Source organism: Nesterenkonia halobia (genome assembly GCF_039536005.1).
Lineage (GTDB): Bacteria > Actinomycetota > Actinomycetes > Actinomycetales > Micrococcaceae > Nesterenkonia > Nesterenkonia halobia.
Window position 1 is genome coordinate 57,444 of record NZ_BAAAYG010000007.1, and the last position, 57,671, is coordinate 115,114.

47 protein-coding genes and 4 tRNA genes (2 of these 51 cut by a window edge) are annotated in these 57,671 nt (G+C 72.2%); 43 read left to right on the forward strand and 8 right to left on the reverse strand.

What is annotated here, in order from left to right:
• The 7 genes from trpC to pyk form a co-directional block, all read left to right on the forward strand.
• On the forward strand, nt 1-186 hold the end of the coding sequence (gene trpC / locus ABD652_RS09335) for an indole-3-glycerol phosphate synthase TrpC (RefSeq protein ID WP_344720578.1). Its footprint begins 672 nt before the window's first position; only the last 186 of its 858 coding nucleotides appear in the window; its start codon lies off the left edge, out of view; it ends in the stop codon at nt 184-186.
• A gap of 87 nt (nt 187-273) precedes the next feature.
• Nucleotides 274-1,572 carry a tryptophan synthase subunit beta gene (gene trpB / locus ABD652_RS09340; protein ID WP_344720580.1) on the forward strand — a complete coding sequence of 433 codons (1,299 nt, stop codon included), beginning with the start codon at nt 274-276 and terminating at the stop codon, nt 1,570-1,572.
• Nucleotides 1,569-2,345, forward strand: a complete 777-nt coding sequence (gene trpA / locus ABD652_RS09345; protein ID WP_344720582.1) for a tryptophan synthase subunit alpha — start codon at nt 1,569-1,571, stop codon at nt 2,343-2,345. The genes trpB and trpA overlap by 4 nt, the downstream gene beginning before the upstream one ends.
• 177 nt (nt 2,346-2,522) lie before the next feature.
• Entirely contained in the window at nt 2,523-3,722 is a 1,200-nt protein-coding gene (lgt, locus tag ABD652_RS09350) for a prolipoprotein diacylglyceryl transferase (protein ID WP_344720584.1), read from the forward strand.
• Nucleotides 3,723-4,190: 468 nt separating this feature from the next.
• Nucleotides 4,191-8,804, forward strand: coding sequence for a glutamate synthase large subunit (gene gltB / locus ABD652_RS09355; RefSeq protein ID WP_344721071.1), 4,614 nt, complete (start codon nt 4,191-4,193; stop codon nt 8,802-8,804).
• Entirely contained in the window at nt 8,797-10,263 is a 1,467-nt protein-coding gene (locus ABD652_RS09360) for a glutamate synthase subunit beta (protein ID WP_344720586.1), read from the forward strand. The genes gltB and ABD652_RS09360 overlap by 8 nt, the downstream gene beginning before the upstream one ends.
• A gap of 152 nt (nt 10,264-10,415) precedes the next feature.
• Nucleotides 10,416-11,930, forward strand: coding sequence for a pyruvate kinase (pyk, locus tag ABD652_RS09365; protein WP_344720588.1), 1,515 nt, complete (start codon nt 10,416-10,418; stop codon nt 11,928-11,930).
• Nucleotides 11,931-12,051: 121 nt separating this feature from the next.
• Here pyk and ABD652_RS09370 read toward each other — a convergent pair whose 3' ends face one another.
• The gene (locus tag ABD652_RS09370; protein ID WP_344720590.1) at nt 12,052-12,690 is read right to left on the reverse strand and encodes a hypothetical protein; all 639 of its coding nucleotides are present in this window, start codon (nt 12,688-12,690) and stop codon (nt 12,052-12,054) included.
• Nucleotides 12,691-12,919: 229 nt separating this feature from the next.
• Between ABD652_RS09370 and ABD652_RS09375 the strand changes: the two genes are divergently transcribed.
• The gene (locus ABD652_RS09375; protein ID WP_344720592.1) at nt 12,920-13,219 is read left to right on the forward strand and encodes a hypothetical protein; all 300 of its coding nucleotides are present in this window, start codon (nt 12,920-12,922) and stop codon (nt 13,217-13,219) included.
• A gap of 211 nt (nt 13,220-13,430) precedes the next feature.
• Here the strand turns inward: ABD652_RS09375 and ABD652_RS09380 are convergent.
• Nucleotides 13,431-13,511, reverse strand: a tRNA-Leu gene (locus tag ABD652_RS09380).
• A 200-nt stretch (nt 13,512-13,711) separates the two neighbouring features.
• Here ABD652_RS09380 and ABD652_RS09385 point away from each other — a divergent pair.
• Nucleotides 13,712-14,347 (forward strand): ANTAR domain-containing response regulator, encoded by a 636-nt coding sequence (locus ABD652_RS09385; protein ID WP_344720595.1) that lies wholly within the window; start codon nt 13,712-13,714, stop codon nt 14,345-14,347.
• 31 nt (nt 14,348-14,378) lie between these two features.
• Here the strand turns inward: ABD652_RS09385 and ABD652_RS09390 are convergent, their stop codons facing one another.
• Entirely contained in the window at nt 14,379-14,774 is a 396-nt protein-coding gene (locus ABD652_RS09390; RefSeq protein ID WP_344720597.1) for a CHY zinc finger protein, read from the reverse strand.
• A 415-nt stretch (nt 14,775-15,189) separates the two neighbouring features.
• Between ABD652_RS09390 and ilvD the strand changes: the two genes are divergently transcribed.
• From ilvD to thiL, 15 genes are all read left to right on the forward strand, one after another.
• The gene (gene ilvD, locus ABD652_RS09395) at nt 15,190-16,962 is read left to right on the forward strand and encodes a dihydroxy-acid dehydratase (RefSeq protein ID WP_344720599.1); all 1,773 of its coding nucleotides are present in this window, start codon (nt 15,190-15,192) and stop codon (nt 16,960-16,962) included.
• 404 nt (nt 16,963-17,366) lie between these two features.
• Nucleotides 17,367-19,253, forward strand: a complete 1,887-nt coding sequence (locus ABD652_RS09400) for an acetolactate synthase large subunit (protein WP_344720601.1) — start codon at nt 17,367-17,369, stop codon at nt 19,251-19,253.
• A gap of 2 nt (nt 19,254-19,255) precedes the next feature.
• Nucleotides 19,256-19,780, forward strand: coding sequence for an acetolactate synthase small subunit (gene ilvN / locus ABD652_RS09405; protein ID WP_344720603.1), 525 nt, complete (start codon nt 19,256-19,258; stop codon nt 19,778-19,780).
• Between the two features lie 103 nt (nt 19,781-19,883).
• Nucleotides 19,884-20,909: a ketol-acid reductoisomerase gene (ilvC, locus tag ABD652_RS09410; protein ID WP_344720605.1), complete on the forward strand. Its 1,026-nt coding sequence runs from the start codon at nt 19,884-19,886 to the stop codon at nt 20,907-20,909.
• A 130-nt stretch (nt 20,910-21,039) separates the two neighbouring features.
• Nucleotides 21,040-22,641: a phosphoglycerate dehydrogenase gene (gene serA / locus ABD652_RS09415; RefSeq protein WP_344720607.1), complete on the forward strand. Its 1,602-nt coding sequence runs from the start codon at nt 21,040-21,042 to the stop codon at nt 22,639-22,641.
• Between the two features lie 224 nt (nt 22,642-22,865).
• A complete protein-coding gene (metG, locus tag ABD652_RS09420) occupies nt 22,866-24,470 on the forward strand; it encodes a methionine--tRNA ligase (RefSeq protein ID WP_344720609.1) in 1,605 nt (534 codons plus the stop codon).
• Nucleotides 24,471-24,606: 136 nt separating this feature from the next.
• Nucleotides 24,607-25,707, forward strand: a complete 1,101-nt coding sequence (locus tag ABD652_RS09425; protein WP_344720612.1) for a 3-isopropylmalate dehydrogenase — start codon at nt 24,607-24,609, stop codon at nt 25,705-25,707.
• 72 nt (nt 25,708-25,779) lie between these two features.
• Nucleotides 25,780-26,862, forward strand: coding sequence for a branched-chain amino acid aminotransferase (locus ABD652_RS09430; protein ID WP_344720614.1), 1,083 nt, complete (start codon nt 25,780-25,782; stop codon nt 26,860-26,862).
• A gap of 41 nt (nt 26,863-26,903) precedes the next feature.
• Nucleotides 26,904-27,677 carry a fumarylacetoacetate hydrolase family protein gene (locus ABD652_RS09435; RefSeq protein WP_344720616.1) on the forward strand — a complete coding sequence of 258 codons (774 nt, stop codon included), beginning with the start codon at nt 26,904-26,906 and terminating at the stop codon, nt 27,675-27,677.
• A gap of 89 nt (nt 27,678-27,766) precedes the next feature.
• Nucleotides 27,767-29,308 carry a glutamate--tRNA ligase gene (gene gltX, locus ABD652_RS09440; RefSeq protein WP_344720618.1) on the forward strand — a complete coding sequence of 514 codons (1,542 nt, stop codon included), beginning with the start codon at nt 27,767-27,769 and terminating at the stop codon, nt 29,306-29,308.
• Nucleotides 29,308-30,111 carry an HAD family hydrolase gene (locus ABD652_RS09445; RefSeq protein WP_344720620.1) on the forward strand — a complete coding sequence of 268 codons (804 nt, stop codon included), beginning with the start codon at nt 29,308-29,310 and terminating at the stop codon, nt 30,109-30,111. The genes gltX and ABD652_RS09445 overlap by 1 nt, the downstream gene beginning before the upstream one ends.
• A gap of 70 nt (nt 30,112-30,181) precedes the next feature.
• Nucleotides 30,182-30,253: transfer RNA gene (locus ABD652_RS09450), tRNA-Gln, on the forward strand.
• A gap of 56 nt (nt 30,254-30,309) precedes the next feature.
• Nucleotides 30,310-30,382 (forward strand) — tRNA-Glu (locus ABD652_RS09455).
• 173 nt (nt 30,383-30,555) lie between these two features.
• Nucleotides 30,556-30,628: transfer RNA gene (locus tag ABD652_RS09460), tRNA-Glu, on the forward strand.
• A 324-nt stretch (nt 30,629-30,952) separates the two neighbouring features.
• On the forward strand, nt 30,953-32,119 hold the full coding sequence (gene thiL / locus ABD652_RS09465; protein ID WP_344720622.1) for a thiamine-phosphate kinase: 1,167 nt from the start codon (nt 30,953-30,955) through the stop codon (nt 32,117-32,119).
• 76 nt (nt 32,120-32,195) lie between these two features.
• On the opposite strand, the gene ABD652_RS09470 is transcribed toward thiL, so the two are convergent.
• Both ABD652_RS09470 and ABD652_RS09475 read right to left on the reverse strand, forming a co-directional pair.
• Nucleotides 32,196-33,539, reverse strand: a complete 1,344-nt coding sequence (locus tag ABD652_RS09470) for a UDP-glucose dehydrogenase family protein (protein ID WP_344720624.1) — start codon at nt 33,537-33,539, stop codon at nt 32,196-32,198.
• Nucleotides 33,540-33,587: 48 nt separating this feature from the next.
• Nucleotides 33,588-34,346: an IclR family transcriptional regulator gene (locus ABD652_RS09475; RefSeq protein ID WP_153143978.1), complete on the reverse strand. Its 759-nt coding sequence runs from the start codon at nt 34,344-34,346 to the stop codon at nt 33,588-33,590.
• A 279-nt stretch (nt 34,347-34,625) separates the two neighbouring features.
• On the opposite strand from ABD652_RS09475, the gene leuC reads away from it, so the two are divergent.
• The 6 genes from leuC (at nt 34,626) to ABD652_RS09505 (ending at nt 41,388) form a co-directional block, all read left to right on the forward strand.
• Nucleotides 34,626-36,062: a 3-isopropylmalate dehydratase large subunit gene (leuC, locus tag ABD652_RS09480; protein ID WP_344720626.1), complete on the forward strand. Its 1,437-nt coding sequence runs from the start codon at nt 34,626-34,628 to the stop codon at nt 36,060-36,062.
• A gap of 55 nt (nt 36,063-36,117) precedes the next feature.
• Nucleotides 36,118-36,717 carry a 3-isopropylmalate dehydratase small subunit gene (gene leuD / locus ABD652_RS09485; protein ID WP_344720628.1) on the forward strand — a complete coding sequence of 200 codons (600 nt, stop codon included), beginning with the start codon at nt 36,118-36,120 and terminating at the stop codon, nt 36,715-36,717.
• Between the two features lie 120 nt (nt 36,718-36,837).
• Nucleotides 36,838-38,160 (forward strand): UDP-N-acetylglucosamine 1-carboxyvinyltransferase, encoded by a 1,323-nt coding sequence (murA, locus tag ABD652_RS09490; protein ID WP_153143893.1) that lies wholly within the window; start codon nt 36,838-36,840, stop codon nt 38,158-38,160.
• A 17-nt stretch (nt 38,161-38,177) separates the two neighbouring features.
• Nucleotides 38,178-39,113 (forward strand): lysophospholipid acyltransferase family protein, encoded by a 936-nt coding sequence (locus tag ABD652_RS09495; RefSeq protein WP_344720632.1) that lies wholly within the window; start codon nt 38,178-38,180, stop codon nt 39,111-39,113.
• Nucleotides 39,110-40,174, forward strand: a complete 1,065-nt coding sequence (locus ABD652_RS09500) for an NAD(P)H-dependent glycerol-3-phosphate dehydrogenase (protein ID WP_344720634.1) — start codon at nt 39,110-39,112, stop codon at nt 40,172-40,174. The genes ABD652_RS09495 and ABD652_RS09500 overlap by 4 nt, the downstream gene beginning before the upstream one ends.
• Nucleotides 40,175-40,269: 95 nt before the next feature.
• Complete coding sequence (locus ABD652_RS09505) at nt 40,270-41,388, forward strand: D-alanine--D-alanine ligase family protein (RefSeq protein WP_344721074.1); 1,119 nt, start codon at nt 40,270-40,272, stop codon at nt 41,386-41,388.
• A gap of 62 nt (nt 41,389-41,450) precedes the next feature.
• Here the strand turns inward: ABD652_RS09505 and ABD652_RS09510 are convergent, their stop codons facing one another.
• A complete protein-coding gene (locus tag ABD652_RS09510; RefSeq protein WP_344720636.1) occupies nt 41,451-42,044 on the reverse strand; it encodes a DUF3515 family protein in 594 nt (197 codons plus the stop codon).
• Nucleotides 42,045-42,259: 215 nt separating this feature from the next.
• On the opposite strand from ABD652_RS09510, the gene ABD652_RS09515 reads away from it, so the two are divergent.
• The 5 genes from ABD652_RS09515 (at nt 42,260) to ABD652_RS09535 (ending at nt 47,956) form a co-directional block, all read left to right on the forward strand.
• Nucleotides 42,260-43,330, forward strand: a complete 1,071-nt coding sequence (locus tag ABD652_RS09515) for an LCP family protein (protein ID WP_344720638.1) — start codon at nt 42,260-42,262, stop codon at nt 43,328-43,330.
• 76 nt (nt 43,331-43,406) lie between these two features.
• On the forward strand, nt 43,407-44,423 hold the full coding sequence (locus tag ABD652_RS09520; protein WP_344720640.1) for a DAK2 domain-containing protein: 1,017 nt from the start codon (nt 43,407-43,409) through the stop codon (nt 44,421-44,423).
• Nucleotides 44,407-46,710 carry an ATP-dependent DNA helicase RecG gene (locus ABD652_RS09525; protein ID WP_344720642.1) on the forward strand — a complete coding sequence of 768 codons (2,304 nt, stop codon included), beginning with the start codon at nt 44,407-44,409 and terminating at the stop codon, nt 46,708-46,710. Before ABD652_RS09520 ends, ABD652_RS09525 begins: the two co-directional genes overlap by 17 nt.
• Nucleotides 46,711-46,803: 93 nt before the next feature.
• Complete coding sequence (gene rsmD, locus ABD652_RS09530) at nt 46,804-47,361, forward strand: 16S rRNA (guanine(966)-N(2))-methyltransferase RsmD (RefSeq protein ID WP_344720644.1); 558 nt, start codon at nt 46,804-46,806, stop codon at nt 47,359-47,361.
• Between the two features lie 85 nt (nt 47,362-47,446).
• A complete protein-coding gene (locus ABD652_RS09535) occupies nt 47,447-47,956 on the forward strand; it encodes a hypothetical protein (protein WP_344720646.1) in 510 nt (169 codons plus the stop codon).
• Here the strand turns inward: ABD652_RS09535 and ABD652_RS09540 are convergent.
• Nucleotides 47,953-48,780 (reverse strand): spermidine synthase, encoded by an 828-nt coding sequence (locus ABD652_RS09540; RefSeq protein ID WP_344720648.1) that lies wholly within the window; start codon nt 48,778-48,780, stop codon nt 47,953-47,955. The genes ABD652_RS09535 and ABD652_RS09540 overlap by 4 nt on opposite strands.
• Complete coding sequence (locus ABD652_RS09545) at nt 48,780-50,153, reverse strand: aminotransferase class I/II-fold pyridoxal phosphate-dependent enzyme (RefSeq protein WP_344720650.1); 1,374 nt, start codon at nt 50,151-50,153, stop codon at nt 48,780-48,782. Before ABD652_RS09545 ends, ABD652_RS09540 begins: the two co-directional genes overlap by 1 nt.
• A gap of 123 nt (nt 50,154-50,276) precedes the next feature.
• On the opposite strand from ABD652_RS09545, the gene coaD reads away from it, so the two are divergent.
• The 8 genes from coaD to ABD652_RS09585 all read left to right on the forward strand — a co-directional run.
• Complete coding sequence (gene coaD, locus ABD652_RS09550; protein WP_344720652.1) at nt 50,277-50,768, forward strand: pantetheine-phosphate adenylyltransferase; 492 nt, start codon at nt 50,277-50,279, stop codon at nt 50,766-50,768.
• A 108-nt stretch (nt 50,769-50,876) separates the two neighbouring features.
• Entirely contained in the window at nt 50,877-51,779 is a 903-nt protein-coding gene (galU, locus tag ABD652_RS09555) for a UTP--glucose-1-phosphate uridylyltransferase GalU (RefSeq protein WP_344720654.1), read from the forward strand.
• A 128-nt stretch (nt 51,780-51,907) separates the two neighbouring features.
• The gene (locus tag ABD652_RS09560) at nt 51,908-52,483 is read left to right on the forward strand and encodes a YceD family protein (protein WP_344720656.1); all 576 of its coding nucleotides are present in this window, start codon (nt 51,908-51,910) and stop codon (nt 52,481-52,483) included.
• Nucleotides 52,484-52,553: 70 nt separating this feature from the next.
• Nucleotides 52,554-52,757 (forward strand): 50S ribosomal protein L32, encoded by a 204-nt coding sequence (gene rpmF, locus ABD652_RS09565; RefSeq protein ID WP_344720658.1) that lies wholly within the window; start codon nt 52,554-52,556, stop codon nt 52,755-52,757.
• 96 nt (nt 52,758-52,853) lie between these two features.
• Complete coding sequence (gene rnc / locus ABD652_RS09570) at nt 52,854-53,537, forward strand: ribonuclease III (RefSeq protein WP_246161067.1); 684 nt, start codon at nt 52,854-52,856, stop codon at nt 53,535-53,537.
• Between the two features lie 11 nt (nt 53,538-53,548).
• The gene (gene mutM / locus ABD652_RS09575; RefSeq protein ID WP_344720660.1) at nt 53,549-54,508 is read left to right on the forward strand and encodes a bifunctional DNA-formamidopyrimidine glycosylase/DNA-(apurinic or apyrimidinic site) lyase; all 960 of its coding nucleotides are present in this window, start codon (nt 53,549-53,551) and stop codon (nt 54,506-54,508) included.
• 234 nt (nt 54,509-54,742) lie between these two features.
• Nucleotides 54,743-55,975, forward strand: a complete 1,233-nt coding sequence (locus tag ABD652_RS09580; RefSeq protein ID WP_344720662.1) for an LCP family protein — start codon at nt 54,743-54,745, stop codon at nt 55,973-55,975.
• Nucleotides 55,972-57,671, forward strand: partial view of a glycosyltransferase gene (locus ABD652_RS09585; RefSeq protein WP_344720664.1) — the 5' portion only. It continues 517 nt past the right edge of the window; 1,700 of the gene's 2,217 nt are visible here — the first part of the coding sequence; the start codon lies at nt 55,972-55,974; its stop codon lies beyond the right edge, outside the window. Before ABD652_RS09580 ends, ABD652_RS09585 begins: the two co-directional genes overlap by 4 nt.

The window sequence follows — 57,671 nt, forward strand, 5'->3', positions numbered from 1 at the left end:
GCCACGCTGGCCGGGCAGCTGCCCGCCGACGTCGTGCGGGTCGCCGAGTCCGGCGTCGACGGTCCCGGCGTGGTCGCCGACTACGCCCGTGACGGCGCCGATGCGGTCCTCGTCGGCGAGGCACTGGTCCGCGACGGCGACCCGGGCGCCGCGCTGGGCCGCTTCCGCGCCGCCTCGCGGGCCTGACCTCCGTCACGTTCCGGCGGCGGGCCGCGCGAGCCCCGCGGCGACCGGACCGGACGCCGACCACCTCTCGTCGAGAAGGAGACACCCATGACCGACTCCGCAGCCGCCGGCTCCTCCCACCGGGGCGCCGAGGGCCCCTACTACGGCCCGTACGGGGGCCGATGGATGCCCGAGTCGCTGATCGCCGCCCTCGACGAGGTCGAGCAGACCTTCGGCGAAGCCCGTGAGGACGAGGAGTTCGTCGCCGAGTACCAGCGCCTCTGCCGCGACTACACCGGGCGTCCCTCGCTGCTGGCCGAGGTCCCGCGCTTCGCCGCCGAGCAGGGCGCGGCGCGCATCCTGCTCAAGCGGGAGGACCTGAACCACACCGGCAGCCATAAGATCAACAACGTCCTCGGGCAGGCGCTGCTGGCCCGCCGGATGGGCAAGACCCGGCTGATCGCCGAGACCGGCGCCGGCCAGCACGGCGTGGCCACGGCGACCGCGGCGGCGCTGATGGGCATGGAGTGCATGATCTACATGGGCGCCGAGGACACCCGCCGGCAGGCGCTGAACGTCGCCCGGATGCGGCTGCTCGGCGCCGAGGTGGTCGCCGTCGAGCACGGGGCGAAGACGCTGAAGGACGCGATCAACGAAGCCCTGCGCGACTGGGTCGCGACGGTGGACAACACCCACTACCTGCTCGGCACGGTGACCGGTCCGCACCCGTTCCCCTCCATGGTCCGCTGGTTCCACCAGGTCATCGGCGAGGAGGCCCGCGAGCAGATGCTCGCGCAGGAGGGCCGGCTGCCCGACGCTGCGGTCGCCTGCGTGGGCGGCGGCTCCAACGCGATGGGCCTCTTCCACGCCTTCCTCGACGACGCCGAGGTCGCCCTGCACGGCTACGAGGCCGGCGGCGACGGCGTGGAGACCGGCCGGCACGCCGCGGCGATCACGCTGGGCCGCTCGGGCGTGCTGCACGGCGCGCGCTCCTACCTTATGCAGGACGAGGACGGCCAGACCCTGGACTCGCACTCCATCTCCGCCGGGCTCGACTACCCCTCGGTGGGCCCGGAGCACGCGCATCTGGCCGACAGCGGCCGGGCGATCTACGAGCCGGTCACCGACGCCGAGTGCATGACCGCCTTCGAGACGCTGTGCCGCACCGAGGGCATCATCCCGGCGATCGAGTCGGCCCATGCGCTGGCCGGAGCGGCCCGGCTCTCGGCCGCCTGGACGGCGGAGGATCCCGCGGCCGCCGCCGAGAAGATCATCGTCGTCAGCCTCTCCGGCCGCGGAGACAAGGACGTCGGCACTGCGGCCGAATGGTTCGACCTGCTCGACGCGGAGCAGCAGGAGCAGCAGGACGAGGACGAGCAGGGCGACGAGACAGGAGTCCAGGCATGAGCATCACCGCAGACGCCGTCGAGGCCGCCCGCGCCGAGGGCCGGTCGGCCTTCATCGGCTACCTCCCGGCCGGCTACCCGGACAAGGAGACCTCCATCGCCGCGGCGATCGCGCTGGCGGAGAACGGCGCCGACGTCCTCGAGATCGGCATCCCGTACTCCGACCCGGTGATGGACGGCCCGGTCATCCAGCAGGCCACCACGGAGGTGCTCGCCCGCGGGTTCCGCATGGACGAGGTCTTCGAGATCGTCGCCGCCGTCACGGCCGCCACCGACGCGGCCGTGCTGGTGATGACCTACTGGAACCTCATCGACCGGATGGGCCCGGAGGTCTTCGCCCGCCGGCTGGCCGAGGCCGGCGGGGCCGGAGCGATCACCCCGGACCTCACGCCCGACGAGGCCGGGGCCTGGATCGCCGCCGCCGAGGCCCATGACCTCGACCGCGTCTTCCTGGCGGCGCCGACGTCGACGCCGGAGCGGATGCGGCGGATCGCCGAGGCCTCGCGCGGCTTCGTCTACGGCGTGTCGCTGATGGGCGTCACCGGGGCGCGCACGGAGGTCTCCGACGCCGCGGAACGCGTGGTCTCCGCCGCCCATGAGGCCGGCGCCGGGCGCGTCTGCGTCGGACTCGGCGTCTCCACCCGGTCCCATGTGGAGGAGATCGGCGGCTATGCCGACGGCGTCATCGTCGGCACCGCCCTGGTCGCCGCCCTGCGGGACGGCGGCGTCGAGGCGGTCGCGGCGAAGGCCGCCGAGCTCTCCGGCCGCGTCTGATCCGCCACGACGCGGCATCCGCCGGGCCGCGTGCCGGACGACATGCGCCGCATGTCCAGACTCAGGACGTAGACTCGCCCCCGACGTCGCGCCGTCGGCCCCGGTGCACTCCCCGCGGGGAGCGGACGGGTCGACGGCGCGCCTGACCGTGCACAGATCCGAGAGGACCTTCTGCCCATGACTCCCACTGTTGCGGCGGCCGCCCCTGCCGGGGACCTGCGTGCCGGTTTCCCGGCTCCGCCCTCCAGCGGTCTCGACCTGTTCGGCCCGTTGACCCTGAACTACTACGCCCTGTGCATCGTGGTGGGCATCATCGCCGCCATCCTGCTCAGCTCCCGGCTGTGGAAGTCGCGCGGGGGATCGGTCGACAACGTCATGGACGCCACGCTGTGGGCGGTGCTGCTGGGCATCGTCGGCGGCCGGCTCTATCACGTGTTCTCCTCGCCGGACGCCTACTTCGGCCCGAACTTCAACGGAGAGGGCGATCTGACGCTGATCCCGCAGGTCTGGCTCGGCGGGCTGGGCATCTGGGGCGCCATCGTCCTGGGCGCCGTCGGCATCTGGATCGCCTGCCGGCGCTACGGCATCAAATTCGCCGGGTTCGCCGACGCGATCGTCCCCGGCGTGCTGCTCGGACAGGCGATCGGCCGCTGGGGCAACTGGTTCAACCAGGAGCTCTACGGCGCGCCGACCAACCTGCCGTGGGGCCTCGAGGTCGACGCCGAGCACCGCGTCCCGCAGGTCCAGCACCTCTCCGAGTCCACGCTCTTCCACCCGACCTTCCTCTACGAGAGTCTCTGGAGCCTCGCCGGCGTCGTGCTGCTGGTGCTGCTGCACAAGAAGTTCCGCTTCAAGCAGGGGCTGGTCACCTGGACCTATGTGGCCTACTACACGCTGGGCCGTTTCTGGATCGAGAGCCTGCGCATCGACGAGCTGGACAAGTCGACCCAGTGGATCAGCCTCTTCGGGCAGGAGTGGCGACTGAACATGTGGGCCGCGCTGTTCACCTTCGTGCTGGCGGCGGTCATGCTCGTGGTGCTCTTCCTGCGTCGCCCGAGCACCGCCGAGGCCGTCGCCGAGGAGCTCGAGGTCTACCGCGCCGGCCACGGGACCCGTACCGTGGGAAGCGCCCAGGACATCGACCCCGATGTCGACGAGGACGCCCCCGAGGATTCCGACCGGGATTCCGCCGAGGACGCCGACCACGACGCCGAGGAGAGCACCGTCGCGGACCAGAGTCCGGATGATGAGACTTCGGTCGGTCCAGATGCTGGGACACCTGACGAGGACGCCGCGGCCCAGGAGGACGGAGCGTCCGACGAGACCGCCGGGAGCGCAGGAGAGGATCCCTCCGAAACCGCTGATGAGCGCCGATGAGCGGTCCACATCATGAGATGTGATTTGCTTCTGCGTCGTGGGACCCAGAAGATGAATCTGATCACCTGAGACCCAGGCGACACCGTCGTGCCCGGACACTCGCACCACTGATGCCGGCGCGACCGGCGCCCCACATCCGGCGCCCGGGACTGCGTGTCGTCCCGGGTGCGGCGTCGGAGTGCGACGTCGTTTCCGGACCGCGGAGCCGGAGCACCGGTTCCTCAGGACGCACCGACAGCCTGTCCGGGGACCGACCGGCCGCCTGCACGGCGGACCCGGCGGAGCTCTCCGGGCCCGAGACTGCATGAGACGCGAGACGAGGGCGCCCGGGCGATCCGCGGGCCGAGCCGACCGCCAGCACGGCGGCGCCGCCCTCCAGCTGTGACAGGGGCCGATGATGTCCCCTCCCATGAATCGTCCGCATGCGGAGGAAGGAACACCGTCATGTCCACTCGAGGACTCTCGGAGATGCACGTCCCTGCGACTGCCGAGGAGCAGTCGAGCACGGAGCAGGTGGTGAGCCCGTTCAGCCGGTTCTCGACCCGCCCCGAGCAGACGGGGCTCTACTCTCCCGACAACGAGCACGAGAACTGCGGCATGGCCGCAGTGGCCACCCTGCGCGGGGAGCCCGGCCACGACATCGTCGACCACGCGCTGCGCGCGCTGCGCAACCTCGAGCACCGCGGCGCCGTCGGCAGCGACGTCGGCACCGGTGACGGCGCGGGCCTGCTCACCCAGGTCCCCGACGAGTTCCTGCGCGCCGTGGTGGAGTTCGACCTGCCGGCCGCCGGGGACTACGCCGTCGGCATCGCCTTCCTCCCGCAGTCCGCCGAGGAGCGCGAGCAGATGGTCGTCGGCATCGAGGAGCTCGCCGGAGAGCAGGGACTCGGCGTGCTCGGCTGGCGCGATCTGCCGATCGACGACTCGATGATCGGCGAGCTGGCCCGCGACGCCATGCCGGTCTTCGCCCAGCTCTTCCTGGCGCTCGACGAGTCCGCGGGCGTCGAGGGATCGCTGGACCAGCGGGCCTGGCGGCTGCGCAAGCGCAGCCAGAACCGCCTGGGGGCCTACTTCCCGTCGCTGTCCTCGAAGACGATCACCTACAAGGGCATGCTGACCACGGCGCAGCTCGAGCCCTTCTACCCGGATCTGTCCGATCCGCGGTTCAAGACCACGCTGGGCATCGTCCACTCGCGGTTCTCGACGAACACCTTCCCCTCCTGGCCGCTGGCCCAGCCGCTGCGCAACATCGCCCACAACGGCGAGATCAACACCGTCAAGGGAAACCGCAACTGGATGCGGGCCCGGCAGTCGGTGATGTCCTCCGAGCTGCTGGGGGAGGACCCGGAGCAGCTGTTCCCGATCTGCACGCCGGGCGCCTCCGACTCCGCCTCCTTCGACGAGGCCGCCGAGCTGCTGATGCTCTCCGGCCGGCCGCTGTCGCAGGCGATGCGCATGATGGTCCCGGAGGCCTGGGAGAACCACGACACCATGGACCCGGCGCTGCGGGCCTTCTACCGCTACCACTCCATGCTCATGGAGGCCTGGGACGGTCCGGCGGCGGTGGCCTTCACCGACGGCGTCCAGGTCGGCGCGGTGCTGGACCGCAACGGACTGCGCCCGGCGCGCTACTGGGTCACCGACGACGGCCTGGTCGTGATGTCCTCGGAGGTCGGCGTCGTCGACCTCGACCCCTCGTCGATCGTGCGCAAGGGCCGCGTGGCTCCGGGGATGATGTTCCTGCTCGACACCGCCGAGGGGCGGATCATCGAGGATGAGGAGGTCAAGTCGGAGTTCGCCTCCGCCGCGCCGTGGCAGGAATGGGTCGACCAGAACCTGATCGAGCTGCAGGACCTGCCCGAGCGGCTGCACGTCCGCCACCCCTCCGACTCGGTGCGCCGCCGCCAGCAGACCTTCGGCTACACGCATGAGGAGCTGAAGATCCTGGTCGGCCCGATGGCGTCGAACGGCGCCGAGCCGCTGGGCGCGATGGGCACCGACACGCCGATCGCGGTGCTGGCCGACCGTCCGCGGCTGCTCTTCGACTACTTCGTGCAGAGCTTCGCCCAGGTCACCAATCCGCCGCTGGACGCCATCCGCGAGGAGCTGGTCACGTCGCTGGGCCACCACATCGGCCCCAACGGCAACCTGCTGGGCACCGGGCAGGTGAGGACCAAGCAGCTCGCCCTGGACTTCCCGGTCATCGACAACGATCAGCTGGCCAAGATCGCCAACATCCGCGACGACGACGGCAGGAAGATCGCGATGAAGGTGCGCGGGCTCTACCGGGTCGGCAGCACCGAGGAGGACTTCCGCCAGCGCATCCGCGACCTCTGCGAGAACGTCTCGGCGGCGGTCAATCGCGGGGTGAGCTACATCGTCATCTCCGACCGGGACTCCAACGCGCAGTGGGCCCCGATCCCGTCGATGCTGCTGCTCTCGGCGATCCACCACCACCTGCTGAAGTCGGCGAACCGCACCCGCGCCTCGCTGATCGTCGAGGCCGGCGACGTCCGCGAGGTCCACCATGTCGCCTGCCTGGTCGGCTACGGCGCCGCCGCGGTGAACCCCTACCTGGCCATGGAGTCGGCCGAGGACATGGTCCGTCGCGGCGAGATCACCGGCGTCGACGAGGGCCGGGCGGTGCACAACCTGCTCACCGCGCTGGGCAAGGGCGTGCTGAAGATCATGTCCAAGATGGGCATCTCGACAGTGGCCTCGTACTGCGGCGCGCAGACCTTCGAAGCCGTCGGGCTGGCCCAGCATGTCGTCGACCAGTACTTCTCCGGCACCCACTCGCCGATGGGCGGCGCGGGGCTGGAGGTCCTCTCCGCGGAGACGATGGCCCGGCACGCCCACGCCTACCCGTCCGACGGCAACGACCTCGGGCGCGGCGACGAGCTGGAGGTCGGCGGCGAGTACCAGTGGCGCCGGGAGGGGCCGCCGCATCTGTTCAATCCGCAGACGGTGTTCAAGCTGCAGCACTCCACCGCGCGGCGCCGCTACGACATCTTCAAGCAGTACACCCGGCAGATCGACGACCAGTCCGCGTCGCTGATGACCCTGCGCGGGCTCATCAAGCTCAAGGGCACGCGGCCGTCGATCCCGATCTCCGAGGTCGAGCCGGTCAGCGAGATCGTCAAGCGGTTCAACACCGGCGCGATGAGCTACGGCTCGATCTCGCAGGAGGCCCACGAGACGCTGGCGATCGCGATGAACCGGCTGAAGGGCCGGTCGAACACCGGCGAGGGCGGCGAGCACCCCGCGCGTCTGGCCGACCCGGAGCGGCGCTCGGCGATCAAGCAGGTCGCCTCGGGCCGCTTCGGCGTGACCAGCCAGTACCTCACGCACGCCGACGACCTGCAGATCAAGATGGCCCAGGGCGCCAAGCCCGGCGAGGGCGGCCAGCTGATGGGCAAGAAGGTCTACCCGTGGGTGGCCGAGACGCGGCACTCCACGCCCGGCGTCTCGCTCGTCTCCCCGCCGCCGCACCACGACATCTACTCCATCGAGGACCTCGCCCAGCTGATCTACGACCTCAAGCGCGCCAACACCGGCGCGCGGGTCCACGTGAAGCTGGTCGCGCTCAACGGTGTGGGCACAGTGGCCGCCGGCGTGACCAAGGCCAAGGCCGACGTCGTGCTCATCTCCGGGCACGACGGCGGCACCGGCGCCTCGCCGCTGAACTCGCTGAAGCACGCCGGGGCCCCCTGGGAGCTCGGACTGGCCGAGGCGCAGCAGACGCTGATGCTCAACGGGCTGCGCGAGCGGGTCACCGTGCAGGTCGACGGACAGATGAAGACCGGCCGCGACGTGGTCATCGCCGCGCTGCTGGGTGCGGAGGAGTACGGCTTCGCGACGGCTCCGCTGGTCGTCTCCGGCTGCGTGATGATGCGCGTCTGCCACCTGGACACCTGCCCGGTCGGCGTGGCGACGCAGAATCCCGAGCTGCGTGCGCGCTACACCGGCCAGGCCGACCACGTGGTGAACTTCTTCGAGTTCGTCGCCCAGGAGGTCCGCGAGCACCTGGCCGAGCTCGGCTTCCGCAGCCTCGACGAGGCCGTCGGGCACATCGAGTCGCTGGACTTCGACCAGGCCAAGCGCCATTGGAAGACCGACGGGCTGAACCTGGACTCGGTGCTCGGCGGCTACGACGCGCAGGATCCCGCCACCGAGGCGATGCTGCGTCGCACCGGCGGGCAGGACCACGAGCTGGAGAAGCACTTCGACGTCGCGCTCATCGAGCAGGCCCAGCCGGCGATCCGGCAGGGCCAGCACGTTCGGCTGGAGCGGAAGGTGATCAACACCGACCGTTCGGTGGGCACGATGCTCGGCCACGAGATCACCAAGGCGCGGGGCCTGACGACGCTGGATCCCGACACCGTCGAGGTCGACCTGCACGGCGAGGCCGGGCAGTCGCTGGGCGCCTTCCTGCCGCACGGCGTGACGCTGCGGCTCTCCGGCGACGCCAACGACTACGTCGGCAAGGGCCTCTCCGGCGGACGCCTGGTGGTCCACCCGGACGCGGAGGCCCCGCTGCGGGCCGAGGACAACGTCATCGCCGGCAACGTGATCGGCTACGGCGCGACCTCCGGCGAGATCCTGCTGCGCGGACAGGTCGGCGAACGCTTCCTGGTGCGCAACTCCGGGGCGACCGCCGTCGTCGAGGGCATCGGCGACCACGGCTGCGAGTACATGACCGGCGGCCAGGCGCTGGTCCTCGGGCCGACGGGACGCAACTTCGGAGCGGGCATGTCCGGCGGCACCGCCTACGTGCTGGACTTCGACCCGAAGCTGATGAACGCGCAGGCCCGGGCCCACGACGACCTGATGCTCGAGGAGCCGGACGAGGAGGACCGGCAGATCATCCTGGACCTGCTGCGCCGCCACCTCGAGGAGACCGGCTCCGAGCTGGCCCGTCAGCTGCTCGACGAGGTCGAGACGACCTTCTCGCGGATCACCAAGGTGATGCCGCGCAACTACGACGCCGTGCTGCGGACTCGCTCCGAGGCCCTCGACGAGGGCCTCGACCCCGACGGGGACGAGACGTGGCAGAAGATTCTGGAGGTGACCCGTGGCTGATCCCCGCGGATTCCTGAAGCACCGCGAGCGCCGGGACCGGCCCTCGCGCCCCGTGCCCGTGCGCATCATGGACTTCCACGAGGTCTACGAGCGCCAGGAGAAGGACACGGTCCAGACCCAGGCCGGCCGCTGCATGGACTGCGGCATCCCGTTCTGCCACACCGGCTGCCCGCTGGGGAACCTGATCCCGGAATGGAACGACCTCGTCCATCGGGACCAGATGGAGGAGGCCTCCGCCCGGCTGCACATGACCAACAACTTTCCGGAGTTCACCGGCCGCGTCTGCCCGGCGCCCTGCGAGACCTCCTGCGTGCTGGGGATCAACCAGCCGGCGGTCACCATCAAGCAGTCCGAGGTCTCCATCGCCGACGAGGCGATCGAGCAGGGCTGGGTGGAGCCGGTGATCCCGCAACGGCTGACCGGCAAGACCGTCGCCGTCGTCGGCTCCGGCCCGGCCGGGATGGCCGCGGCCCAGCAGCTCACCCGCGCCGGGCACACGGTCGCCGTCTACGAGCGCGACGACCGGCTCGGCGGACTGCTGCGCTACGGCATCCCGGACTTCAAGATGGAGAAGCAGCACGTCGACTTCCGCATCGAGCAGATGGAGGCCGAAGGCACCCGCTTCTACCCCTCGACGGGGATCGGCGAGGACATCTCCTGGGACGCGCTGCGCGAGAGCTACGACGCCGTCGTGGTCGCGACCGGGGCCATGGTCCCGCGCGATCTGCCGATCCCGGGCCGCGGCCTGGACGGGGTGCACTTCGCCATGGAGTACCTGGTCCAGTCGAACCGGGCCACCCACGGCGACGACCTCGAGGACCAGATCCACGCCGAGGGCAAGCATGTGATCGTGCTCGGCGGCGGCGACACCGGCGCCGACTGCATCGGCACCGCCCACCGGCACGGTGCGGCCTCGGTGACCACTCTGGCCATCGGCACCCAGCCGCCGCAGGAGCGCCCGGAGAACCAGCCGTGGCCGGTGGATCCGAAGGTCTTCGAGGTCACCTCGGCCGACGAGGAGGGCGGCGAGCGGCGCTACCTGGCCTCGACGGTGGAGTTCCTCGGCGACGAGGACGGCCGCGTGCGGGCGCTGAAGATCGCCGAGACCCAGTACAACGAGGACGGCTCGCGCACGCCGAAGGAGGGGACCGAGCACGAGATCCCCGCCGACCTGGTGCTGCTGGCGCTGGGCTTCACCGGTCCGGAGCAGGAGACGCTGTCCGAGCAGCTGGGCACCGGCTTCGACCGGCGCGGCGCGCTGGGCCGGGGCGAAGACTACATGACCGACGTCGACGGCGTCTTCTCGGTCGGCGACGCCGGCCGCGGGGCCTCGCTGGTGGTCTGGGCGATCGCCGAGGGGCGCGCCGTCGCCAAGGAGGTGGACTCCTACCTCGAGGGCGAGTCCCGCCTGCCGGCCCCGGTCAAGCCCTCCGACCACGGGATCTCGCTCTCGGCCTGAGCGCCGGGCCTGTCCCCGGCCGGGGCCGAGTGAGATAGGCTCGGAGCGTGACGCGTCGGACGTCAGCGACGTCAGCGACGCATGCTTCCACTGGCCCAGTGTCGTGCCAGGCATCGAGCAGAACAATGACCGCCAACGACTAAGGGTGAGGCATGAGACACGCCAAGATCGTCGCGACCTTCGGGCCGGCCACCGAGGGATACGAGACCACGCGCCGGCTCGTCGAGGCCGGCGTGGACGTGGCCCGGGTGAACATGAGCCACGGGGACTACAGCGTCCACGAGCAGACCTACAACACCGTCCGCGAGGTCTCGAAGGACCTGCGCCGCGCCGTCGCGCTCTTCGCCGACCTGCAGGGTCCGAAGATCCGCCTGGGCCGCTTCGTCGAGGGCGGCCACGAGCTCGCCCTCGGCGACCGCTTCACGATCACCACCGAGGACGTCGAGGGCACCAAGGAGCGCTGCTCGACCACGTTCAAGGGCCTGCCCGGCGACGTCGAGCCCGGCGACACGCTGCTCATCGACGACGGCAAGGTCTCGCTGCGCGCCGTCGAGGTGACCGAGACCGAGGTGGTCACCGAGGTGACCGTGGCCGGCCCGGTGTCGGACAACAAGGGCATCAACCTGCCCGGCGTCGCCGTCTCCGTCCCCGCGCTGAGCGACAAGGACGAGGACGACCTGCGCTGGGCGCTGCGCACCGGCTTCGACATGATCGCGCTGTCCTTCGTCCGCGACGCCTCCGACGTCGAGGCGGTCCACCGCATCATGGACGAGGAGGGCCGTCGCGTGCCCGTCATCGCCAAGGTGGAGAAGCCCCAGGCGGTCGACGCGCTGCAGGACGTCGTCGACGCCTTCGACGCGATCATGGTCGCCCGCGGCGATCTGGGCGTGGAGCTCCCGCTGGAGGAGGTCCCGCTGGTGCAGAAGCGGGCCATCGAGCTGGCCCGCCGCTGGGCGAAGCCGGTCATCGTGGCCACTCAGGTGCTGGAGTCGATGGTCGACAGCCCGCGGCCGACCCGCGCGGAGGCCTCCGACTGCGCCAACGCGGTGCTCGACGGCGCCGACGCGGTCATGCTCTCCGGCGAGACCTCGGTCGGACAGTACCCGGTGCGCACAGTGGAGACGATGTCCAGCATCATCGCCGCCACCGAGCGCAAGGGGCTGAGCCGCATCCCTCCGCTGGGCACGCTGCCGCGGACCCGGGGCGGGGCGATCACCCGCGCGGCCGCCGAGATGGCCGAGCAGCTGGACATCGACTACCTGGCCACCTTCACCCGGTCGGGCGACTCGGCGCGGCGGCTCTCCCGGCTCCGCCCGGTCCAGCCGATCTTCGCCTTCACCCACGTCGAGCACACGCACAACATCCTGTGCCTGTCCTGGGGCGTGCAGCCCCGCTGGGTGGAGTTCGCCTCGCACACCGACAAGATGACCGCCCAGGTGGACAAGCTCCTGCTGGAGGAGGGCATCGCGAAGCCCGATGACCTGGTGGTCATCGCCGCCGGCTCGCCTCCCGGTCAGGCCGGCACCACCAACATGGTCAAGGTCCACCGCATCGGCGACATCCCCGACAGTGCGGATCTGGCGACTCTGCAGCGCGGCGACATCGCGCCGCCGAACAAGGAGCCGGTCGGTCCGTGGCCGGCGAAGAGCGCCTCCAGCCCGCTCTGAGCGGCTGATCCTGCCCGGGACGCCGGGACGACGCCCCGCCCTCGCGACCTCACCGGGTCGCGGGGGCGTCGTCGTGTCCGGGGCGGCCGGCCACGGCGCGCGCCGTCGCGGCCCCCGCGTGTCAGCCCATCGTGGGCAGTCCGCCGAGGATCGCCAGCAGGGCTGCGCCCACCGAGGCGCCGAGCAGGGAGCCGAGAACGATGTCGAGGCCCGTATGGCGTCGCAGCTCCAGGCGCGACCAGGATGCGGCCGCCCAGACCAGCATGCCGACGACCCACCAGACCGGATGGTCGAGGCCGGCCGGCACGATGACGGCGGCCAGAGCCGCGGTCAGCGCATGGATGCTGATCTTGAGCCTGGTGTTGATGATCAACGCCGTCAGCTGAGTCCCGACGCCGAGGACGCCGGACCAGCGCACGGCCTCGCTGGTGGGCACCAGCAGCAGGGATGCGGCGCCGAGCAGCATCGACGCCAGCGCGATCCCGTAGAACAGGTGCCGTTGGCGTCGGTGCCGGATGAACGGATCGGTGGCCAGCCCGCGGCGGACCATCGCGCGCGATGCCAGCCACGGGATTCCGGCGAAGAAGACGGCCGAGAGCAGGGCGGCCCACCACCAGCGGGGGTCGGTCAGCAGCGCCACCCAGACAAGCACGAGCGTCACCAGGATGAAGGGGCTGAGTGCCTCCGAGAGGAGGTGGGCGGCTCGTCGCCGCGCGGCACGGCGGGGTCCGGGGGTGAGTCGGGCTGCGGCGGAGGGCACGGTGCTCGAGTCTAGAGCGGACCTCGTCGTCGGGTCACTTCATCGTCGGGTCGTCTCGCCGCGGGGAGACGACGCTCCGTGATCGATCGGCGGGCCTTCTCCGCCGCCCGGCCGGCCGGGAGACCCTGGTGCCCGGCCGACGACGTCGATATGGTCGATGCCCCCGGACTTACCTGTCCGGATCGCCGCGCATGGGGTGTGTGCGGCGCGAGGTGACGAGGGGGTCGCCATGGCGGATTACCAGACGGAGCGGCGGGAGCTCGCGGCGCGGCTCGACTGCACGCCGCCGGAGGACGAGATGCTGCGCCCGAGCGAGCTCGTGCCGATCCTCGAGGCGTGGGCCTACTGCGGGTACATCGACGAGGATCATGTGAGCGAGATCCTCAGCCGATTGTGCCTCTGGGTGGAGGACTGCGAACACCATCGCCCCGGGTGGTATCTCCGGGGCGAGCATCGGGATCGGCGCGACTGGATGGACGTCGTGGAGGCGGTGAGCCGCGAAGTGGGGGAGCGGCGGACCTCGTCGTGACCCTCTCTCCGTGCGGGGCGCCTCCCGGTGTCCGTCGGCACCACACGGCCGAGCCGTCGCACACGAGATGTGTCACGCAGACGGCGTCCGGGTCCGATTCCCGGCACTTCAGGTGTGCCTCCAGCACAGTGGGGCGGACAGGCAGCACGGCGGTCGCATGCCGAGCACATGCCGGGACCTCGGTCCACGATGTCCCGCGACATGACGAAGGTGCCCGAAGCGGGACTCGAACCCGCACACCAGTGGTACCGCATTTTGAGTGCGGCGCGTCTACCGATTCCGCCATTCGGGCTGGTGGCCGCTCGAGTCCGGGCGTCAGGGGCCGCCGGAGGCGGCGACGTCGTCGACAGGCGTGCCGGCGTGGCCGGCGGACTCGAGGTGCCTGATCAGCATACCGGGCGATACGCTGGGGTGGACAATTCGGCCGCGCCGCCGGGATCGGCGGCATGGGCGGCCTCGCACCAGCAGATGAGCCCCATCCGAAGGAGAACGGTGACCGAAGAGCAGAACTCCGCATCAGCCGAGGCCGCATCCGACGCAGCGTCCGACGGCGGGGCCAGCAAGCGCCGCGTGCTCGTCGCCGAGGATGAGACGCTCATCCGTCTGGACATCGTCGAGATCCTCGACGGAGCGGGGTACGAGGTCGTCGCGCAGGCCGACGACGGCGAGCAGGCCGTCGAGCTGGCCCGCGAGCACGATCCGGAGCTGGTGGTCATGGACGTGAAGATGCCGGTGATGGACGGCATCACCGCCGCGACGACGATCGCCGAGGAGCAGATCGCTCCGGTGGTCATGCTCACCGCCTTCTCCCAGCGGGATCTCGTCGAGAGCGCCCGCGAGGCCGGAGCGATGGCCTACGTGGTCAAGCCCTTCACCGAGAACGACCTCATCCCGGCCATCGAGGTCGCCGTCGCGCGCTTCGACGAGATCCGTGCCCTGGAGCAGGAGGTCGCCTCGCTCAACGACAAGTTCGAGACCCGCAAGCTGGTCGACCGGGCGAAGTCGCTGCTGACCACCAAGATGGGGCTCAGCGAGCCGGAGGCCTTCCGCTGGATCCAGAAGACCTCGATGGACCGCCGGCTGAGCATGCGCGAGGTCGCCGAGACCGTCGTCGACCAGATGGACTGAGTCCCCCGCCCTCCGCGGGCGGGGGAGCGGCTCAGCTCTCGAAGTACACCGGGTGGTGCCTCCGGCACCCGGGATTGAAGCCCGCACCGCAGGCCGGGCAGGCCGGACGCGCGGCGTCGGCCGCGAGATAGGCGCGGATCGTCAGCCGCGTCCCGCAGACGCCGCAGAGCAGCGCCGCCGCGTCGTGCTCGGCGCGGGGCCACGGGGTGGGCGCGTGATCCTCGGACGCGTCGTGGCAGTGCAGGCAGGGGTACCACCGGTCGCAGCAGCGGAAGCGGATCGCCACCACGTCCAGCGCGCCGGCATAGTGCGCGCAGCGCGTCTGCGCATCGACGACGGCGCCGCCCACGGCAGGTCGCCGGCCCGCATCGTGCGGATCGGTCTGCCGGCCGCGCGGGGGATCGGTGCGGGAGTCGGCTCGGGCCATGGCGTCCACTGTAGCGGGAGGCCCGGATGCGGGCCCTGCGGCACGGCGGGCCCGCTCGGCCGCCGTCCGGGACGCCGCAGCACCGGGTCGCGTCCTCTCTCGGCCGCCGCTCTTGTGATCGATCCCTCGACCGGGTAGTGTCACGATAAAGCGACTCACCTCACAGCGTGAAGGAGTCGTGGCCGGCCCAGTCGGCCGGCGGATGCCGGGGCGCTGGTGGTGCGGCGCGTCGGATGCGGCGGGGCCTCAGGTCGCTCCAGGTCGCTCCTCGGAGCGGGCCGCCGCCGTCGAGGGGAGACACAGCCCCGTCGTCGTCCCGCAGCACTGTGCTGCGATGCTCTCCGGAGCGTCCTGCATGCTGAGACGGCGGCGGGGCTGTCGTCGTTCCGCCCCGACCAGGGCATAGAATCGCACCATGGCACACAGCACCCCAGAGGACCCCGCACGGGGCGCCGCCGAGGAGGCGCCCCACACCCCGCCGACGCCGGTCACCGGTCCGAGCGTCCCGGAGAAGCCGCGCAGCTGGCAGGTCACCGACGGCTACACCAGCGCGCCGTCCCGCGGCATGCTCCGTGCCGTCGGGATGGGCGACCAGGACTTCGGCAAGGCGCAGATCGGCATCGCCAGCTCGTGGAACGAGATCACTCCGTGCAACCTCTCGCTGGACCGGCTGGCCCGCGCCTCCAAGGAGGGTGTGCACGCCGGCGGCGGCTACCCGCTGGAGTTCGGCACGATCTCGGTCTCCGACGGGATCTCCATGGGGCATGAGGGGATGCACTACTCGCTGGTCTCCCGCGAGGTCATCGCCGACTCAGTGGAGACGGTCATGGAGGCCGAGCGACTGGACGGCTCCATCCTGCTGGCCGGCTGCGACAAGTCGCTGCCCGGGATGATGATGGCCGCGGCGCGCCTGGACCTCTCCAGCGTCTTCCTCTACGCCGGCTCCATCATGCCGGGCACCGCGCGCTTCTCCGACGGCAGCGAGAAGGAGGTCACCCTCATCGACGCCTTCGAGGGTGTCGGGGCCTGCGCCCGCGGGACCATCAGCGAGGAGGACCTCGGGGTCATCGAGCGCGCCATCTGCCCCGGCGAGGGGGCCTGCGGCGGCATGTACACCGCCAACACGATGGCCGCCATCGGCGAGGCCCTCGGGCTCTCGCTGCCCGGCTCGGCCGCTCCACCCTCGGCGGACCGGCGCCGCGACGTCTTCGCCCACCGCGCCGGCGAGGCCGTCGTCGAGCTGCTCCGGCAGGGGATCACCACCCGCGACATCCTCACCAAGCAGGCCTTCGAGAACGCCATCGCGGTCACGATGGCCTTCGGCGGCTCCACCAACGCGGTGCTGCACCTGCTGGCCATCGCCCGCGAGGCCGGCGTCGACCTCGCGCTGGAGGACTTCAACCGGATCGGCGACCGGATCCCGCACCTGGGCGACCTCAAGCCCTTCGGCCAGTACGTGATGGCCGACGTCGACCGCGTCGGCGGCGTGCCGGTGGTCATGCGGGCGCTGCTCGACGCCGGGCTGCTGCACGGCGACGCGCTGACCGTCACCGGCCGCACCGTCGCCGAGAACCTGGCCGAGATCGACCCGCCGGACCTCGACGGCTCGATCATCCGGTCGCTGCAGGACCCGATGCACCACAACGGCGGCATCGCCGTGCTGCGCGGCTCGCTCGCGCCGGAGGGGGCGGTCGTGAAGTCGGCGGGCTTCGACGCCGAGGTCTTCGAGGGCACTGCGCGGGTCTTCGAGCGCGAGCAGGCCGCGTTGGACGCGCTGTCCGCCGGCAGCATCGCCGCCGGCGACGTCGTCGTCATCCGCTACGAGGGGCCCAAGGGCGGGCCCGGCATGCGCGAGATGCTGGCGATCACCGGCGCGATCAAGGGCGCGGGCCTGGGCAAGGACGTGCTGCTGATCACCGACGGCCGGTTCTCCGGCGGCACCACCGGGCTGTGCATCGGCCACATCGCGCCGGAGGCGGTCGACGGCGGCCCCATCGCCCATATCGTCGACGGCGACCGGATCCGGGTGGACATCGCCTCGCGCACCATCGACCTGCTGGTCGACGAGCAGGACCTCTCGCGCCGGGCCGAGGGCTGGGAGCCCCTGGACCCGACGACGACCACCGGGGTGCTGGGCAAGTACGCCAAGCTGGTCCGCTCGGCGGCCGAAGGAGCCTACTGCGGCTGATCCTCCGCGCCGTCCGCGCCCCGGCCCTCCGGCCGGGGCGCGGCACCCGGAGGCGCCGCCCTCGCGGGGCGGCCCGACGGGCAGTCCAGATGGTGAGACGGGTGAGTCGCCTGTTGACTCGCCCCTCTCGTCGGGGAAGCATTGGGGGCATGCGCCAGATGCTACGAGTAGCTCCCGTCCTCCCGCCGGGGGAAGCGTGACGATCCACGTTCCTCAGGGCGGCCCGAATCCTGCTCGTCGACGAGCAGGCGGACGGTCGCACTCGAGCTGACGCATGACGCTCAAACCCCGGCAGAGAGCCCCCGCAGGGACGCTTCCTCGCCGGGGTCTTCTCATCTCCGGGGTCACTTGCCAGCATCCATCCGGGGGCGCAGCCCCTGCCGACCGGATACAGGAACACACTGATGAGCAGAACAGCTGCGACGAGCCCAGCGGCTCCGCCGGCGTCGAGCCCCGAGCGGAGCCGGCCCAGCCACACCACGACCGCCGATCATCGCCTCTACGGCCCCGGCCTGTCCGTGGAGCCGGTGGAGGTGACCGGCTCGGAGTCCATCATCCGCAGCCTCGAGGCGCTCGGAGTGACCGATGTGTTCGGCCTCCCGGGCGGCGCGATCCTGCCGACCTACGACCCGCTCATGGACTCGTCGACGATCAATCACGTGCTGGTCCGCCACGAACAGGGCGCCGGCCACGCCGCGCAGGGCTACGCCATGGTGACCGGGGAGGTCGGCGTCTGCCTGGCCACCTCCGGACCCGGTGCGACGAACCTGGTCACCGCGCTGGCCGACGCGCATATGGACTCGGTGCCGATGGTCGCGATCACCGGCCAGGTCAATGCCGCGGTGATCGGCACCGATGCCTTCCAGGAGGCCGACATCGTCGGGATCTCCGCGCCGATCACCAAGCATTCCTTCCTGGTCACCGACGCCGAGACCATCCCGCAGGTGATGGCCGAGGCCTTCCACCTGGCCTCCTCGGGGCGGCCGGGCCCGGTGCTCGTGGACATCACAAAGTCGGCCCAGGCCGCGAAGACCACGTTCTCCTGGCCGCCCGAGATCGGATTGACCGGCTATCGGCCGGTCACCCGCGGGCACGCCAAGCAGGTCCGCGAGGCCGCCAAGCTCATCCAGCAGGCGCGCCGCCCGGTCTTCTACCTCGGCGGAGGGGTCATCAAGGCCGAGGCCTCCGAGGAGTTCCGCGCCCTGGCCGAGGCCGCCGGCGCGCCGGTGGCGACGACGCTGATGGCCCGCGGCGCCTTCCCCGACTCGCACGAGCAGAACCTGGGGATGCCGGGCATGCACGGCACAGTGGCCGCCGTCGCCGCGCTGCAGCGGGCGGATCTGCTGATCACCCTCGGCGCCCGCTTCGACGACCGCGTCACCGGGGCGCTGGACTCCTTCGCCCCGGACGCGAAGGTCATCCACGCCGACGTCGACCCGGCCGAGATCTCGAAGAATCGGCTGGCCGACGTGCCGATCGTCGGCTCGCTGAAGGAGATCGTCCCCGAGCTGACCACGGCGGTGACCGACGTCTTCGAGCGTGAGGGCCGTCCGGAGCTGGAGAGCTGGTGGCGCCAGCTGGACCGGATGCGCACCACCTACCCGCTGGGCTGGACCGAGCCCGAGGACGGCATGATCGCCCCGCAGCAGGTCATCCGGCGCATCGGCGAGGCCGCCGGTCCGGAGGCGGTCTACGTCGCCGGCGTCGGCCAGCACCAGATGTGGGCCTCGCAGTTCATCGGCTTCGAGCGGCCCCGGCAGTGGCTGAACTCCGGCGGACTGGGGACCATGGGCTACTCGGTGCCCGCCGCGATGGGGGCGCAGGTCGGCCAGCCGGACCGTGTGGTCTGGGCGATCGACGGCGACGGCTGCTTCCAGATGACCAACCAGGAGCTGGCCACCTGCGCGATCAACGGCATCCCGATCAAGGTGGCGGTGATCAACAACTCCTCGCTGGGCATGGTGCGGCAGTGGCAGACGCTGTTCTACGAGTCGCGCTACTCCAACACCGACCTGAACACGGCGATGGACCGCCACGGCGACCAGGTCGTGCCGATCCCGGACTTCGTGAAGCTCGCCGAGGCCTACGGCTGCGCGGGGCTGCGCTGCGAGCGCGAGGAGGACCTGGACGCGACGATCGCCGAGGCCATGGCGATCAACGACCGGCCCGTCGTCGTCGACTTCCGGGTCAGCCGCGACTCCATGGTCTGGCCGATGGTGCCGGCGGGGGTCTCCAACAGCGACATCCAGGTCGCCCGCGACCTGACCCCGGACTGGGACGAGGAGGAGTGACCATGAGCGCCGAGACGGCCGAACGCCGCACCCTGTCCGTGCTCGTCGAGGACGTGCCCGGAGTGCTCTCCAAGGTCTCCGGGCTGTTCTCCCGACGGGCCTTCAACATCGACTCGCTGGCCGTCGGGCCCTCGGAGATCGCCGGTCTCTCCCGGATCACCGTGGTCGTCCGCGCCGACGAGGTGCTGCTGGAGCAGATCACCAAGCAGCTGAACAAGCTCATCAACGTCATCAAGATCATCGAGCTGGCGCCGGAGACCTCGGTGCAGCGCGACCACCTGCTGATCAAGGTCAGGGCCGACTCGCCGACCCGGCTGCAGGTGACCCAGGCGGTGGACCTGTTCCGCGCCAAGATCGTCGACGTCTCGGTCGACTCGCTCACCGTCGAGGCCACCGGGGCTCCCGACAAGCTCAACGCCCTGCTGGACGTGCTCGAGCCCTACGGCATCCGCGAGATCGTCCGGTCCGGGACGCTCGCGATCAGCCGGGGTGCGAGATCCATGACCGACCGGGCGCTGAAGTCGTGACGGGGAGGTCGGAGCCTGCGAGCATCCGTCGCCGGCTCCGGGCCGTCCCCGCCCGTCCCACCCGCACGATCCCTCCATTTCCGATCCGCAAGGAGACCTCGAAGTGACTGACCTGTACTACGACGACGACGCCGACCTCGCCGTGCTGTCCGACCGGAAGGTGGCGGTGATCGGCTACGGCTCCCAGGGCCACGCCCACTCGCTGTCGCTGCGCGACTCCGGCGTCGACGTCCGCGTCGGCCTCAAGGAGGGCTCCTCCTCGAAGGCCAAGGCCGAGGAGCAGGGCCTGACCGTGACCACGGTGGCCGAGGCGGCCGCGGAGGCCGACGTCGTGATGATGCTGGTCCCGGACCAGCACCAGGCCGACGTCTACGCCGCCGAGGTCGCCCCGCACCTGTCGGCCGGCGACGTGCTGCTGTTCTCCCACGGCTTCAACATCCGCTACGACTACATCCAGCCGGCCGCCGACGTCGACGTCGCCATGGTCGCCCCGAAGGGGCCGGGCCACGTGGTGCGCCGCGAGTATGAGGCCGGCCGCGGCGTGCCGGCGCTGATCGCCGTCGAGCAGAACCCCTCGGGGAAGGCCAAGGACGTCGCCCTGGCCTACGCCAAGGGCATCGGCGGCACCCGCGCCGGCGTCATCGAGACCACCTTCACCGAGGAGACCGAGTCGGACCTCTTCGGCGAGCAGGCGGTGCTCTGCGGCGGCGCCTCGCAGCTGGTCCAGTACGGCTTCGAGACGCTGACCGAGGCCGGCTACCAGCCGGAGATCGCCTACTTCGAGGTGCTCCACGAGCTGAAGCTCATCGTCGACCTGATGGTCGAGGGCGGCCTGACCAAGCAGCGCTGGTCCATCTCCGACACCGCGGAGTTCGGCGACTACGTCTCCGGCCCCCGGGTCATCTCCCCGGAGGTCAAGGAGAACATGAAGACGGTGCTGGGCGAGATCCAGGACGGCAGCTTCGCCAAGCGGTTCATGGACGACCAGCGCGCCGGCGCGCCGGAGTTCGCCGAGCTGCGGCGGAAGAACGAGTCGCACCCGATCGAGTCCACCGGGCGGCAGCTGCGCAAGCTGTTCTCCTGGATCCCGGAGGACGACGACTACACCGAGGGCACCGCCTCCCGCTGACCCGTCGCCGGGCAGCAGGCAGGAGGCAGTAGAGTGAGCGGGGTCGGGTCGTCCGCGGCCCGGCCCCGCATCGCTGAGCTCCGCACCGTCGATCGGACTCGATCCATCCACCACCGAGAAGAAGGACACTGTGAGCACCAACCGCCCCGTCGTCGTCCTCGCCGAGGAACTCTCGCCCGCCACCGTCGAGGCCCTCGGGCCCGACTTCGAGATCCGCCAGTCGGACGGCACCGACCGTGACCGGCTCGCCGCCGATCTCGCCGACGCCCATGCCCTCATGGTCCGCTCGGCCACCACCGTCGACGCCGAGGTCCTCGCCCAGGCGCCCCGGCTGAAGGTCGTCGCCCGCGCCGGCGTCGGTCTGGACAACGTCGACATCAGCGCCGCCACGGAGGCCGGCGTGATGGTGGTCAACGCGCCGACGTCGAACATCGTCTCCGCCGCCGAGCTGACCTGCGCCCACATCCTGGGACTGGCGCGGAATATCCCGCCGGCGACGGCGGCGCTGAAGGCGGGGGAGTGGAAGCGCTCGAAGTACGCCGGCCTGGAGCTGCAGGACAAGGTCCTCGGCGTCATCGGTCTGGGCCGCATCGGCGGGCTGGTCGCCGAGCGGATGAAGGCCTTCGGCATGGAGATCGTCGCCTACGACCCCTACGTGACCTCCGCCCGCGCGCACCAGCTCGGCGCGCAGCTGCTCAGCCTCGAGGAGCTCTACGAGCGGGCCGACGTGGTCACCATCCATATGCCCAAGACCCCGGAGACGCTGGGGATGCTGGGAGCGGCGGCCTTCGAGCGGATGAAGGACTCGGCCTACGTCGTCAACGTCGCCCGCGGCGGCCTGGTCGACGAGGACGCGCTGGAGCAGGCTCTGCAGGCCGGCAGCATCGGCGGGGCGGCGATCGACGTCTACGCCTCCGAGCCCTCCACCCACCTGCCGTTCTTCTCCCGGGAGAACGTCGTGGTCACCCCCCATCTGGGCGCCTCCACCGCCGAGGCCCAGGAGAAGGCCGGCGTCTCAGTGGCGAAGTCGGTCCGCCTGGCCCTGGCCGGCGAGCTGGTGCCCGACGCGGTCAATGTCGCCGGCGGCGCGATCGACGAGCTCGTCCGCCCCGGCATCCCGCTGATCGAGAAGCTCGGCCGGGTGCTCACCGCCGTCGGCTCCGACGCCTTCACCGATGTGGAGACCGAGGCCGCCGGCGAGATCGCCGAGCTCAACGTCGATGCCCTGCAGCTGGCCGCGCTGAAGGGCCTGTTCACCGACGTCGTCTCCGAGCAGGTCTCCTATGTCAACGCGCCGGTGCTCGCCGAGCAGCGCGGGATCACCACCCGGCTGACCACCACGCCCGACGTCGGGGACTACCGCAACGCGCTCACTGTGCGCGGGGCGACCTCCTCCGGGGCGCAGTTCGAGGTCCGCGGCACGCTCACCGGGCCGAAGCAGGTCGAGAAGATCATCGGGATCAACGGCTACGACCTGGAGATCCCGCTGACCGAGCACCTGGTGATCTTCGAGTACGCCGACCGCCCCGGCGTCGTCGGCGCGCTGGGACGGATCCTCGGCCAGCACGGGCTGAACATCGGCGGCATGCAGGTCTCGCAGAGCACCAAGGAGGAGCGCGCGCTGGCGGTGCTGGCCGTCGACGCCGCGCTGCCGACCGGGGTGCTGGACGAGATCGCCGACGAGGTCGGCGCCGCCCTGGCCGCCGAGGTCGACCTCGAGGAGCGTGGCTGAGCCGGGCTGCACCGGACTGAGCCGGGCTGCACCGGACTGAACCGGTCCGACTCGCCTCCGCCGCACGACGCCGGCCGCCGGTCCCTGCAGGGACCGACGGCCGGCGTCGTCGTGTCCGGGGTGGTGTCTGGGGCGGTGTCGGGAGCGGCGTCGGCGCCGGTGGCGGCGGTCGCGGCGACGTCACCGGCTCGGCGCGGTCGACGCCGGTGCGGTAGATTCTCGATGTGACTTCTGTGCAGCGTTCCCCCTACTACCTGACCACGGCGATCACCTATCCCAACGGTGAGCCGCACATCGGCCATGCCTACGAGTACATCTCCGCCGACGTGATGGCCCGGTTCAAGCGGCTGGACGGCTACGACGTGCGGTTCCTGACCGGCACCGACGAGCACGGCCAGAAGGTCCAGCAGACGGCGGAGGCGGAGGGGATCACCCCGCTGGAGCTGGCCGCGCGCAATGCGCAGGCCATCCGCGACGTCGACGACGAGGTCCTCGACGTCTCCTACGACCGATTCATCCGCACCACCGACTCCGACCACTACGAGGCCTCCCAGGCCATCTGGCGGCGCATGGTGGACAACGGCGACATCTACCTGGCCGACTACGCCGGCTGGTACTCGGTGCGCGACGAGCGCTACTTCGCCGAGGACGAGACCGAGGTCGGCGACGACGGCGTCCGCCGGGCCTCCGAGACCGGCACCGAGGTCACCTGGACCGAGGAGGAGAGCTACTTCTTCCGGCTCTCCGCTTATCAGGAGAAGCTGCTCGCGCTCTACCGGGACCATCCGGAGTTCGCCGCGCCGGCCAGCCGCTTCAACGAGGTCATCCGCTTCGTCGAGTCCGGTCTGGAGGACCTCTCCATCTCGCGGACCACCTTCGACTGGGGCGTGCCGGTGCCCGCCGACCTCACTGCGGCGGAGACGACGCGGAACCACGTGATGTACGTGTGGGTCGACGCGCTGACGAACTATCTGACCGGAGCCGGCTTCCCGGACGTCGAGTCGGCGGACTACCAGGCCTACTGGCCGGCCGACCTGCACATCATCGGCAAGGACATCTCCCGCTTCCACTGCATCTTCTGGCCGGCCTTCCTGATGAGCGCGGGCCTGCCGCTGCCGCAGCGCGTGATGATCCACGGCTTCCTGCACAACGCCGGCGAGAAGATGTCGAAGTCGGTGGGCAACGTCGTCGCCCCGCGCGAGTGGGTCGCGGAGTACGGTCTGGATGCGGTGCGCTTCTTCCTGCTGCGCGAGTTCCCCTTCGGCCAGGACGGCTCGTACTCCCACGAGGCTGTCGTCGGGCGGAAGAACGCGGATCTGGCGAACAACCTGGGCAATCTGGCCCAGCGGTCGCTGTCGATGATCGTGAAGAACTGCGCTGGCGCCGTGCCCGAGCCGGGCGAGCTCACCGAGGCCGACCGGGCGATCCTCGCCCAGGCCGAGGAGCTGCTGGACATCAACCGCGCGGCCTACGAGGTCCAGGACTTCCACCGGGCTCTGGAACGGACCTGGTTCGTGCTCGGCGAGGCCAACGCCTACTTCGCCGACGAGCAGCCCTGGAAGCTGAAGACCTCGGATCCGGAGCGGATGGCCACAGTGCTCTACGTGACCGCCGAGCTCGTCCGGCGCGTCGCGCTGCTGGCGCAGCCGGTGATGCCGGAGTCGGCGACCCGGCTGCTCGACGCCCTCGGCGTGGCGGCGGCCGGCGACGCCGGCCGCACCATCGCCTCGGGGGAGGGGCCGCGGAGCTTCGCCGCCTTCGGCGAGCAGCTGCGGCCCGGGACCCCGCTGGAGAAGCCGCAGCCGATCTTCCCCCGGCACGAGGACTGAGGCGCCCGGGGGCGGCCGGGCCGTCGTCCGAAGGGCCTGACGGCGCGTCCCGGCGGTGGTGCCGCGCCGGTCTCAGATGGTGAGAGCCGCCGTCGTCCTCTCGCCGTCGCGGCGCCGGGGCCCTACTCTGGGCGACATGGCTGACACCTCTGCGCAGACGACTCTGGACATCGCCGTCATTCCCGGAGACGGGATCGGACCTGAGGTCATCACCGAAGCACGGCGTGTGCTGGAGGCGGTGCTGGACTCCGCGGGCGTCGGGCTGCGCTGCACCGAGTACCCGCTGGGCGCCGCCCATTGGCTGGAGACCGGCGAGACGCTCGAGGACGACACGCTCGAGAAGCTTCGCGGCCATGATGCGATCCTCTTCGGCGCCGTCGGCGCCGACCCGCAGGACGACCGCGTCCCCTCGGGGCTGATCGAGCGGGAGCTGCTGCTGAAGCTGCGCTTCAGCCTGGACCATGCGATCAACCTGCGCCCCTCGCGCTCCTACCCGGGGGTGACCTCGCCGCTGCGCGGCGTCGGCGAGGAATCGGGCCCGCAGATCGACTTCGTCGTCGTCCGCGAGGGCACCGAGGGCCCCTACGTGGGCAACGGCGGCACCATCCGTCGCGGCACCGCCCAGGAGATCGCCACCGAGGTCTCGCTGAACACCGCCCACGGGGTCCGGCGCGTCGTCGCCGACGCCTTCGCCCGGGCGGCATCCCGCCGGCGGAAGCTGACCCTGGTGCACAAGCACAACGTGCTCACCCGGGCCGGCGACCTCTGGCGCCGGGCCGTGGAGGAGGCCGCCGTCGAGCACCCGGACGTGAGCTGGGAGTACATGCACGTCGACGCCGCGACCATCCACATGGTCCAGGACCCGGCGCGCTTCGACGTGATCGTCACCGACAACCTCTTCGGCGACATCCTCACCGACCTCGCCGGCGCCATCAGCGGCGGCATCGGACTGGCCGCCTCCGGCTCGATCAACGCGGAGGGCACCGCACCCTCGATGTTCGAGCCGGTCCACGGCTCGGCGCCGGACATCGCCGGCGAGCAGATCGCCGACCCCACTGCCACGGTGCTCTCGGCGGCGCTGATGCTGCAGCACCTCGGCCACGCCGGGCCGGCCGCCCGCATCCAGGCCGCCGTCGACGCACAGATCGCCGACTGGGCCCGCGATCCGCAGGCCTCCGCGGCGCTGAGCACCGCCGCCCGCGGCGAGGCGCTGCTCCGGCGCGTGCTCGCCGGCTGACCGGTCGAGACGGTGCCGGAGCGGCGGTAGAGTGTGGGCCTGAAGCACCGGACGAGTGGAAGGCAGTCCTGTATGCAGTTCGACATCATCGAGAACCCGCACCCCGTCGCGCAGGATCGGCGCCGCGAGATCCTGGCCGATCCGGGCTTCGGCGTGCACTTCAGCGACCACACGGTGATCATCGACTGGACCGACGACGGCGACGGCGGCTCCTGGCACGACGCCCGCGTGGAGGCCTACGGCCCGATCGCGCTGGACCCGGCCGCCTCGGTGCTGCACTACGCCCAGGAGGTCTTCGAGGGCATGAAGGCCTATCGGCACGCCGACGGCGGCGTGTACACCTTCCGCCCGCGGGCCAATGCGGCGCGGATGAATCGCTCGGCGGCGCGCATGGCCCTGCCGCAGCTCGACGAGGAGGCCTTCGTCGAGTCCCTCGAGCAGATGCTCGCCGTGGACTCCTCCTGGGTGCCCGAGGGCGAGGGCGCGGCGCTGTATCTGCGTCCGTTCATGATCGCCACCGAGGCCTTCCTCGGCGTCCGCCCGGCGCGCGAGGTCTCCTACCGGGTCATCGCCTCGCCGGCGGGCAACTACTTCGGCGGCGAGCTCAAACCGGTGCGCATCTGGGTCTCCCGGGACTTCACCCGGTCGGGGCCCGGCGGCACCGGCGCGGCGAAGACCGGCGGCAACTACGCCGGCTCGCTGGCGGCGCAGGCCCAGGCCGCCGAGCACGGCTGCGACCAGGTGCTCTTCCTGGACCCGCTGCACGAGAACGCCGTCGAGGAGCTCGGCGGCATGAACGTCTTCCTGGTCACCTCCGACGGCCGGCTGATCACTCCGCAGCTGACCGGCACGATCCTCGAGGGGGTGACCCGCGACTCGGTGATCCAGCTGGCGCAGGACCGCGGCCTGGCGGTCGAGGAGCGGCGCGTCACGCTCGACGAGTGGGCCCGCGGGATCGAGGACGGCACGATCGTCGAAGCCTTCGCCTGCGGCACTGCGGCGGTGATCACCCCGATCGGCGAGCTCGTCGACGGCGAGACGACCATCGCCTCACCGGGCACCGGGGAGGTCACCGCGAGCATCCGCGAGGAGCTGCTGGGCATCCAGACCGGCGCGGTCGCGGACCGCCACGGCTGGATGCACCGCCTGGCCTGAGCCGGCGGCGCGCTCGGGGCGCGACGAGTAGACTGGCGAGCATGCGCATTGCACGTTTCGTCACTGAAGCCGAGCCCGCCTACGGCATCGTCACCGGCGACCCCGGCGAGGAGACCATCACCGAGCTGACCGGCGATCCGTTCTACGGATCCGTCCAGCAGACCGGGACCTCGCATGCCGTCGACGACGTCCGGCTCGTCGCCCCGATCATCCCCCGCAGCAAGGTCGTCGGCGTCGGCCGCAACTACGCCGACCACGTCGCCGAGATGGGCGGCGAGCCGCCGGTCTCGCCGCTGCTGTTCCTGGTGCCCAACACCGCCGTGTCCGGGCCGAACGAGCCGATCACCCTGCCCTCCTTCTCCGAGGAGGTCAGCTATGAGGCCGAGCTGGCCGTCGTCATCGGCCGGATCTGCAAGGACGTGCCGCTCGAGCGCGTCGACGAGGTGATCTTCGGCTGCACCGTCGCCAATGACATCACCGCCCGCGACGCCCAGCGCACCGACGGCCAGTGGGCCCGCGCCAAGGGCTTCGACGGCTCGACGCCGCTCGGTCCCTGGGTGGAGACGGAGCTGGACGTCGAGGACCTGGAGATCACCGGCCGGCTCAACGGCGACGTCGTCCAGCAGGGCCGGACCTCCGAGATGATCTTCGGCGTGCCCGAGCTCATCTCCCAGGTCTCGCAGGCCTTCACCCTGCTGCCCGGCGACGTCATCCTCACCGGCACGCCGGCCGGCGTGGGCGCCGTCTCCGACGGCGACCGCTTCGAGGCCGAGGTCGAGGGCCTCGGCACGCTGGTCAACCACTTCCGGCGCTGACCTCGGCGGCGCGGGCGGCCGCGCGCCGTCGTGCCCGCCTGCGCCGCGCCCTCCCTCATCCCGCACCGATCAGGAGCCCCCACACCGCTATGAGCACTCCCGCCGTCTCCGGCCCCGCGATCCCCGCCGTCGACCCGTCCGCCCCCGTGCGTGTGCGCTTCTGCCCGTCGCCGACGGGCTCGCCGCACGTCGGGCTGATCCGCACCGCGCTGTTCAACTGGGCCTATGCCCGCCACACCGGCGGTTCGCTGGTGTTCCGCATCGAGGACACCGACGCCGCCCGCGACTCCGAGGAGTCCTACGAGCAGCTCCTCGAGGCGCTGCGCTGGCTGGGCCTGGACTGGGACGAGGGCGTCGAAGTCGGCGGCGAGCACGGCCCGTACCGCCAGTCCGAGCGCGGCGAGATCTATGCCGACGTGCTCGAGCGGCTGACGGCCTCCGGCCACGTCTACGAGGCGTTCTCCACGCCGGAGGAGGTCGAGGAGCGCCACCGCGCCGCCGGCCGGGACCCGAAGCTGGGCTATGACAACCACGACCGGCACCTGACCGAGGAGGAGAAGGCGGCCTTCCGCGCCGAGGGCCGGCAGCCGGTGCTGCGGCTGCGGATGCCCGACGAGGACCTCACCTTCACCGACCTGGTGCGCGGCGAGATCACCTTCGCCGCCGGCTCCACGCCGGACTTCGTCGTCGCCCGCGCCGACGGCCGGCCGCTCTACACTCTGGTCAACCCGCTGGACGACGCCCTGATGGGCATCACCCACGTGCTGCGCGGCGAGGACCTGCTCTCCTCGACGCCGCGGCAGATCGCCCTCTACCGGGCGCTGCACGCGATCGGCGTCGCCGACCACATGCCGGCCTTCGCGCATCTGCCCTACGTCATGGGGGAGGGGAACAAGAAGCTCTCCAAGCGCGACCCGGAGTCGAACGTCTTCCACCATCGCGACCGGGGCTTCATCCGCGAGGGCCTGCTGAACTACCTGGCGCTGCTGGGCTGGTCGCTCTCCTCCGACGAGGACGTCTTCACCGTCGACCAGCTCGTCGAGCACTTCGACGTCGCCGACGTGCTGGGCAATCCGGCGCGCTTCGACACCAAGAAGGCCGAGGCGATCAACGGCACCCACATCCGCCGGCTGGACCCGCAGGACTTCCGCGACCGGCTGCTGCCGCATCTGCGGGCCCAGGAGCTGGTCGGCGAGGAGCTCACGGCACGGCAGGCGAGGATCCTCGACGGCGCCGCCCCGCTGGTGCAGGAGCGCATCGCGCTGCTCGCCGAGGGGGCGGACATGATGGCCTTCCTCTTCGTCGACGACGAGCAGCTGGAGATCGAGTCCAAGGCCTTCAGCGGACTCGGCGAGGAGGCGCCGGCCACCGTCGACGCCGCCGTCGCCGCTCTGGAGGAGCTCGACGACGCCGCGTGGACCACTGAGCGCATCGAGGCCGCGCTGCGCGAGGCCCTGGTGGACGGGATGGGGTTCAAGCCGCGCAAGGCCTTCGGCGCGGTGCGCTCGGCCGTCTCCGGGCGCAAGGTCTCCCCGCCGCTCTTCGAGTCGATGGAGGTGCTCGGCCGGGCCTCCTCGCTGGCCCGTCTGGCCCGCTTCCGTCGCGAGCTGGTCGCCCGACAGGAGGGCTGATGGCCGCGGCCGAGGAGCCGGACGCCGCGGAGCGCGCCGGCGGATCATCCGGCTCCGGCCGGGCGCCGCGGACGATGGCCGGGGTCCTCTTCGACGTCGACGACACGCTGGTCGACCTGGGAACGGCCATGCGTGCGACCGTCGTCGAGCTGGCCGCCCAGCTTCCGGCCGCGCTCGATCTCGAGGCTCGACGGCGCGCCGCCGAGCTCTTCGCACAGGACGGTCGGCGGCGGTACCACGCCTATCTCGCCGGGGAGCTGTCCTTCGTCGAGCAGCGGGTGGCCCGGATGCGCGATGCCTGCGCCGCGCTCGGGGTCCCGCTCCCGGACCGCGGCGCGCCGGCAGAGGCCCTGGCCGAGCTCTGGGGCGAGCCCTATGAGCAGGCGATGCGGCGCCGCTGGGGCCCCTTCGACGACGTGCATCCCAGCCTCGACGCCCTGGAGGCGGCCGGATTCGCCGTCGGCGCGGTGACCAACAACGTCGCCGCCTACCAGACCGAGAAGCTGCGCACGGCGGGCCTGGAGCGGATCGCGGACGTCGTCGGCATCGACGCCGTCGGCGTGGTCAAGCCTGATCCGGCCATCTTCCACGAGGGCGCCCGCCGGCTCGGCCTCGCCCCGGAGCAGTGCGTCTATATCGGCGACGATCCGGCCGCCGACGGCATCGGCGCCCGCGACGCCGGGATGCTCTCGGTGCTGGTCGACCGGGCCGGCCGGCATGCCGAGATCGAGGGTGTGACGAAGGTCAACTCGCTGCGGGCCGCACTCGATTTTGTACATCGAGCAGGGGGTCGTGTAGAGTAGTTGTCCGTTGCGAGGCGTTCGGAACACCGGTCGGAGACGGCCGGATGACCGGACGAGGAGCAGCGGCCGATGGGCTATGGTGTAATCGGCAACACAGCGGTTTCTGGTACCGTCGTTCTAGGTTCGAGTCCTAGTAGCCCAGCGAGATCCCCTCGGGGATCGAGGGCCCCCGGAGACGGGGGCCCGACATATGGAGAGGGCCCCATCGTATAGCGGCCTAGTACGCCGGCCTCTCACGCCGGTAACGCGGGTTCGAATCCCGCTGGGGTCACCGCTCAGGCGGCCCTCGTGCTGATCCCAGTGCGAGGGCCGCCGCCATGAGCAGGCGTTCGAATCGTCGGGCGCCGGTCGTCGGGTGACCGACGGCACCTGCTCCGAAAAGGATTCTCTCTGAGGGGTCTGCTAGGATGGAAAAGCCTTCTGACGAGGGTGACAATCACATACGGCCCCATCGTATAGCGGCCTAGTACGCCGGCCTCTCACGCCGGTAACGCGGGTTCGAATCCCGCTGGGGTCACCGCTGGAAGGCCCCCGATCCCGCCCGGATCGGGGGCCTTCGTCGTCCCTCCCGCACGGCTTCCGTCCGCCGGTCGGGCCGGGTGTGCTCCCGTCGAGTGGCGGCTCCCAGAGACACCTCTCCGATGACACGCCGTGTCGGGCCCGGAGATGCTGCTGGGAGTCGCCACTCGATGCAGGAACCCAGCCGGCCTCGAGGAGCTGGGCGGACGTCGGCCCCTCGTCGGGGCTTCCGGGGCTCGGGCCTGTCAGGGCGCCCGTCTCCTCCCCGTGTCCGCGGCCCGGCAGGGCCGACCCTCCGAACCGACGTGGCAGGATGGCACGCATGGCAGAACCGCGAGAGATCCGCACCCGTCCCGAGCCCGACGTCGCCCGCGACGCCGAGCCTTGCGCCGGGACGGAGGAGCCCGCCGGCATCACCGTGGGCGAGGTCGGCGAGGACCGCGTCCTGGCCGCCGTGCGGGCGGTGATCGACGCGCACAACGCCGAGGAGCCCCGTGCCGCCGGTCTGGCCCTGCCGCCCGGAGACGACGCCGCAGTGCTGCGCCTGGCCTCCGCGGAGGCGGTGCTGAGCACCGACACCATGGCCGAGGGTCAGGACTTCCGGCTGTCCTGGTGGTCCGACCCCGTCGCGGCGGGCCGCGCCGTCGGGCAGAAGGCCGCCGCGCAGAACCTCTCCGACCTCAACGCCATGGGGGCCGAGCCGCTGGCCCTGCTGGTCAGCTGCACGCTGCCGGCCGACCTGCCGCTGGCGGCGGTGACCGCCCTCCCCGAGGGACTGACGGCGGCCTGCCGCGCGCCGGGCGCGGGTCGCTGCGTCGTCGCCGGCGGAGACCTGGGCTCCGGGCCCGGGCTGGCGGTGACCATCACCGCCGTCGGCGAGCCCTGGCGTCCGGAGCCGTCGGCCGCCGCCCGGCCGCTGCGCCGCGACGGTGCGCGCCCCGGCGACGTCCTGGCGATCAGCGGGCCGCTGGGTCGAGCGGCGGCGGGTCTGACGCTGATCGAGGCCGGGGTCGTCGCCCCCGACGCCCGGCCGATGCGGGGGCAGAGCCCGCAGGAGGGCCTGCTGGCCGCCTGTGCGGCGGCCCAGACCGCCCCGAGCCCGGACCTGACCTCGGGAGCCGCGGCGGTGCGTGCCGGCGCCACGGCGGGGCTGGACGTCTCCGACGGCCTGCTGCGCGATGCGCGGCGTCTCGCCGCGGCCTCCGACGTCGCCCTCGAGTTCGACCCGGCCGCGCTCGAGGAGGAGGTCGAGCCCCTGCGTCGCGTCGCGGAGACGCTGCGTCGCCGCTCGCAGGGGGCCCGCCCGGATCCGCGGGCCTGGGTGCTCTCCGGCGGCGAGGACTACGCCCTGCTGACGACGTTCGGCGCCGCCGCCGAGCTGCCCGAGGGATTCCGCCGGCTCGGCACCGTGCGCGCGCACGACGGAGCCCCCGGCGTGGACGCCGGGGGCTCCGAGGGGTCGTCGGGATGGGACTCGCTGAGCGGCTGACGCCGACGGTCAGCGCAGGCTCACCGGCGGATCATCGTGCGGGGCACCCCATGCGGGGGCGCCTCACTCGGGCGCCTCACTCGGGGGCGTCGTCGTAGTAGCGGCCGAGCTGGGCGAACTGCCAGCCCGCGGCCTGCCACTGGTCGGCGGAGAGCACGTTGCGCGCGTCGAGCAGCCGCTGGACGGCCACGACCTCGTCGAGGTCGTCGGGGGTCAGCGCCTTGAACTCGTTCCACTCGGTGGTCAGCACCACCAGATCGGCGTCCGCGGCGGCCTCGCGCAGCGAGTCGACGTAGCCCAGCCGCGGGAAGCGCTTCGCGGCGTTCTCGTTGCCCTCCGGGTCGTAGACGAGGACGTCGGCGCCGGCGGTGTAGAGCCGGTTGGCCACGTCGAGCCCGGGGGAGTCGCGCACGTCGTCGGAGAGCGGCTTGAAGGTCACGCCCAGCACGGCGATCCGCGTGCCGGGCAGGCCGCCGAGCATCTGCTCGGCGAGGGTCACCGCCCGCTCGCGCCGGCGCAGGTTGATCTGGTCGACCTCGTTGAGGAAGGTCATCGAGTGGTCCAGGCCCAGCTCCGAGACCCGGGTCTGCAGCGCGCGGATGTCCTTGGGCAGGCAGCCGCCGCCGAAGCCGACGCCGGCGTTGAGGAACTTCCGCCCGATGCGGGTGTCGTGGCCGATCGCATCGGCCAGCGTCCGGATGTCGCCGCCGACGGCCTCGGTGACCTCGGAGAAGGCGTTGATGAAGGAGATCTTCGTCGCCAGGAAGGCGTTGGCGGCGACTTTGACCAGCTCGGCGGTCTCGAAGTCGGTGCTGATCCACGGGGTGTCCTGGGTCAGGGCATCGGCGTAGACCTCGCGCAGCACCTGCTCGTCGTCCGCGGCGTCGGTGCCGATCACCAGGCGATCCGGGCGCAGCGTGTCCTGCACGGCGAAGCCCTCGCGGAGGAACTCCGGGTTCCAGGCCAGCGAGACCTCGACGTCGTCCGAGGACTCCTCGGCCACCAGCCGCTGCAGCCGGCGCGCGGTGCCCACCGGCACCGTCGACTTGCCGACCACCAGGGCGTCCTTGGTGATCGAGCGGGCCAGCGCGGCGGTCGCGGCGTCGACGGCGGTCAGGTCCGCGGCGGTGCCGCCGGCGACCTGCGGAGTGCCGACGGCGATGAAATGCACGTCGGCCCAGGAGCCGGCGCCTTCCATGTCGGTGGTGAAGCGCAGCCGTCCGGAGTCCACATGCTTGCGGATCAGCTCGGGCAGCCCGGGCTCGTGGAAGGGCAGGTCGCCGCGGGAGAGGGCCTCGATCTTCTCCGGGTCGACGTCGACGCCGAGGACGTCGAAGCCGAGCTCGGCCATGCATGCGGCATGCGTGGCGCCCAGGTAACCGGTTCCGATGACACTGATGTTCTTGATCACGCGCCCCATCATAGGACGCTCCCGGACTGCGGCGAGACTCGACCGGCGTCCGGCGCGTCAGGCGCGTCCGGCATCCTCGCCCAGACCATGCTCGGCGGCCTCGGGGTTGCGCCGCACCAGCTCGGTGAGCTGATGGGCGGCCTGGACGACCACCTCGGCGTGCTGACGGCCCGGCTGGCGGGTCAGCCGCTCGATGGGCCCGGAGATGGACACGGCCGCGATCACCCGGCCGGAGGGGCCGCGCACCGGGGCCGAGACCGAGGCCACGCCGGGTTCGCGCTCGCCCAGCGACTCGCCCCAGCCGCGCCGGCGGACTCCCGCCAGCACCGTCGGAGTGAACCGGGCGCCCTGCAGCCCCTCGACGAGCCGCTCGTGGTCCTCCCAGGCCAGCAGCACCTGGGCGGCGGAGCCGGCCTTCATGGACAGCTGGGTGCCCACCGGGATGGAGTCGCGCAGACCGATGGGCCGCTCGGCCGAGGCCACACAGATGCGGGCGTCGCCCTGGCGGCGATACAGCTGCGAGCTCTCCCCGGTGGCGTCGCGCAGCCGCAGCAGGATGGGCCCGGCCGCCGAGATCAGCCGGTCGTCGCCGGCGGCGGAGGCCAGCTCGGCCATCCGCGAGCCGATGACGTAGCGGCCCCGCACGTCGCGGGAGAGGAAGCGGTGGTGGATGAGCGCGCTGGCCAGTCGATGGACGGTCGGCCGGGCCAGGCCGGTGGACTCCACCAGCTGGGCGAGCGAGGCCGGGCCGGCTTCCAGCGCGTCGAGGATCATCACCGATTTGTCGACGACGCCGATGCCGGAGGGGGAGTGCAGCGGCCGCGGAGGCTCCGGGCCGACGGACAGCGGGGACGCGACGCCGGTCGGGGGTGCGGCGTCGGTCGAGGGCTCGGCGTCGGGGGCGACGTCCCGGGCCGGGGGCTCCGGCCGCTGGTTCTTCGGGGCGCGGGGACTGGACATGGCTCCATGATACGACGCCTCGCGGCCGAGGTCTCAGATAGTGAGACCTGACGTCACGGTATGGAGGTGCGACTGGCGGAGGTGCTTCTGTAGTGGTATATGGACCGCAGCAGGACGACCCCCACGGAGGCTCCCATGAGCAGGCCGCTCACCCTCGCCGAGAAGGTCTGGCGCGACCACGTCGTCGCGCCCGGCGTCGAGAAGGACGGGCAGCGCTCGCCGGACCTGCTGTACATCGACCTGCACCTGGTCCACGAGGTCACCTCCCCGCAGGCGTTCGAAGGGCTGCGCCTGGCCGGGCGGCCGGTGCGGCGTCCGGACCTGACCATCGCCACCGAGGACCACAACACGCCCACGCTGGAGATCGACAAGCCGATCGCCGACCCCGTCTCGCGCAAGCAGGTCGACACGCTGCGCGACAATGCCGAGGAGTTCGGCGTGCGGCTGCACTCGCTGGGCGACGACGACCAGGGCATCGTCCACGTCGTCGGCCCGCAGCTGGGACTGACCCAGCCGGGCATGACAGTGGTCTGCGGCGACTCGCACACCTCCACCCACGGCGCCTTCGGGGCTCTGGCCCTGGGCATCGGAACCTCCGAGGTCGAGCACGTGCTGGCCACCCAGACGCTGCCGCTGAATCCGTTCAAGACGATGGCGATCACCGTCGAGGGCACGCTGAAGCCCGGAGTGAGCTCCAAGGACATCATCCTGGCGGTCATCGCGAAGATCGGCACCGGCGGCGGCCAGGGCTATGTGCTGGAGTACCGCGGCAGCGCGATCGAGCAGCTCTCGATGGACGCGCGGATGACCATCTGCAACATGTCCATCGAGGCCGGCGCCCGCGCCGGCATGATCGCCCCGGACGAGACGACCTTCGACTTCGTCAAGGACCGTCCGCACGCGCCGCAGGGCGCGGACTGGGACGCCGCGGTGGAGTACTGGCGCTCGCTGCGCACCGACGAGGGCGCGGAGTTCGACACCGAGGTCGTCATCGACGCCGACGCGCTCGAGCCGCATGTCACCTGGGGGACCAACCCCGGGCAGGGCGTCGGCCTGGGCGAGTCGGTGCCGTCGCCGCAGGACTTCGCCGATCCGGGCGATCGCGACTCTGCGGAGCGGGCGCTGCGCTACATGGACCTCGAGCCGGGCACCCCGATGCGCGACATCCGGGTGGACACGGTCTTCCTCGGCTCCTGCACCAACTCCCGGATGGAGGACCTGCGCGCGGCCGCGGGGCTGATCCGCGGCCGGGAGAAGGATCCGGAGGTGCGGATGATCGTGGTGCCGGGCTCGCAGAAGGTCCGCCTGCAGGCCGAGGCCGAGGGCCTGGACCAGGTGTTCAAGGACTTCGGCGCGGAGTGGCGCTTCGCCGGCTGCTCGATGTGCCTGGGGATGAACCCCGACCAGCTCGCCGAGGGCGAGCGCTGCGCCTCGACGTCGAACCGGAACTTCGAGGGCCGGCAGGGCAAGGGCGGACGCACCCACCTGGTCTCGCCGGTGGTCGCGGCCGCCACGGCGATCCGCGGCACGCTCTCCGCCCCCTCCGACGTGCTGGCCGCGCACCCGGCCTGACCCGCTCCGTCGCAGAGCCCGACGCCACGTACCAGGACATACAGGAGATCCCGCCATGGAACCGATCATCCGCCACACCGGAGTGGGCGTGCCGCTGCGCGCCTCCAACGTCGACACCGACCAGATCATCCCCGCCGTCTACCTGAAGCGGATCACCCGCACCGGCTTCGAGGACGCGCTGTTCTCGGCCTGGCGCCGGGACCCGGAGTTCGTGCTGAACCAGCCGGCCTACTCGGCCGGCTCGGTGCTGGTGGCCGGGCCCGACTTCGGCACCGGCTCCTCCCGCGAGCACGCCGTCTGGGCGCTGAAGGACTACGGCTTCCGCGTGGTCATCGCCTCGCGCTTCGCGGACATCTTCCGCGGCAACTCCGGGAAACAGGGTCTGCTCACCGCCGAGGTCGAGCAGGCCGAGGTCGAGCGTCTCTGGAAGGAGCTGGAGACCGTCCCCGGCGCCGAGGTAGAGGTCGATCTGGAGAGCCGCATGGTGCGCTGCGGCGCTGTCGAAGCTCCCTTCGCCATCGACGACTACACCCGGTGGCGGCTGATGGAGGGGCACGATGACATTTCTCTCACGCTGACCGCCGAGCAGGACATCGTCGACTATGAGGCGTCCCGCGCGGCGTTCAAGCCCACCACGCTGCCGGCCCGCACCTGAGCTCGTTCCGTCATCGAATCGTTGCCGGGACGCACTGCGAGGTGCGCGGGCGGCGGCGCCGCGTTGGGTACAGTGGCAGGGCTGTAAACCTGCGCACCACGAAGGGACCGTCGAGTCACCATGACCAAACTGCTCACCATCCAGGGTGGAAAGCCCCTCCAGGGCAGCGTCCGGGTCCGCGGGGCGAAGAACCTCGTCCCCAAGGCGATGGTCGCCTCGCTGCTGGGCAGCTCGCCGTCGCAGCTGCGCAACGTCCCGGAGATCAAGGACGTCGAGATCGTCACCAACCTGCTGACGATCCACGGGGTGAAGGTCGAGGCCGACGTCGACACCGGCGACCTGACGCTGGATCCGAGCCAGATGCGCACCGCCGAGCATTCGGAGATCGACGCCCACGCCGGCGACTCGCGCATCCCGATCCTGTTCTGCGGTCCGCTCATGCACCGCAACGGCGAGGCCTTCATCCCCGACCTCGGCGGCTGCCGGATCGGGGACCGGCCGATCGACTACCACCTGGAGGTGCTGCGCACCTTCGGCGCCGTGGTGGACAAGCAGGCCACGGGCATCCACATCACCGCCCCGAAGGGGCTCAAGGGCGCGAAGCTCGAGCTGCCCTACCCGTCGGTGGGCACCACGGAGCAGGTGCTGCTGACCGCCGTGCTGGCCGACGGCATCACCGAGCTGAAGAACGCCGCGGTCGAGCCCGAGATCCACGATCTGATCGCCATCCTGCAGCAGATGGGCGCGATCATCACCGTCAACACCGACCGCACGATCCGCATCGAGGGCGTCGAGCGGCTCGGCGGCTATAAGCACCGGGCGATCCCGGACCGCATCGAGTCGGCCTCCTGGGCCTCTGCGGCGCTGGTCACCCGCGGCGACATCTATGTCCAGGGGGCGGCTCAGCGGGATCTCTCGGCGTTCCTGAACACCTACCGCAAGATCGGCGGCGAGTTCGAGGTCGACGACGGCGGCATCCGCTTCTGGCACGCCGGCGGCCAGCTGGAGCCGCTGGTGCTGGAGACCGACGTGCACCCCGGCTTCATGACCGACTGGCAGCAGCCGATGGTCGTCGCGCTGACCCAGGCCCACGGAGTCTCCATCGTCCACGAGACCGTCTACGAGAACCGCTTCGGCTTCACCGAGCCGCTGCGCCGCATGGGGGCCTCGATCCAGCTGCACCGGGAGTGCCTGGGGTCGAACCCCTGCCGCTTCGGCCAGCGGAACTTCCTGCACTCGGCGGTGATCTCCGGCCCCGCGGAGCTGCAGGGCGCCGACATCGACGTGCCGGACCTCCGCGGCGGCTTCTCCCACCTGATCGCCGCGCTGGCGGCCTCGGGGACCTCCCGGGTGACCGGCATCGAGATCATCGACCGCGGCTACGAGCATTTCATGGACAAGCTCCACGCCCTGGGCGCGGACGTCGAGCTCACCGAGCGCTGAGTCGGTAGGCTGGCGACGTGACCGCAGCTGACGACACCTCCTCCGCCGGGCCCGCCGCGACGGGCCCCCGGCGCATCCCGCCGGGCTTCCGCGCCGCGGCCGCCGTCGTGCGTCCGGCGCTGAACCTGCTGATGGGCAAGCGCTGGGAGCACATGGACCGCCTGCCCGAGGGCGGGTTCATCGTGGTGGCCAACCATGTCACCGAAGTGGACCCGCTGGCGGTGGCCCATGCGGTCTACTCCGGCGGCAGCACGCCGCATTTCCTGGCCAAGGACTCGCTGTTCCGGCTGCCCGTCGTCGGCGCGGCGCTGCGCGGGCTGAAGCAGATCCCGGTGATCCGCGACCGGCGCGAGGCGCAGAAGTCCCTGGAGGTCGCCCGCGAGGTGATCGACGAGGGCGGAGCGATCATCATCTACCCGGAGGGGACGCTGACCCGCGATCCGGAGCTCTGGCCGATGCGGGCGCGGACCGGCGCGGCCCGGCTGGCGCTGACCACCGGCGCGCCGGTGGTGCCGATCGCCCACTGGGGCGTGCAGGACTTCCTGGCCCCCTACGGCAAGGTGCCGCGCGTGCTGCCGCGCGCCCGGTACCGGCTCTCCGTGGGGCACCCGGTCGAGCTGCAGGACCTGCGTGACGGACGGGTGACCCGCCGCAGCCTGGCCGAGGCCACGATGCGCATCGAGCAGGCGCTCAGCGACGGCGTGGCCGAGCTGCGCGGCGAGCCCGCCCCGGAGCTCATCTGGGACCGGGCGCTGCGCTGCCGCGTCCCGCGCGACCAGCACCTGCGGCAGCCCGGGGGAGGGGCCGCCTCCGCGGGCCCCGGACCGGACGCGGCGCAGGAGCAGCACGAGGCGCGAGAGCAGGACGGGGCGCAGGAGCAGGACGGGGCCCGATCCGACCTCGGGACGCCCACGGAGAACGACACCCGGCAGAGCGGAGAGCAGAACTCATGACGGCACCCGTCGACGCCGCCCGGACCTCCTCCGGCGCCGGCGCGCACCGGATCGCAGTGCTCGGGGCCGGCAGCTGGGGGAGCACCTTCGCCAAGGTCCTCGCCGACGCCGCCGCCGGCCGCGGCGAAGAGCCCGAGATCGTGCTCTGGGCCCGTCGCCCCGAGGTCGCGGCCGAGATCGCCGAGCACCACACGAACACCACGTACCTCGGCGAGATCGGGCTGCCGGAGATGATCACCGCCACCGCCGACGTCGGCGAGGCCGTCGCCGGCGCCGACGTCGTGGTGCTGGCGCTGCCGGCCCAGTCGCTGCGCACGCAGCTGGACGAGGTCCGCGGCCGGCTGGGCGCCGAGACCGTCGTGGTCTCGCTGATCAAGGGCCTGGAGCGCGGCACCGACCTGCGCATGTCGGAGGTCATCGCCGAGCAGCTGGCGCTGCCGGCCGAGCGGATCGCGGTGATCTCCGGGCCGAATCTGGCCATGGAGATCGCCCGCGAGGAGCCGACGGCCTCAGTGGTGGCCTGCGCCGACCACGCCGTCGCCGAGCGCATCGCCGGGCTGAGCAACACCGGATACTTCCGGCCCTACACGAACTCCGACGTCGTCGGCGTGGAGCTGGCCGGCATCGTGAAGAACGTCATCGCCCTGGCGGTCGGCATCTGCGACGGGCAGGGGCTGGGGGACAACTCCAAGGCCTCGGTCATCACCCGCGGCCTCGCCGAGACCACGCGGCTCGCCCACGCCCTCGGCGGGACGCTGGAGACGTTCTCCGGGCTCGCCGGCCTCGGCGACCTGGTGGCCACCTGCGCCTCGCCGCTCTCGCGCAATCGCACCGCCGGGCGGCTGCTCGGCGACGGGCTGACCGCCGACGAGGTGGTCGCCGAGCTCACCCAGACCGCCGAGGGCATGAAGTCCGGATCCGCCGTGGTGGATCTGGCCCGCCGCCACGGGGTGGAGATGCCCATCTCCGAGGCGGTCGTCGCCGTGCTCGACGGCACGCTGAGCGTCGACCGCATCGCCCCGCTGCTGCTGGCACGCGACCTCAAAGCCGAAGGAAAGTGACCGACGTGTCCGACGCTCCGTCCCACCACTCCGTCCCCGACCCGGCCGCCTCCGGCGACGTCGGCGCTGTCGGCCCCGAGGCCCGGCGCCCGCGCGTGCTGGTGCTCTACGGCGGCCAGTCCTCCGAGCATGCGGTGAGCTGCGTGACCGCCGCCGGCGTGCTCGAGGCCGTCGACGGCGAGCAGTTCGACGTCGTGCCGGTGGGGGTGACCGCCGCGGGCCAGTGGACCCGTCCGGCGATCGACCCGCGGACCCACGCCTTCGTGCCGGGCGATGACCTGCCGCGCGTCGTGCCGACCGAGGCCACCGTGCAGCTGCATTCCGGCCCGTCGGGATCCGCCGAGCGCGGCGCCGAGCTGCTCGAGATCGGCGCCGACGGCTCCGCCGAGTCCCTCGGGACGGTGGACGTGGTCCTGCCGCTGCTGCACGGTCCCTTCGGCGAGGACGGCACGCTGCAGGGGCTGCTGGAGACGGTCGGGGTGCCCTACGTCGGCGCCGGGGTGCTGGCCTCGGCGGTGGGCATGGACAAGCACTTCATGAAGGTGGCCTTCACCGCGGCCGGCCTGCGGGTCGGCCCCTACGAGACCGTCACCGCCCGGCAGTGGGCCGCCGACCCCGACGCGGCCCGGGAGCGCCTCCGCGGGCTGCGTCTGCCGGTCTTCGTCAAGCCGGCCCGGGCCGGCTCCTCGATGGGCATCACCCGGGTCGAGGACTGGGAGCAGCTCGACCCGGCGATCGCCGGCGCGCAGAAGCACGACCCGAAGGTCATCGTCGAGGAGGGCATCGACGGGCGGGAGATCGAGTGCGGAGTGCTCGACGGCCGCGACGGCGCCGCCCCGCGGGCGTCGCTGCCGGGGGAGATCGTCGTCCACGACGGCGGCGAGTCCCACCAGTTCTACGACTTCACCGCCAAGTACACCGACGCCGCGGCCGCGGACCTGAGCTGCCCGGCCGACCTGCCCGAGGAAGTCACCGCCGAAGTGCGCCGCCAGGCGGTCGTAGCCTTCGAGGCCGTGGACGGCGAGGGCCTGTCCCGGGTGGACTTCTTCTGCGCCGAGGACGGCTCGGTGACCGTCAACGAGATCAACACGATGCCCGGATTCACGCCGATCAGCATGTACCCGCAGATGTGGCGGGCCACCGGGCTGGACTACCGCGAGCTGATCACCGAGCTGATCACCCTGGCCCGGCAGCGGCCCGTCGGGCTGCGCTGACGGCCGGGCTGCGCTGAGGACCGGGGACCTCCATCGGCGGACGGGACCGCCGACGGAGGCGGTCAGTCGGCCGCGCCGCCCGAGCCTTCGACGTCCTCGATCGACTGCTCCACCGACGAGCAGCGGTCGTCGGCCTCGATGCGCTTCGTCGGCCGGGCCATCGCCAGCATCACCGAGGAGGAGGAGATCTCCTCGGTGTCGATGAGCACCTCCACGGCGGGCTTGCGCCCATAGCTGATCAGCCGCCAGGTGGCGCCGTCCTCCTCGACGGCCAGCCAGTCGACGCCGTCGGCGCTGACGCAGTGCTCGCTGCTCGGCCCCGGCGGCTCCACGCCGCACCGGACCACCGCCTGACTCGGCTCGCCGAAGGCGGCGGTGGCCTGGGCGTTGGTCTCCCGCTGATCGGCCTCGCCGATGCTGTCCGGCAGGGCGATCATCACCGGGGCGCAGTCCGGGTCGGCGGCATGCGGCGCGGCCTCGACGTCGGCGATGCTCCCGCAGGCGGTCAGCGCCAGGCCCGCCGCGCCGAGCGCGGCGAGGGCGGTCAGTCGTCCGCGGACCCCGCGGGATCCTCCGGGATCATCGAGGTCCCGCCTCCGGGCGGACGGGCGGGACGCGGAGCGCGGGGTCGACGGGTCGGAGGGCGCGGAGAGCATGCGGCCAGGATATCGGACGTTCCCGGCGCCGCGTCGGGACGAGGAGACGGGCCGGTTTCCGCCGAGACTGCGCGCGTGTCCTATCCTGGGTGCAGTCTGTCGACCCGTCGACGCCGCTGATCAGCATCGCCCGGACGATCGCGTCCGCAAGCTCCGGCGTCGGACCGTGCGACCCCGCGGGCCCTTCCCGGGGCCGCCGTCTCCGAGGAGGATCCATGTCCGAGACCCCTGTGACCCCTGCCGCGCCGCGCGGCAGGCGCCGCCGTCGGATCACCGCGGTGGTGCTGGTCAGCCTGCTGGTGCTGGTGGTGGGCGGTCTCGCGACGGCCTGGTACTACCTGGACTCGCTGAGCAGCAGCTACGAGGAGAACGTCCAGACCTTCGAGCAGCAGGCGCAGGAGGAGGGCGGGGACGCCGGGACCGGCGGATCCTTCCCCGAGGAGTCGGACCGGCCGGAGAAGGAGGCCGACGACGAGTCGATCACCATCCTGCTGCTCGGCTCCGACGACCGCGCCGGCACCGACCTCGCGCAGAGCACCGGACAGTTCCCGGGCAGCCGCTCGGACACGATGATGCTGGTCCACGTGCCCGCGGACCGCAGCGGCGTGCAGGTGATGTCGATCCCGCGCGACCTGTGGGTCGACGTGCCCGGCGACCACGGCGAGGCCAAGATCAACGCCCCGATGGCGCTCGGCGGCGTCTCGCTGACCGTCGAGACCATCGAGGGCCTCTTCGACGTGCGCGTCGACCATGTCGCCTCAGTGGACATGCAGGGCTTCATCGGCCTGGTCGAGTCCCTCGGCGGCGTCGACGTCGAGTCCACGCATCCCGAGACGTTCACCACCACGGGCGGACATACCTTCCACCCCGGCACCCAGCACATGGACGCCGAGGAGGCGCTGGCCTTCGTCCGCGAGCGCAAGACCTTCTCCGACGGAGACCTGCAGCGGGCGCGCAATCAGCAGTCGTTCATCCAGGCGGTGGTCGACGAATCGCTGCAGGCCGGCAACCTCGCCAACCCCGGCCGCGTGCGCGACATGGTCGAGACCTTCACCCCGTACCTCACCGTCGACGAGTCCCTCGACGCCTCGACGGTCGCCTCGCTCGGCTGGGAGATCCGCGGCGCGGCCGACGACATCACGATGTTCACCCTGCCGACCGGGACCGACGACCGCTCCGCCGACGGGCAGTGGATCTGGCGGCAGGACGAGCAGGCGATGACGGAGATCTCCGAGGCGCTGGCCGACGACACGCTCGAGGAGTACGTCGAGGAGAACGACCTCTGAGCACCGCAGACCACGCACGCCGCGCACCTGACCGGAAGGGGGAGCTGTGAAGGGGAAGGTCCGAGGACCCGCCGCCATGCATCGCTGGCTCCTCCTCTCCGAGGAGTCGCTGGAGGCCGCGCGCGAGCGGCTGGACGGGCTCAACGTGTTCCCGATCCCGGACTCCGACACCGGCACGAACATGCTGGCGACGATGCGCGCCTGCCGTCGGGCCGTCGAGGAGGCGGCCGCCGAGCAGCAGGACCGGGAGGACCTGGGCGCGCTGCTCGCCGCCGCCGGCACCCGGGCGATGTCCGAGGCGCACGGCAACTCCGGCACGCTGCTGGCCGTGCTGATCTCCGGCTTCGCCGAGCCGCTGCACACCGTCCCGCGGCTCAGCGCGGCCGGCCTGGCCGATGCGCTGGAGCGCGGCGGGCTGCGCGCCTGGTCCGCGCTCTCCGAGCCGGTGTCCGGCACGATGCTGTCCGTGGTGGACGCGCTGGCCGCACGGGCCCGCCGGCTCGCGGCCGAGGCCGAGGAGCCGGACAGCCGCGCCGCCGTGCAGGGCGCCGCCGATGCGCTCGTCGACGTCGCCCGCACGGCGGTGGAGTCCACCGTCGAGCAGCTCGAGGCGCTGCGCCGCGAGCGGGTCGTCGACGCCGGGGCGGCCGGACTGCTGCTGGTGGTCGAGGCGCTGCGCGCCGCCGTCACCGGCACCGCCGTGCGGGACGAGATCATCGACGGTCTGCTCGGCCTGGACGGTCGGCGGCCGACGACGGACGCGCCGGCGACGGACGCGCCGGCGACGGCCGCGGAGCCGGCCGCGACGTCGGCCGCCGGCGTGGAGATCATGTGCACCTCCCGGCTGGACCCGCTGGGGGCGGCCTCGCTGCGCCATCGGCTGGACGAGCTCGGCGAAGCGGTCATCATCACGCCCATCGACGTCGAGCCCGACGCCGCGGGCACGCACCGGTGGCGCATCCACGTGCACACCGCCGACGCCCGCGAGGTCGAGGAGGCGCTGCGCGCCGCCGGCTCCGTGGAGACGCTGGACGTGACCGCGCTGAGCACCGGGACCGAGGGGGTGAGCACCGAGGATGGAGGCGAGCACTGACTCCTCGACCGCCGCCGGCGCGACCGGCGCGACCGGACCGTCCGGGCAGTCCGGGCAGTCCGAGCAGTCCGGCCCGCATGCGCCGCTGGAGACGCTGCTGGGCACGGCCGCGGCCGAGACGCTGCGCCGCGAGCTGGGGCTGTGCACCGCCGGCGAGCTGCTCGAGCACCATCCGCGCCGCTGGGTGGAGTACGGGCGGCTCTCCTCGCTGACGGAGCTGCGCGAGGACGAGCACGCCAGCTTCATCGCCCGCGTCGTCAGCGTCTCCAAGCGCTCCATGCAGCGCCGCCGCGGCGTGCTGGTCGAGGTCGTCGTCGAGGACGACGAGGGCGGCCGGCTGCAGATGGCCTTCTTCCAGGGCTTCCGCGCCTTCCGCGAGCTGCGGCGCGGGGCCAAGGCGATGTTCCACGGCAAGGTCGGCAGCTACGGCGGCCGGCTGACGCTGAACAACCCCGAGTACTCCGTGCTCGAGCTCGCCGACGGCGGCGCGCCCGAGGAGGACGACGACGGCGCGGCGGCGCTGATCCTGGCCGCCGGACGCGCGCCGCTGCCGATCTACCCGGCCACGGCGCGGATCTCCAGCTGGGAGATCCTGCGCTGCGTGCGGCTGGTGCTCGACCTCGCCGCCGTCGACGCGTGGCCCGATCCGGTGCCCGCCGAGGTCGCCGCCGCCGAAGGGCTGTGCGACCTGGTCACGGCGCTGCGGCTCATCCATCGGCCGGAAACCATGGAGGACCCCGAGCGCGGGCTGGCCCGGCTGCGCTTCCAGGAGGCGTTCTTCCTGCATGCGCTGCTCGCCCGGCGTCGGGCGCGGGTGGGCACCGGCGTCGGCATCCCGCGTCCGCGGTCTGCCGACGGGCTGCTCGCCGCCTTCGACGCGCAGCTGCCCTTCGCCCTGACGGAGGGCCAGCGCAGCTGCGGCGAGCTGCTCGCCGGCGACCTCGCCGGAGAGCAGCCGATGAACCGGCTGCTGCAGGGCGAGGTCGGCTCCGGCAAGACGCTGGTCGCGCTGCGGGCGATGCTGCAGGTCGTCGACGCCGGCGGCCAGGCCGCGCTCATCGCGCCGACCGAGGTGCTGGCCGCCCAGCACGAACGCTCGCTGCGGGCGATGCTGGGCCCGCTGGCCGGCTCCGACCTGCTCTCGGCCTGGCAGCGTCCGGCGGCCGGGACCGAGGCGCAGGTGACGCTGCTGACCGGCTCGATGAGCACCGCGCGGCGGAAGCAGGCCCTGCTGGACATCGCCTCCGGCGCCGCCGGGATCGTCGTCGGCACCCATGCGCTGCTCTCCGAGACGGTGAGCTTCGCCGACCTGGGGCTGGTGGTGGTCGACGAGCAGCACCGCTTCGGCGTCGAGCAGCGCGACGCGCTGAGGACCCGGGAGGCGGCCACGCCGCACATGCTGGTGATGTCGGCGACGCCGATCCCGCGGTCGGTGGCGATGACCACCTTCGGCGACCTCGAGCTCACCGTGCTGGAGGGACTGCCCGCCGGGCGACGTCCGGTGGAGACGCATGTGGCGAGGATGCGGCGCGGCCCCCGGGTGATCGGCCGGGTGTGGGAGCGCCTCGCCGAGGAGGTCGCAGCCGGGCATCAGGCGTATGTGGTGTGTCCGAAGATCACCGAGTCCGACCAGCGCGAGGATCCGGAGTCCGGTGTGGAGATCGAGCAGGACGCCTCGGTGGAGCTGCTGGAGCAGACGCTCGCCGAGCATCCGCTGATCGGCCCGCTGCGCCGCGCCGTGCTGCACGGGCGGATGAGCGGCGAGGACAAGGAGGAGGCGATGACCGCCTTCGAGCGCGGCGAGGTCGACGTGCTGCTCTCCACCACCGTCATCGAAGTCGGCGTGGACGTGCCCAACGCCACCGTGATGACGATCCTCGACGCCGACGCCTTCGGCATCTCCACGCTGCATCAGCTGCGCGGCCGCGTCGGCCGCGGCGCGGCCCCGGGGCTCTGTCTGCTGGTCACCCGGCTGCCCGACGACCACCCGTCGGGGCGGCGGCTCGACGAGGTCGCCGAGCACTCCGACGGGATGACCCTGGCCCGGCTGGACCTGCAGCGTCGCCGCGAGGGCGACGTCCTCGGCGCCTCGCAGGCCGGGCGCCGCTCGACGCTGAAGCTGCTGCGCATCGTCCGCGACGAGGAGCTCATCACCTCCGCCGCCGAGCAGCTGCGCCGGATCACCGCCGCCGACCCGGACTGGCGGGCCCATCCGGGGCTGCGCGCCTCCGTCGACGCCTGGATGGCCGCCCACGACGGCGCCGACGCCTATATCGAGCGCGGCTGAGGCCCGAGCGCACCCGGCTCCCGCTCGAGCCGGCCGCCGGATCCGGCCGGCCGCCCTTTCCGCATCCGCCCCGACCCGAGACAGGAGCTCTCCATGGCACGCATCATCGCCGGCACGCACAAGGGCCGCCGGCTGGCGTCGGTGCCCACCGACGCGACGCGTCCCACCAGCGACCGGGTCAAGGAGTCGCTCTTCAGCCGGCTCGAGGGCTACGACGCGCTGGTCGACGCCGTCGTGGTGGACCTCTTCGCCGGCTCCGGAGCGCTGGGGCTGGAGGCGCGCAGCCGCGGCGCGCGCGCCGTCGAGCTGGTCGACGTCGCCGAGCCGGCGGCGGCGACGCTGCGGCGCAATGCCGCGATCGCCGACGGCGGGGTCACGGTCCACCGGTCGGCGGCGCTGCGTCATCTGCAGCAGCGCGGACTGCGCGAGGCCGAACCCATCGAGCTGCTCTTCCTCGACCCGCCCTACGACTGGACCGACGCCCAGCTGGCCGAGATCCTCGCCGCAGCGCTGCCGCAGCTGCATCCGGCGGCGACGATCGTCGTCGAGCGGGACGAGCGCGGCGGCGAGCCGGCCTGGCCGGAGGGGCTGGAGCGCTTCGCCGACCGGGCCTACGGCTCGACGCACATCTGGTTCCTCGAGCCGCAGTGAGCCGTCGCAGGACGGTGGTCGTCCCGCCTCGAGGTCCTGTCGTCAGGGGGTGGAACCCAGTCGGTACGGGCATTAGGCTGACCCCATGAACGGGGGAGAAGCACCGACGGTCCTGTCCATCGCGCGGGCCCCGCGGGGCGTCGCCCTGCCGCTGGCGGGGCTGCTCCTCGGCGCCGGCGCCTTCTCGCTGGGGATCACCCTGGCCGTCGGCGCGGGCGTGGTGTTCGGCGCCGCGACCGCCGCGCTGATGCTGGTCCTGGCCGGGATGACGCTGAGCCTCCGGACGACGATCACCGCCGATGCCGCCGGCCTGCACGCCCGCTGCCTGGGCGTCTTCCGGATGACCGCCGCCTGGTCGCAGATCCGCCGCGCTGAGGAGGGGCCGTCGACCGGACTCGTCGAGGGCCTCGGATGCCGGTTCCTCCCCGGCGGGACGACCGGACTGCTCGTCGGCGGCCCCACCGTCCATGTGGTCACCGACCGGCGCCGCTGGCTGCTCAGCGCCGCGGACCCCTCCGTCGTGTGCCGGGCCGTCGAGCACCGTGCGGCGGCGCAGGGCGCCGGATCGGGTGCCGCGCCGCGCTCGCGCTGCTAGCCGGCCCAGTCGCGCAGCGCGGCTCCGGTCAGCGTCTCGCCGGGATGCGGCCCGGAGGCCCAGACGGCATTGACGGTGGCCTCGGCGAACGGCGCCTGCGGGGAGGCGGCCAGCACCAGATTGCCCTCGGCCTCGCCGGCGACGACGTCGGCCGGGGCGGTCAGCAGCAGCCGGTCCCACAGCTCGTCGGCGGCCGCGCCGAGCGGGCCCAGCGCCTCAGCGACGCGGCGGACCTGTTCGGCGGCGAAGTCCATCGGCGGCTCGTCGCCCAGATTCATCAGCAGCAGTCCGCCGTCGGCCGTCGCGCCCAGCGTGGTGCGGTGGAAGGCCGTCGAGGTCAGCGCCTCCGGGGCCTCGGAGGAGTTGAAGAGGTCCACCAGCACCAGGTCGAAGCGCTCTCCGGCCAGCGCGCCGTCGTCGGCGAACACGGTCGCGGCATCGGCGACGACGCTGCGCGGCGCCGGCTCCATCGGCAGGTGGGCGAGCACGAAGTCGACCAGCTCGGGCTCGACGTCGACCACCGTCTGCTCCAGGCCCGGGGCGTGATGCCCCAGCCAGCGCGGCAGCGTCAGCGCGCCGGCCCCGAGGTGCAGGACCTGTCCGCGGGCGTCGGCGCGCACCAGGTCGCGCGCGGCGGTGCGCAGCACGGCGGATTCTCGGACGGTGTAGTCGTGCAGCAGGAAATCCGGGTCCGCGACCTCGACGTGGGACTGCTCGGCCCCGTCGATGCTCAGCACCACGCCGGCGTCGGTGAGCTCGTCGCAGCGCAGCTCGGCGACCGTCCCGGAGGCGCTCAGCCGCACGCTCGCCGGCAGCCGGGCCATCAGGACCGCTCCAGCGCGGCGGGCAGCCGCTCGGCCAGGCGGCGCATGCCCTCGATGATCGTCTCGTGGCGCTTGCAGAAGGCGAAGCGCACCAGCTTCTGCAGCTCGTCCTCGGCGGAGGCGGCGTGCCGGATGGTCAGCGTCGAGACCGGGATCGCCGCGACGCCGACCTCCTCGGCGAGCAGCCGGCAGAAGGCCTCGCCGGAGAGATCGGTGAGCGGTGAGATGTCGGCGACGACGAAGTAGCCCGCCTCGGTGTGGTGGGCGCGCAGGCCGGCCGCGGTCAGCCCGCGGTGCAGCAGCTCGCGGCCAGCGGTCAGCTCGGCGACGTTCTCGGCGAAGAAGCCGCGGTCGTCCGCCAGCCCCTCGGCGACGGCGTGCTGGTAGGCCGGGCCGGAGGAGAAGCTCAGGAACTGCTTGACCCCGCGGACCTGGTTGACCAGCGTCGCCGAGCCGGTGATCCAGCCGACCTTCCAGCCCGTCACCGAGAAGGACTTGCCCGCCGATCCCACGGCGACGGCGACCTGCTCGGCGCCGGGGGTCGAGAGGATCGTGCGGTGCGGATGCGCGGCGTCGTCGAAGACCAGCCGCTCGTAGACCTCGTCGCACATGATGCGCAGGTCGTGACGGACGGCCAGATCGACGATCCGCCGCATCTCCTCGGCGCTGAAGACGGTGCCGGTCGGATTGTGCGGAGTGTTGAGCAGGATCATCGTCGTCCGCTCGGTGACTGCGGCCTCCAGCGCGTCGACGTCGGGCCGGAAGTCCGGACCGCGCAGCGGCACGCCCACCAGCTCGGCGCCGGCCAGCGCCGCGCAGGCGCCGTAGGAGTCATAGTGCGGCTCGAAGGTCAGCACCTCGCCGCCCGGGCGGGCGAAAGCCAGGATCGCGGCGGTGATCGCCTCAGTGGCCCCGGTGGTGATCAGCACCTGCTGCTCCGGATCCAGGGCGACGCCGGCGCGGCGATCGACGTCGGCGGCGACGGCCTGCCGCAGGGCCGGCAGTCCCGGACCCGGCGCGTACTGGTTGGGCGGGCCGACCTGCGGATCGGCGACGGCGCGGGCGGCCAGGTCGAGCAGCCAGTCCGGCCCCTCCCGGTCCGGGAAGCCCTGGCCGAGGTTGACCGCCTCATGGCGCATCGCCGCCGCCGTGGTGCGCTCGTAGATCGTCGGGGTCACCGTGCCGGTCGCGCCGTCATAGGTGTTCGCGCCGACGGCGGCCCGAGCCCAGAGCGGGCGGTGGTCCAGCGGGCGGAGGGCGGCGCGCTCGGCGGGCGTCTCGGCGGGGGAGAGGTCGGGCGCGCCGTCGGCTCCGCCCCCGGTCGGGCGGTCGGCGGGACGGGGTGCGACGGGATCATCGGCGTGCGACAGCATGCTCCCCATCGTAGACACGGCGGCCCCGGCGGCGCAGAGGGCGGGGCGGACGCGGTCGTCCGGGGGCGGCGACGTCCGGCGGCGGCGTGGCCGTCGTCGGCCGCGTCGACTAGTGTCCTGTCCATGCAGTCTGCAGTGTGTCCCGGATCCTTCGACCCCATGCACAACGGCCACGCGGAGATCGTGGCCCGAGCGGCGAATCTCTTCGACGAGGTGATCGTCGCCGTCTCGCCGAACATGCACAAGTCCCCGATGTTCGGGGTCGAGGAGCGCATGGCGATGGCCCGCGAGACCTTCTCCGCGGTCCGCGGCGTCGTCGTCGAGCCGCTGGGCGAGGGTCTGCTCGCCGAGTTCTGCCGGCAGCACGGGGCCAACGCCGTGGTCAAGGGCATCCGCGATGCGAAGGACCTCGCCTACGAGACGCCGATGGCGACGATGAATCGTCATCTGACCGGTCTGGAGACCATCTACCTGGCCGCCGACGGCCGCTACACCCACCTCTCGTCGACGCTGATCAAGGAGGTCCACGCCCTCGGCGGCGACGTCGCCGAGTTCGTCCCGTGGGCCGTCGAGCGGCGGCTGGCCGAGCGGCGTGGAGCCGACGGCGGGTCCTGACTCCGTGCTAGATTCGCAGGCACCGGATCCCGTCCTGCGGCCCGTCTGCGTCCCTGCCCCGGGAGCTGCGGGTCGGAGCAGCCCAACCGAGAGAGGTCGATGCGCCCCATGAGCCAGATCCGCAAGGCCGTCATCCCCGCCGCCGGACTGGGGACTCGCTTCCTCCCGGCGACCAAGGCGATGCCGAAGGAGATGCTTCCGGTCGTCGACGAGCCGGCCATCCAGTACGTCGTCGACGAGGCCTCCGAGGCCGGGCTCGACGACATCCTGATGGTCACCGGCCGGAGCAAGCGCGCCCTGGAGAACCACTTCGACCGGGTGCCGGACCTCGAGGCCGTCCTGGAGGCCAAGGGAGATCAGAAGAAGCTGGACCTGGTGCGCCGGGCGACCGGCCTGGGCGATCTGCACTACATCCGCCAGGGCGAGGCCAAGGGCCTCGGCCACGCGGTGCTCTGCGCCAAGCGCCACGTCGGCAGCGAGCCCTTCGCCGTGCTGCTCGGCGACGACCTCATCGACGCCCGCGACGAGCTGCTGACCACCATGCTGGAGACCCAGGAGCGTCTGGGCGGCTCGGTCATCGCGGTCATGGAGGTCCCCCGCGAGGACATCAGCGCCTACGGCGTGGTCACGCCCGCCGAGTCCGGCGGCGACGCGGCCGGCGACGGCGTCGTGCCGGTCTCCGGGCTGGTGGAGAAGCCGGCGGCCGACGAGGCCCCGTCGAATCTCGCGGTCATCGGCCGCTACGTGCTGCACCCGGCGATCTTCGAGCAGCTCGAGCAGACGCCGCCCGGTCGCGGCGACGAGATCCAGCTGACCGATGCGCTGCAGGAGATGGCCGCCAAGCCGGCCGAGCAGGGCGGCGGCGTGCACGCGGTGGTCTTCCGCGGGCGCCGCTACGACACCGGAGACAAGCTCAGCTACATCAAGGCGGTGGTCACCCTCGCCGTCGATCGTGAGGATCTGGGCACTGACCTGCGCAGCTGGCTGAAGGACTTCGCCGCCGGCCTCTGAGCGCCGCGCGCAGCACGCCCGGACGCGCCGGGGACGCAGGGATTCGCCCCGGTGTGCGACCATGGTCTAGCATGGAACGTCGGTCATGACGTATGCCCGGATCGCCGTCCACCCAGGGAGAGTGCCCCGTGAGCGCAGAGCAGGACGCCGGACTGTCCGTCGATGTCCGCGAGCTCGGGGGCAAGCCCGGCACGCAGGAGCATCTGGACAGGACGGTGGCGACCCCCGCCGACTTCTCGGCGGTCCTCGTCGGCTTCCGTGAAGGCGGAGCGCTGCACCTGGACCTGCGCCTGGAGTCGGTGCATGAGGGCGTGCTGTTGACCGGCACCGCCTCGGCGGAGGTCTCCGGCCAGTGCAGCCGGTGCCTCGACGCGATCGGCTACTCCGCGGCGGTGGACCTCATGCAGCTGTTCACCCACCCGGGACGGGAGGTCGACGGCGAGGCCGAGGATGAGGATGAGCGTCTCATCGGCGAGGACCTCACCATCGACCTGGAGCCGGTGCTGCGGGACCTGATGGTCTCGACGCTGCCGTTCCAGCCGGTCTGTCGCGAGGACTGCCCCGGCCTGTGCTCCCAGTGCGGCTTCCGCATGGAGGACGATCCGGAGCATGCTCACGAGCAGATCGACCCCCGCTGGGCCGCCCTGGCGGACCTCGCCGACGGGCTGAACGACCCGGAGGACGCCTCCGGGGAGCGCAGCTGAAGACTCCAGAGCCGGGGACGCGGCGCGTCCCTGCTGACCTGTCCGACAACGACGAAAGAAGAGAGACACCGTGGCTGTTCCGAAGCGGAAGAAGTCCCGTTCCAACACCCGTAGCCGCCGTTCGCAGTGGAAGGCCCAGACGCCTTCGCTGGTGAAGTCGGTGGAGAACGGTCGTGTCGTCTACAGCCAGCCGCACCAGGCCAAGCTGGTCACCGACTCGGCCGGCTCCCCGCTGTTCTACGAGTACAAGGGGCGCAAGGTCGCCGACGCGTGATCTCCTGACCTGTTGGGAGCGCGTGACGTGACATCATCGGCATCCGCCGGCGCGACGACGCCGGGGGACCATGAGGCATTGGTGAAGAGTCTCGGGGTGCACATCGACCCCGAGACTCTTCGTCTTGCCCTGACGCATCGGTCGTACTCCTATGAGAACGACGGCATCCCCACCAACGAGCGCCTGGAGTTCCTGGGCGACTCGGTGCTCGGCTACGCGGTCACCGACCATCTGTTCCGCAGCTATCCCGAGCTCTCCGAGGGGGACCTGGCCAAGCTGCGCTCGGCGCTGGTCAGCACCCGGGCGCTGGCGCGCGTGGCCCGCGACCACGGCGTCGGTCCGCACATCAGCCTGGGCACCGGCGAGCTGCGCACCGGCGGGCAGGACAAGGACTCGATCCTCGCCGACACGATGGAGGCGCTGATCGGTGCGGCCTATCTGTCCACCTCCTTCGAGACGGGCCGCCGGCTGGTGCTGCGCCTGGTGCTGCCGCTGCTGGACGACGACCAGGCGATGAGCGCGGGCAAGGACTGGAAGACCACCATCCAGGAGATCGCCGCCGACCGGGAGCTCGGCGACATCCGTTACGTGATGGAGGACTCCGGCCCCGACCACGACAAGACGTTCACCGCCACGCTGACCATCGGCGGCGTCGCCTACTCCTCCGGCACCGGCAAGTCGAAGAAGGAGGCCGAGCGCGAGGCCGCCCGGCTCACCGCGGCGACGCTGACCGCCGGCGAGGCCGACCGCGGCGCCTTCGACGCCGTGCTCGGCCGCTGACGCGGGGCCCGATGCCCGAGCTTCCCGAGGTCGAAGTCGTCCGCCGCGGCGTCGAACGCTGGGCCGTCGGTTGCCGCGCCGCCCGGCCCGTCGTCCACGACGTGCGCAGTCTGCGCCGGCACGACGACGGCGTCGAGGACTTCGCCGCCCGAGTCGCCGGCCGGACGCTCGACGCCGCGCGCCGCCGCGGCAAGTATCTCTGGATCCCGCTGTCCGCGGCCGGTTCCCCGGCGCCGACCCCGGGCGGATCCGCGCGCGGCGAGGCGCTGGTGATCCACCTGGGCATGAGCGGCCAGGTCCTGGTCCAGCCCGACGACGCCCCGGCGGAGAAGCATCTGAAGGTCGCCGTGGATCTGCGGGACGCGTCGGGGACCGCCGCGGCCGACGACGGCGAGCCGGCGACCGGATCCGGCCGGCAGCTGCGCTTCGTCGACCAGCGCATCTTCGGCGGTCTGCAGATCCGCCCGCTCATGCCCGCCGACCACCCGTCCGGCACTGTGCCGGCGAGCATCGCCCACATCGGCCCGGATCCGCTGGAGCCGGCCGGCGCCGCCGTCGAACCGTTCTTCCGCGCGCTGCGCCGCCGGCGCAGCGGGCTGAAACGGGCTCTGCTGGACCAGACGCTGCGCTCGGGCATCGGCAACATCTACGCCGACGAGGCGCTCTGGCGGGCCCGGCTGCACTTCGCCCGACGCACCGAGACCGTCACCCGCGCCGAGGCGGCGCGGCTGCTGGGCGCGGTCCGCGAGGTCATGGAGGCCGCGCTGGAGGCCGGCGGCACCAGCTTCGACGCGCTCTATGTCAACGTCAACGGGGAATCCGGCTACTTCTCCCGCGGGCTCGACGCCTACGGCCGGACGGGGGAACCCTGCCGCCGATGCGCGACGCCGCTGCGCCGCACGCCCTTCATGGGGCGGTCCTCGCACTGGTGTCCGCGCTGCCAGCCCCGGCCGCGCTCCGGACGATGGTGACGCCGACCATGGCCTCGCTCACGTCGACTCCGCGCCTCGACGCTCCTGCATGGCAGAGCCGGCCGCCTCGTCTAGCATGGGACGGGTCGCCCGTGCCCGCCGCAGACGGTCGCGCGGGTCCGGGAGGCCGCACCCGTCGTGCCGTCCGCTCCGGACAGGACGGATCCGCGCGCCGCGCCCAGACTGCGACCACTTCGACGACCCAGGCGGCCGTCGCATCCGAGGGGAGGACCCATGGCCGACCGAGAGCATGACGGCGCCCGCCGTGGTCACCGGCCGCAGCGCGTGCGCTCCGTCTCCCCGGCGGCCCCCGCCCCGTCCGACCGGGGGGAGAAGCCTCGCCGCGGCCGGCGCATCCTGGCCTGGTCGCTGGCCGCCGTGGCCACGCTGGTGGTCGTCGCCGTCGCCGTCGTCGGCATCTACCTGCACGACCTGCGGAGCAGCTTCGACGAGAACCGCAACGTCCTGGAGATGAACCTGGACGACGACTCCGCCGAGCGCACCGACGACGACGTCATCAACCTGCTGCTGCTCGGCTCCGACACCCGCGGCGAGGGCCAGGATCTCGCCGAGGTCAAGGGCGAGGACGGGCAGCGCTCGGACACGATGATGTTCGTCCACATCCCGGCCGACCGCTCGACGGTCTACGTCATGTCGATCATCCGGGATCTGTGGGTCGACATCCCCGGCGAGGGCCCCAACCGCATCAACACCGCGCTCAACTCCGGCGGCTATCCGCTGGTGGTCGACACGGTCGAGGAGCTGCTCGACACGCATATCGACCACGCCGCGATCATCGACTTCGAGGGCTTCAAGGATCTCACCTCGGCGCTGGACGGGGTCTACGTGGACAACCCGCAGCCGTTCTCCTCGGGTCAGCACAACCCGGACTTCTACCCCGAGGGCACCATCCGGCTGGAGGGATCGAACGCGCTGCGCTACGTCCGCGAGCGGAAGACCTTCTCCGACGGCGACTTCACCCGCGTGGAGAACCAGCGGCGCGTGGTCAAGGCGATCATCGACCGCTTCCTCAGCGCCGACACGCTGACCAACCCCGGCCGCGTCTCGGACATCGTGGAGAGCATGGTCCCCTACCTGTGGCTCGACGAGGGGCTGGACGCCGAGACGGTGGCCGGCTACGCGGTCCAGCTGCGCAGCCTGCGCTCCGACGACATCGAGATGTTCACCGTCCCCGCCGGCGAGCCGATGACCACCTCCGGCGGTGCGCAGGTGATCACCCGCGACGAGGCGGCGATGGAGGCGCTGCGCCGATCGCTGGACGAGGAGTCCATGGACGACTTCGTCGACGATCGCGCCGAGGACGGGACGAACCCCTTCGAGGCTCCCGAGACGGGATCCGAGACCGCGCCCGAGACCGCGCCCGAGACCGCTCCCGAGACCGCTCCCGAGACCGCTCCCGAGACGGGCCCCGCGACGGAGGACGACGTCGAGGAGACTCCCCGGTGAGCCCGGCCGAGGACCGCCGCCGGGGAGACGGCCGACGCGCGCTGCTGCTCACCCATTCCTACTGGCCGGAGCACACGCCCCCGCAGCGGCGCTGGCAGCGCCTGGTCGCCGGACTGCGGGCCGCGGGCTGGAGCGTCGACGTCGTCACCCCGGCCGCCGACGCCCGCAGCACGCCGGTCGCCGAACGCGGCTCCGGAGCCGCCGGTGTGCGCAGCGTGAGCGGTCCGGCCGGCGAGCAGGTGCACCGGGTGCTGCGCCCGCTGCTCCGGGACAGCCGCGCCGGACGGTTCGCCGCCGACGCGGTCGCCGCGGGGCTGATGGTCCCGCGGGCGCTGCTCGTCGAGCGGCCCGACGTCGTCGTCGCCACTGTGCCGGCGCTGCCGGTGATCTGCTCGGGCTGGCTGGCCGCGCGCCTGCGCCGTGCGCCGCTGGTGGTCGACATGCGCGACGCCTGGCCCGAGCTGGCCCGCGAGGCCGGCGTGCGGGCCGGACCGGCCGGCCGGATGATGGAGACGGTCGTCGCCGCGGTCCAGCGCCGCGCCGAGCTCGTGGTGACGGTGACCCACGGATTCGCCCGCCGGCTGGCGGCCCGCGGCGTGGAGCGGGTGACCACGATCAGCAACGGCGTCGCGCTGGACGAGGTCCCGCAGCTGGAGCATCGGGAGCGCGCCGCCGGGGAGCTGCGCGTCGCCTATCTCGGCAATCACGGCGAGAGCCAGGCGCTGGATGCGGTCATCGACGCGGCGGCCGCGCTGCATGCCGCCGGCGAGGTCGCGGTGCGGCTGCGCATGGTCGGCTCCGGCACGCAGAAGCCGCGCCTGGTCGCCCGTGCGGCGGACTGCCCGGCGATCGAGTTCCACGATCCCGTCCACGGCGAGGAGCTCTGGCAGCACCACCGGTGGGCCGACACCGTGCTGATCAGCCTGCGCACCGACTGGGAGTCCTTCGCCTGGACGGTGCCGTCGAAGACCTTCGAGCTGATGGGCACCGGCAAGCACATCACCGCCGCCGTCGTCGGCGAGGCCGCCGAGATCCTCGCCGCCGCCGAGAACGTCACCCTCGTCGACCAGGGCCCCGACGGGCTGGCCGAGGCGCTGGTCGCCCTGGCCCGGGACCCGGAGTCCACTCCGATCAGCGGCTCCGGGCGCCGCTGGGTGCGCGAGCATGCGGATCTGCCGCGGCTGGCCGAGGACTACGCCGGGCTGCTGGCCGACGTCGTCGACCGCCGCGGCCCGGTCGGCTCTGCGCCCCGCGATCGGGAGCAGACCCTCGACCCGCGCGCGACCGGCGAGCCCGGCCCGGTGCGCGCCGATCGCGTCTGGGTCTGCGTGTGCACCTACCGGCGGAACGAGCTGCTCGCCGAGCTGCTGACCTCGCTGCGCGCCGCGGCTCCGCAGGAGCTCGGCGAGGACGTGCTGCCTCCGCTCGTCGTCGTCGACAACGACCCCGCGGCGGGGGCGGCGGAGACCGTCGCCGAGCTCGCGCCGGAGGCGATCGCCGTCCATCAGCCCCGTCCGGGGCTCGCCGTCGCCCGCAACGCCGCGCTGGACGCGGTGCCCGACGACGCCGATGCGGTGGTCTTCGTCGACGACGACGAGCGCGTGGCGCCCGGATGGCTGGACGCGCTGATCAGCACCGCCCGCAGCTCGGGGGCGGCCACCGTCTCCGGGCCGGTGGAGTCGATCTTCCCGCCGGA

Coding starts and splice junctions, on each gene's coding strand:
- trpB (WP_344720580.1), top strand. CDS start 274: ATGACCGACTCCGCAGCCGCCGGCTCCTCCCACCGGGGCGCCGAGGGC.
- trpA (WP_344720582.1), top strand. CDS start 1,569: ATGAGCATCACCGCAGACGCCGTCGAGGCCGCCCGCGCCGAGGGCCGG.
- lgt (WP_344720584.1), top strand. CDS start 2,523: ATGACTCCCACTGTTGCGGCGGCCGCCCCTGCCGGGGACCTGCGTGCC.
- gltB (WP_344721071.1), top strand. CDS start 4,191: ATGCACGTCCCTGCGACTGCCGAGGAGCAGTCGAGCACGGAGCAGGTG.
- pyk (WP_344720588.1), top strand. CDS start 10,416: ATGAGACACGCCAAGATCGTCGCGACCTTCGGGCCGGCCACCGAGGGA.
- ABD652_RS09375 (WP_344720592.1), top strand. CDS start 12,920: ATGGCGGATTACCAGACGGAGCGGCGGGAGCTCGCGGCGCGGCTCGAC.
- ABD652_RS09390 (WP_344720597.1), bottom strand. CDS start 14,774: ATGGCCCGAGCCGACTCCCGCACCGATCCCCCGCGCGGCCGGCAGACC.
- ilvD (WP_344720599.1), top strand. CDS start 15,190: ATGGCACACAGCACCCCAGAGGACCCCGCACGGGGCGCCGCCGAGGAG.
- ABD652_RS09400 (WP_344720601.1), top strand. CDS start 17,367: ATGAGCAGAACAGCTGCGACGAGCCCAGCGGCTCCGCCGGCGTCGAGC.
- ilvN (WP_344720603.1), top strand. CDS start 19,256: ATGAGCGCCGAGACGGCCGAACGCCGCACCCTGTCCGTGCTCGTCGAG.
- ABD652_RS09425 (WP_344720612.1), top strand. CDS start 24,607: ATGGCTGACACCTCTGCGCAGACGACTCTGGACATCGCCGTCATTCCC.
- ABD652_RS09430 (WP_344720614.1), top strand. CDS start 25,780: ATGCAGTTCGACATCATCGAGAACCCGCACCCCGTCGCGCAGGATCGG.
- ABD652_RS09435 (WP_344720616.1), top strand. CDS start 26,904: ATGCGCATTGCACGTTTCGTCACTGAAGCCGAGCCCGCCTACGGCATC.
- gltX (WP_344720618.1), top strand. CDS start 27,767: ATGAGCACTCCCGCCGTCTCCGGCCCCGCGATCCCCGCCGTCGACCCG.
- ABD652_RS09445 (WP_344720620.1), top strand. CDS start 29,308: ATGGCCGCGGCCGAGGAGCCGGACGCCGCGGAGCGCGCCGGCGGATCA.
- thiL (WP_344720622.1), top strand. CDS start 30,953: ATGGCAGAACCGCGAGAGATCCGCACCCGTCCCGAGCCCGACGTCGCC.
- ABD652_RS09470 (WP_344720624.1), bottom strand. CDS start 33,539: ATGGGGCGCGTGATCAAGAACATCAGTGTCATCGGAACCGGTTACCTG.
- leuC (WP_344720626.1), top strand. CDS start 34,626: ATGAGCAGGCCGCTCACCCTCGCCGAGAAGGTCTGGCGCGACCACGTC.
- leuD (WP_344720628.1), top strand. CDS start 36,118: ATGGAACCGATCATCCGCCACACCGGAGTGGGCGTGCCGCTGCGCGCC.
- murA (WP_153143893.1), top strand. CDS start 36,838: ATGACCAAACTGCTCACCATCCAGGGTGGAAAGCCCCTCCAGGGCAGC.
- ABD652_RS09500 (WP_344720634.1), top strand. CDS start 39,110: ATGACGGCACCCGTCGACGCCGCCCGGACCTCCTCCGGCGCCGGCGCG.
- ABD652_RS09510 (WP_344720636.1), bottom strand. CDS start 42,044: ATGCTCTCCGCGCCCTCCGACCCGTCGACCCCGCGCTCCGCGTCCCGC.
- ABD652_RS09515 (WP_344720638.1), top strand. CDS start 42,260: ATGTCCGAGACCCCTGTGACCCCTGCCGCGCCGCGCGGCAGGCGCCGC.
- ABD652_RS09520 (WP_344720640.1), top strand. CDS start 43,407: ATGCATCGCTGGCTCCTCCTCTCCGAGGAGTCGCTGGAGGCCGCGCGC.
- ABD652_RS09525 (WP_344720642.1), top strand. CDS start 44,407: ATGGAGGCGAGCACTGACTCCTCGACCGCCGCCGGCGCGACCGGCGCG.
- rsmD (WP_344720644.1), top strand. CDS start 46,804: ATGGCACGCATCATCGCCGGCACGCACAAGGGCCGCCGGCTGGCGTCG.
- ABD652_RS09535 (WP_344720646.1), top strand. CDS start 47,447: ATGAACGGGGGAGAAGCACCGACGGTCCTGTCCATCGCGCGGGCCCCG.
- ABD652_RS09540 (WP_344720648.1), bottom strand. CDS start 48,780: ATGGCCCGGCTGCCGGCGAGCGTGCGGCTGAGCGCCTCCGGGACGGTC.
- ABD652_RS09545 (WP_344720650.1), bottom strand. CDS start 50,153: ATGCTGTCGCACGCCGATGATCCCGTCGCACCCCGTCCCGCCGACCGC.
- coaD (WP_344720652.1), top strand. CDS start 50,277: ATGCAGTCTGCAGTGTGTCCCGGATCCTTCGACCCCATGCACAACGGC.
- galU (WP_344720654.1), top strand. CDS start 50,877: ATGAGCCAGATCCGCAAGGCCGTCATCCCCGCCGCCGGACTGGGGACT.
- mutM (WP_344720660.1), top strand. CDS start 53,549: ATGCCCGAGCTTCCCGAGGTCGAAGTCGTCCGCCGCGGCGTCGAACGC.
- ABD652_RS09580 (WP_344720662.1), top strand. CDS start 54,743: ATGGCCGACCGAGAGCATGACGGCGCCCGCCGTGGTCACCGGCCGCAG.